We start from the raw sequence: 57671 nt of genomic DNA on the forward strand, positions 1-57671 counted from the left end.
CGAAAAACTCGCTATTCTGAAGATTGCCAATATCATTAGCCCAGCAGCTTACCTCACTGGCTCACCGTTGTACCCATTGCTGAATACTTTATCCGTTAAACTCTCGATTCAGTACGGTAACACATCGACTTCTACTTTCGGCTATGCCAACTATGGCAATATTCTCTGCAATTTCTTCCAAGTCGTAGATACGGGAACGCAGTTTGGTTCTCTGGCACTCCAGATTATCTCAAAACTCGATGCCAAAGCCACTAAAACAGAGGTTTTGATGCTCTTGGGGTTGTTTATCGTACACCGCAACTCTCACATCCAAGAAACACTACCCCTTTTGCAAGAAGGTTACACCACTGCCCTAGAATTTGGAAGCCTTGTATTTGCTGGGTACAATGGCCACAGTTTTTGTCTCAATTCTTTTTGGAGTAATCAATCCCTGGCTACCTTAGAGCAGGATATGAGCGCCTACTGCCATAGTTTGATGCAATTAAATCAATTGACAACGGCAAATTATTGTCGGATTTATTGGCAACCAGTTTTAAATCTGCTGGGTTTTGCAGAACACACCACCCTTTTGTCTGGAAAAGCCCTTGAAGAAACAGAATTTCTCCAGCAGCTACAATCCGCCAATGATGGATATGGATTGTATATTTTCTATTTATATAAATTAATGCTTTGTTTCTTGTTTGGAGAAATTGAGCCAGCGAAAAATCATGCTATTGAAGTCAGGCGCTATTTTATGGCTGGTGCGGGATTAGTCACCGAACCAGTATTTTATCTTTATGATTCTCTGCTAACTCTGGCACAATTGAATCCACAGTTAGATGAAACATCAGAAGCATTGCAGGGTGTAACAGAAAACCAAACCAAGTTACAGCAATGGGCATATCATGCACCTATGAATTATCAACATAAGGTTGATTTGGTAGAGGCGGAAAAATGTCGAGTATTAGGACAAAAAGCCGAAGCAATTGAGTTTTACGACAAGGCGATAACTCTAGCCAAAGCTAACAAATATATGCAAGAAGAAGCACTTGCTAACGAACTGGCAGCCAAATTCTACCTAGATTGGGGCAAACAGCGCATTGCTGGGGACTACATGATTGAAGCCTACTATGCCTATGCGCGTTGGGGTGCAAAAGCCAAAGTCGCTGACCTAGAAGCTCGCTATCCGCAACTACTTAGACCTATATTAGAGCAAACCCGTTCTCCTTTCTCCACTCACGAAACTCTGTTCACATTGGGTAGTGTCACCTCCACCAGTTCGGCCATATCCAGTAGTAATGTTTCTGTGGCTTTAGATTTAGCTACTATTCTCAAAGCTTCTCATACTATTTCCGGTGAAATCGAACTGGAAAATCTACTTTCATTGTTGCTTTCAATCGTCATCGAAAATGCCGGGGCTGATAAATGCGTGTTAATGCTCTTGCGAGACGATCGCCTGTTGATCAAAGGGTCAATTACCGAAGGGTCAGAGCCAGTTGTGTTGCAACGTATTCCCGTTGAGGATAGTCAAGATATTCCCCTGAAGCTGATTTACAAAGTGAAGCATGATAGACAGACTGCTGTGATACTTGATGCGATCGCCGATCCGACTTTAGCCAACGACCCTTATATCATGCACCAGCAGCCCAAAAGTATCTTGTGTAGCGCGATTTTGCATCAAGGTAAATTGATGGGCATTTTATATCTAGAAAATAATTTAGCAACGGAGGCATTTACTAGCGATCGCGTCGAACTGCTCAACTTACTGTGCGCTCAAGCAGCAATTTCTTTGGAAAATGCCCGACTTTATGAGCGATCGCTAGAGTATTCCCAACAGCTAGAGCGATCGCTTGAGGAGTTAAGCGCCGCCCAGTCAGTCTTTCAAGCATCCCAGCAACGACTCCAGCTATTGGTTCAGCAAACTCCATTAGCATTTATCGAGTGGGATATCAATTATCAAGTTACTGACTGGAACCCAGCCGCAGAAAGAATATTTGGCTACAGCAAAGAAGAGGCTTTGGGTTGTGGATTCAAATTCATTATTCCTGAAATAATTCAAGCAGAAATGGAGCGAGTCAGCGTCGAAATTATATCGCAGCAGGGCGGCAATTACAGTATCAATGAAAATGTGACAAAAGATGGTAAAATCATCATTTGTACTTGGTATAACAATCCACTTGTAAATGCAGATGGCGAGTCAATCGGAGTTGCTTCCCTAGTAGATGATATTACAGAACAGCAAACTGCGCTACGCGATCGCAAAGTTGCCGAAGTCCAACTTCAACAAAAAGCCCAAGAGCTAGAAACTGCTTTACAAAACCTGCAACAAGCACAATTACAAATGGTGCAAACTGAAAAAATGTCTGCACTCGGAAACTTAGTTGCGGGTGTAGCTCACGAAATGAATAATCCCCTTGGTTTTATTGCTGCTAGTCTCAAACAAGCGAAACCTACTATTGCTGATATTGTTGAACATCTCAGACTATATCAAGAAAGTTTACCCAACAAAAGCGATAAAATCGAAGACCACGCCGAAGAAATCGACTTGGATTATAGCTTAGAAGACTTACCCAAGATGATTGATTCTATGTCTATGGCGTGTGACAGGCTAAAGAACATTAGCACAAGTTTGAGAACTTTCTCTCGTGCAGACCAAGATTACAAAGTGCCATTTAACATTCATGAAGGTATTAATAGCACAATTTTAATTCTCAAACATCGTCTCAAAGCCAATGAACAACGTCCGGCGATTCAAGTTGTCACCAACTACAGTAATTTACCTCAAGTAGAATGTTTTCCCGGTCAATTAAATCAGGTATTTATGAATATTTTCGCTAATGCTATTGATGCATTAGATGAATCTAATTATGGACTCAGCTTTGAAGAAATTAAAGCCAATCCTAACTGCATTACAATTACAACCTCAGTCGAAAATAATCTAATTAAAGTTTCCATTACTGATAATGGCAAGGGAATAAGCGAATCAGTTAAACAAAAAATATTTGACCATTTATTTACGACGAAAGCTGTTGGTAAAGGTACAGGATTGGGACTAGCGATCGCTCGTCAAATCGTTGAAGAAACCCACGGTGGAAAATTAAGTTTTAATTCGGTTCTGGGTCAGGGTACAGAATTTACGATTGAAATTCCGGTATGAATCTCGGATACTCCTTGTTCGCGCCGCGTTTCGTAAAGAATGGATGAGATTAGCGCCGATTTTCTTTGAGTCTAAATCCTGAAAATTTCAAGTTGTGGAGCGACGGGTTCGCTTGATATCTGGGAACACTATATCTGGAGTCTTAAAGATTTAGCAGTATGGTTAGTACGAGAGTCAATATTCCCGGATATCAGGTTAGCGAAGAACTCTACAATGGTTCCAAAACCATCGTTTATCGGGGGTATCGAGAGACTGACTCATTACCCGTAGTGATTAAGTTGCTGAAAAATCCTTATCCGAGTTTTGGCGAACTTTTGTCGTTTCGTAATCAGTACACCATAGCGAAAAATCTCAACTCACCTCTGATCGTCCAAACCTATAGCCTAGAACCGTATCAAAATGGTTATGCGTTGGTAATGGAAGATTTTGGGGGAATTTCTCTCAAGGATTGGGGACTTGTACTGAGCGAAGCCGAAGTAGTGGGGAGAAGCTTAGAATTTTTGATGGAGTTTTTAGAAATAGCGATCGCACTGTGCAATGCCTTAGATATATTGTATCGCGGCCAGATTATTCATAAAGATATCAAACCCGCCAATATTTTAATTAATCCCGAAACCAAACAAGTTAAATTAATTGACTTTAGTATTACATCTCTGCTACCACGAGAAACCCAAACACTCATCAATCCAAATGTACTGGAAGGAACACTTGCTTATATTTCCCCAGAACAAACTGGACGGATGAATCGCGGGATTGACTACCGCACTGATTTTTATTCTTTGGGCGTAACTTTTTACGAATTACTGACGGGAGTTTTACCATTTCAGTCAGAGGATACGATGGAGTTGGTACACTGTCATCTGGCGAAATCAGCAACCTTAGTACATGAAATTAATTCAGCAATTCCATCTGTACTCTCTGCAATTGTTAGTAAGTTGATGGCGAAAAATGCTGAAGATAGATATCAGAGTGCATTAGGGCTGAAATATGACTTAGAAAACTGCTTGGTTCAATTGAAGCAAACAAGCAAAATAGAAGACTTCCCCATTGCTCAACGGGATATGTGCAATCGCTTTATCATCCCTGACAAACTTTATGGACGAAAAAATGAAGTTCAGTCTTTACTGAAAGCCTTCGATCGTGTTGCTAGTGGTAGTTCTGAATTGATACTGGTGGCTGGTTTTTCTGGTATTGGCAAAACAGCAGTCGTGAATGAAGTCCACAAACCCATCACCCGACAGCGCGGCTATTTCATCAAAGGCAAATATGACCAGTTCAATCGCAACATTCCGTTTTCCGCCTTTGTCCAAGCTTTCCGCAGCTTGATGGGACAACTCTTGAGCGCATCTGATGTAGAACTAGCTTGCTGGAAAAAGCAAATTCTGGCTGCTGTTGGTGAAAATGGACAAGTTCTGATTGAAGTCATTCCCGAACTAGAACACATTATTGGTTCCCAACCTCCGGTAGTTGAGCTAGTTGGTAGTGCTTCTCAGAATCGGTTTAATCTGCTGTTTGGCAAATTTATTCAGGTATTTACGAAGAAAGAACATCCTTTAGTGATTTTCCTCGATGATTTACAGTGGGCTGATTCTGCTTCTTTGAACTTGTTGAAATTGTTGATGAGCGAGTCGGAAGCAGGCTATTTACTAGTACTCGGAACTTATCGGGATAATGAAGTTTTTCCGGCTCATCCACTGATGTTAACCCTGAATGAGATCAGACAACGAGGTGTCAATCTTAATACTTTAATCTTGGCTCCTTTGGAGGAATCAGATATTACCTGTTTAGTTGCCGATACATTGCTGTGTTGCAATGATATCGCTGCATCACTTTCGCAGTTGGTCTACCAAAAAACTCAGGGAAACGCATTTTTTACAATCCAGTTTTTATCCGCACTGTATGAGGAAGAATGTATTATTTTCAATCGTTTATCCGGTTATTGGCAGTGCAACTTAAGCGAGGTGACGCAATTAGCATTGACAGATGATGTAGTTGCATTTACTACCCGACGATTGCGGAGGCTACCAGTAGCAACACAAGAAGTATTAAAGTTAGCGGCTTGCATTGGTAATCGATTTGATTTAGAAACATTAGCAATAGTCTGTGAAGCTAGTCAAGATAGTGTAGCAGTAAACTTGTGGCGATCGCTTCAAGAGGGGTTAGTCATCCCAGAAAACTCAACCTACAAGTTTTTCCAAGGGAATGAACATGATATTGAAGATATAGAAGCGATGAATAACCTCAGCGTGAGTTATCTCTTTATCCACGATCGCGTTCAGCAAGCAGCTTACTCTCTTATTCCTGACGGTTTAAAACAAGCAACTCACTTCAAAATTGGCAACCTTCTGCTGGCTAATGCTTCACCGGAAGAACAAGGTAGCAAAATTTTTGCGATCGTTAATCACTTAAATCAAGGTTTCAATCTGCATCTAAACCAGGAAGAACGTTCAGAACTTTTACGACTAAACTACATTGCCGGGAAAAGGGCTAAAGAAGCTACTGCCTATGGGGTTGCTGTAAACTACTTTACCGCAGCTGAACGCTGTTTGCCTCCAAATAGTTGGCAGCAAGACTATGAAAACTCCCTAGAGGTTTATTTCAATTTAGCAGAAGCTAAATATTTGTCTGGAGATTTTCAATCTTCTCTAGCCATTATTGAAACAATTTCTAGCTTTGCCAAACGACAACTTGAAAGAGCCGAAGCCTTTAACCTAGCGATTATGATGTTCACCTTGCAGGGTCAGTACCTTGCTCTAGGCTTAGACAATAGTTACATTCAAAAAGTTAAGTCAAACCAAGCTCAACTCAGTCTCTGGGCAATTAGTTGCCCGGAAAACTTTGCTCATAAATACGATCTAGTTAATGCTATTTTAAGTATTTTATCAGGACAGAAAGCAGAAGCAATTGAACTGTTCGATCGCGCCATAACTCTAGCCAAAGCCAATGAATATATCCAAGAAGAAGCCTTAGCAAACGAACTTGCCGCTAAATTTTACCTCGATTGGGGTAAAGAGAAAGTTGCCGCAAGCTATATGCAGGAAGCTTATTACTGCTATGCTCGTTGGGAAGCCAAAGCCAAAACTGATGACTTAGAAAACCGTTATCCAGACTTGCTCTTTCCGATTTTGCAACAGTCCGATCCCTCGATAACAGTGTTAAGCACATTAGCAACGATAGCCACTCCCAACCATTCGATTCATTCCAGCAGCCGCAAAACTTCTAGCAGTTCCAGCATCAATACAACCCTCGATTTTGCTGGCATTCTCAAAGCCTCCCAAGCACTTGCGAGGACGATTCAGTTAGACGATCTGCTCCACCAACTTACCCAAATTATTCTGCAAAATTCGGGTGGCGATCGCTGTGCGTTAATCTTACCTTCGGAGAATGAAGTTTGGGAAGTGCGGGCGATCGCCACACCCACCGAAACTGAACTGTACTCCGAACCCCTGGAAAACAACCCCAATCTCCCTGTCAAACTGATTCAATATGTCAAAAATACTCAACAAGTCGTGGTGATTGACGACCTAAAAACCGATTTACCTGTAATTGAGGATTATTTGACACTACAGCAGCCTAAAAGTGTACTGTGTTTACCGATTCTCAATCAAGGACATTTGGTTGGTATTTTGTATCTCAAAAATCGCTTAACCACTGGTGTGTTTACCGACGATCGCATCATTATTCTCGACTTTCTCTGCACCCAAGTCGCTATTTCTCTAGAAAATGCCCGACTTTACAATCAAGTCCAGCAGACTCTTGCCGACTTGCAAAATGCCCAATTACAAATAGTCCAAAGTGAAAAAATGTCGGCGCTGGGTAACTTAGTCGCCGGTGTCGCTCACGAAATCAACAATCCCGTCGGCTGTATTATTGGCAATGTTGATGCTGTCCAAAATTCCATCAATGACCTATTGAGGTTGATTGACCTCTACAACGATAAATTCCCTCAACCGGGGACTGAAATTGCAGAGGAATTAGAGACAATCGACTTGGAATATTTACGAGAAGATTTACCCAAGTTAATTAGAGCCATGAAGGATGGTGGCGATCGCATCAAATCTATCAGCAAGAGTCTTCGTACTTTCTCCCGTGCCGATAGCGACCAAAAACAAAAGTTCAACCTCCATGAAGGAATTGATAGCACTATCTTGATTTTACGCCATCGCCTCAAGGCTAATGATACTCGTCCGGCGATTGAAGTTGTCACTAACTACGGGAATATTCCGGCAATTAATTGCTTTCCTGGTCAATTAAATCAGGTATTTATGAATATTCTGGCTAATGCGATAGATGCCTTAGAAGAATCAAATATCGATCGAGTTTTTGCCGAAATCAAAGCGAATCCTAACTGCATTACCATTCAAACTTTCTTTGTAGATAACCAGGTGAAGATTAGTATTGTTGATAATGGTAAAGGAATGACTACAGAAGTCAAGCAAAAGATATTTGACCATTTGTTTACAACGAAATCTGTGGGAAAAGGAACGGGTTTAGGATTAGCGATCGCCCGTCAAATTGTTGTGGAAAAACACGGGGGTTCAATACACTGCAACTCCTCCCCAGGAAAAGGTACAGAGTTTGCGATCGCAATTCCAGTGCGGCAATAAACAGTGCTGAGTAGACCAACTTTAGCTAAGAAGATATCTGTCACCCCACTTGCACGCGATCGCGTAGCGTTCATGCAGAAAAGGCATCTTCTCAGACGCTTTACGTTAGCGGAAGCCTCTGGAAGAGAAGGCGGTTGGATAAATTAAGCTTTTAGCAATTTTTGCGTAAGTCCTGCCTCTAAATAAACTAAATTGGAGTTGAACATGTGTACTGAAAAAATCAATGAAGAGATATTGCTTTTACGTCAGCAAAATGCCCAATTGCTGCAACAGCTAGAAGCATTGCAAGACCTTTATTCAACTACGCTGTTAGCCGAACAACATCAAATTTGGGAATTAGTTACTGATCAAGTCCCACAGGATTTACAACTAATAGAATTACAGTCAAAATTGGCAGATAATTCTACCTTTGTGGAATCAGCAAATAAAATTCGCGGACGGCATTATCAAGCGGCGGCAACTGCTTTGGCTGAGAGTGAAGCTAAGTATCGCCAACTCGTGGAAAATATCAGCGACCTGATTTTTTCTATGTCAGTGGAAGGTCTTTTTACTTATGTCTCACCACAGTATAAAAATGTTTTAGGATGGGAACCTTCAGAACTAATTGGTCAACCCTTTGCCCCCCTGCTTCATCCTGATGATTTCCCTCTAGCCCAGAGAAAAATCCAAGAAATGGTGGAAACCAAAGGGCAACGAATCGCAATAGAATTTCGTCACCAAAAAAAGGATGGAAATTGGTGCTGGATGAGGTCAGTGGCTTCGCCAATTTTCGACTCAGAAGGTGAAATTATTGGTCTTCATGGCGCTATTAGCGATATCAGCAGTCGCATACAAGCTGAAGAATTAATCAAAGCCTCGCAAGCAGAATTACTCGCCTTGTTCAACGCTATGCAGGATGTGATTCTTGTCTTGGATGCCGAAGGAAGATACTTAAAAATCGCTCCTAGTGGTGCGCCCTTACTCTATCAACCTCCTGCGGAACTGCTAGGCAGAAAAATACATGAGGTTTTACCCTCTGCTTGTGCCAACTATTTTCTCAACTCTATTCAACAAGTACTCTTAACTAAAAAAACTCTGAAGGTAGAATATAGCTTGCCTATCGGTGAACAAGAGGTTTGGTTTGAGGCAAATATTGCCAAAATGACTGAAAATACCGTTGTTTGTGTCGCCAGGGATATCAATGAGCGCAAACAGATGGAAGACCAACTGCGACAACAAACGGAAAATTTAGCGCAAACTCTTAGAGAACTCAGACAAACTCAAGCACAAATGATTCAAGCAGAAAAAATGTCTAGTTTGGGTCAACTTGTGGCTGGAGTTGCCCACGAAATCAACAACCCCGTTAATTTTATTCACGGTAATCTTATCTATCTTGAAGAATATACTCAAGACCTGTTACGAATAATTCACCATCAGCAGCAATCTGGTAATAAGTTGGAATTTCAAGCTTTGTGCGAGGAAATTGACCTAGAGTACATCCAAAAAGATGTACCAAGATTATTGAGTTCGATGAAAGTTGGCACTCAGCGCATCCGTCAGATTGTGCTGTCGTTACGAACCTTCTCACGCATAGATGAAGCTGAGTTTAAAGCAGTGGATATTCATGAAAGCATCGATAGTACTCTAATGGTATTGCAACATCGCTTTCAAGAAACACCAAAACTTTCAGCGATTCAAATCATCAAAGACTATGACACATTACCTTTAGTGGAATGTTATGGTGGACAACTCAATCAGGTATTCATGAATATTTTGGCGAATGCCATTGATGCTTTAGAACAATTGAGAATGGACAATTTAATATCTGGGTTGTTAACTGCCGCGATCACTATTCGTACCTCAGTAATAGATTCAGCTTGGGTAAAAATTGCGATCGCTGACAACGGAATAGGTATGGCAGAACAGATTCAAAAACAAGTTTTTAATCCGTTTTTCACCACCAAGCCTGTGGGTAAGGGCACAGGTATGGGAATGTCTATCAGTTATCAAATCATTACAGAAACACATGGTGGCAAACTTGAGTGTCATTCCACACCAGCAGAAGGAACAGAGTTTGTCATTACAATTCCAATTCAGCATTAAATTGCCACTGTAACATTATGTTCCTTATGGGGCGGCTGTCTTCTTCACCTATAAGCTGATACTAGTTTGCCGTCACTTTATATCAATAATAGCTAAACAATCAGTTTCTGCCCACCAGGCATAAATAGGCGTATCGCGGTCTGGTAAAGTGCCAAAAGTATTAGGTTGCAACACATTGATCCTAATGCCATTTGTTAATTCCACAACATAATTAACGTGCGTACCCAAATACATCACGTTGATCAGCCGTCCTTCAAAGCAGTTAGCTGGCAAATTGGGTGGATAAAGCGAAAGCTGTATTTTTTCTGGACGCACACTCACTACTACAGCTTGTGATAATTCAGTTGGTGTATCTTCAGCGCGGCTAATGACAATTGAGAGTCCCGTCTTTGTCGAAATTTGCACATTAGATGAGTCTACTGCAACGATTTCACCACTAAATAAATTAGTATCGCCAATAAAATCAGCAACAAAAGATGTCTGGGGACGTTCATAAATTTGGCTGGGAGTGCCAACTTGCTCAATTTTGCCTTGATTCATCACGGCAATGCGATCGCTCAAAGACAATGCTTCTTCTTGGTCGTGTGTCACCATTACAAAGGTTAATCCCAAGTCTTTGTGTAAATTTGATAACTCAACCTGCATTTCTTTACGTAGTTTTAAATCTAACGCCCCTAAAGGTTCATCCAATAGTACAACGGTGGGACGGTTGACTAAAGCCCTTGCCAAGGCCACTCGCTGCTGTTGACCACCAGAAAGTTGATTGGGAAAGCGCGATCGCAAACTTTCCATTTTCACTAGTTTTAAAGCTTCTTTGACTCTAGCTTCAATTTTCGATTTGGGTATTTTTTTTAACCGCAGTCCAAAGGCGATGTTATTCCAGACATTCAGGTGGTTAAATAAAGCGTAACTTTGAAATACAGTATTGACGGGTCGGCGGTAAGGCGGCACATTAGTCATGGACTGACCCTGAATCAGCACCTTGCCAGCGTCAGCAATTTCAAACCCAGCGATTAAACGCAGTGTTGTTGTTTTACCACAACCGGAGGGGCCCAAAATACTAAAAAATTCTCCCTGTCTGACATCCAAATCGATTCCATTTACTGCCGGTTCTTGGTTAAAAAACTTGAAAACGTTACGCAGTTCAACATCAAGTGGCTGAAAAGTTGTTATCCCCCTTTGATTTTGCATGACAATTTGAGCCATAATCCTCAGTAGAATGCCGTGATATTACGTTATTTTGTCAATTGATGTAGTCTATATGGGCAGACTAGATTTGACACTTTGGTTCATTGTATCCGCCAAAAACAATTGTTCAAGAATATGCTTGCCCGATTCTTTCATACTCAGTACCAATTAAAGATTAGAGGTAAAATTAGATACTAAAATTATTAGTTAGATATTCTTTGATTGAGTTAATATGCATTAAAATCACATATTACCAATTGCTAAAAGGCTGGCTAGAATTGCGTTTAATCATTTTGAATTTTGAATTTTGAATTAATACTTATGTCTTTATTTCCATCAATTGGCAGCAAAAAAGATACACGCACAGTTGGACGTAGTTTCCAATCAATATTTTTAATCGTATTTACCCTATTAATGACTGCTGGTATTGGGGCGCGTTTGGCATATTTGCAAATTGTTGAAGGGCCAAAACTTCGGGAACGAGCCGAAGCAAACCGAATTCGGATGATTCTCAAACAACCAGAACGGGGCAATATTTTTGACCGCAACGGTAAACTTTTAGCCAGTACTCGCTATCCTAGCTCTGTATACTTGTGGCCGATGGCACATACTAAGCCTTCCTGGTCTGTAGTTGGCCCGCGTCTAGCACAAATTCTTAACATTCCTGAAGATGAAATGGAAAAGAAATTAGAACAAGCAGGTGCTAATTCTTCTTCACTCATCCGGATTGCTCGCGATCTAAATGAAGCAGAAATCACGGCGTTAAAGGAGTATAAAAATGAGCTTCCAGAAGTGGAAATTAATACAGATTCTGTGCGTTATTATCCCCACGGCAAGCAATTAGCCCATGTACTAGGTTATACGCGAGAGTTAACCGCCGACCAGTTAAAAGACAAGAAACAGGATGGCTACCGACTTGGAGATGTAATCGGTCAGATGGGGGTAGAAAAGGCTTATGAGAAAGTTCTGCGCGGTGAATGGGGCGGTCAGCAGGTGGAAGTAGATGGTGCAGGTAGACCAATCCGAGTTTTAGGGGAGAAACAGGCAAAAGCTGGTAACGATTTGCACCTGACTATAGATTTGGATGTGCAAAAGGCTGCCGAAAAAGCTTTGGGAAATCACCGAGGTGCGATCGCAGCACTTGATCCGAATAACGGTGCTATTTTAGCACTGGTATCTTACCCCACCTTTGACCCGAATATCTTCTCCAAACAAAAACTCTCCCAGAAAGATTGGGAAAGCGTGCAAGGTAAAGATCATCCCTTGGTGAATCGTGCCCTGAGTGCCTTTCCACCCGCCAGTACTTTCAAAATTGTCACCACAACAGCCGGGTTAGAATCAGGTGAATTTTCCCCTGATACAATATTACAGACCTTTGGTTCTCTTACCGTTGGTGGAGTGACTTTTGGTGAGTGGAACCACGCCGGATTTGGGCCATTAGGATTTCCACGAGCAATGGCTATGAGTAGTGATACTTTCTTCTATCAAGTTGGTAGAAAAGTTGGTGGCCCAACTTTAATCCAATGGAGTCGCAAATATGGGTTTGGTCAAAGAACTGGCATTGAATTTCGTGATGAAGAATCAATAGGCTTAGTTCCAGATGAAAAATGGAAGCAGAGAGTTTTGAAAACACCTTGGACTGTTGGCGACACCATTAATATGTCAATTGGTCAAGGCGCTTTGCAAGTGACACCCCTGCAATCGGCGATTATGTTTTCTGTCCCTGCTAATGGCGGGTATCGAGTTCAGCCGCATTTGCTCAAAGACAACGAAGAAGCAAAAAGTTGGCGAGAATCCTTAAATATGAAGCCGACAACTATCAAAGTTCTCCGCGATGGACTGCGGAGGGTAGTGAGTGAGGGTACTGGTAAGCGCTTAGACGTGCCAACAATTGCCCCAGCCTCCGGGAAGAGTGGCACTGCTGAAGCTGGTGTTGGTCGCCCAAATCATACTTGGTTTGGTGCTTATGCCCCCAGTAATAAGCCGGAAATTGTGGTTGTGGCCTTTGGTGAAAATACTGGCGAACATGGCGGTACTATTTGCGGCCCGATGGTTTTACAAGTGCTAGAAGCTTATTTTCAGCACAAGTATCCAGGTAAGTATCAAAAACCTCAGCCCGATCCATCAGAAGCTAAAACTCAGAGTTCAGGACATGGGACTGGAGACTAGTGGTCTGTCCCTAAAGGGTGAATAAGTTCGTAGTAAGGACTTTAGTCCTGGATTTTTAAGCACTGAAGTGCTTACTACATAACTGATCATATTTAATGAGACAGGTCAATTATGATTGACGACTATATTCAAGCCACAATGACTCAAAATCAGATTCCTGGACTTTCTGTTGCAGTGGTGCAGTCAGGTGAACCTGTTTTAGTTAAGGGTTATGGACTGGCGAATGTTGAACACTCTGTTTCAGCTACCGAAGATACAGTTTATGAAATTGCATCTGTAGGTAAAACTTTCACCGCTACAGCCATAATGATGCTGGTGGAAGAAGGGATAATTTCGCTAGAAGATGCGATGCCTGCGGCGGTAAACTACGCAGACCATCTCGATTATCTACCCCTAACCTGGCAAAATGTCACAATTGGACATATTCTGTCTCATCAGTCTGGAATTCCTAGCTATACTGATGCTCCAAACTACTGGGAAATTACCCATCTTAATTTATCGAAATCTGAAATTTTGGCTCTAGTTACTCACCTACCTCTCAAATTCCAACCGGGTGAGTTTAGCGCCTACGACAACACAGGCTACTATTTACTAGGTTTGATCCTAGAAAAGGTAACTGGACAATCTTATGGAGATTTGTTGCAAGAGCGGATTTTTGCTCCTTTGGGAATGAATGCAACCGTGATGAATAATCCCAGTGACATAGTGCCACACCGAGCTGCTGGCTATCGGTTGTTAAATAGCAAACTTGTTAACAAACCTTATTACAGTCCTTCTGTTACCTATTCTGCTGGAGGTCAACTATCCAGTGTGACAGATATGGTGAAGTGGGAACAGGCGCTTTGTGGTGCAACTTTACTAAAGCAATCAACCCTTGATTTAATGTGGACTCCTCATTTTCCCAATCAGGGCGATGATTGGGAAAAGCTAAGATATGTTGCAGGTTTAGGTTGGTGGGTATTCAATTATGGCGATCGCCGAGTAGTTGGTCATAATGGTTCGATTTTAGGATTTGCAAGTAACATTACCCGTTTTATTGATGACAAAATTACCGTAATTTTACTTTGCAATCTCGATAAAATTTCCCGACCAGATGCGATCGCTAAGAAAATTGCTGAATACTACTGTCCAGCCCTTACAGAAGTAGTGCTTCAGCCTCCACTAGGGGAGAGAGAGTAAAACTAATTACTCCTGACTCTGCTAACCCTCTGAACTAATGGGACAGACCACTAGTGTTTAAATTCAAAAAGCCTTTGGGCAAGGCAATGCAAGAGATGAGGTTATGGTATCAATTGAATACTTTAGTCTGTAGAACTTTTGTATTCAAAATACTAGGCTTTTTCTTCATGCAGCCCAGTAAACTAGACCAAATTTTAGGACTAGAACTACAGCGTCATCGCACAGAAAAAGGTTGGTCACAGGAGTATCTTGCAGAAGTGACAGGTCTGCACAGGACTTACATTAGCCAGCTTGAGCGAGGGCTAAAAAGTCCATCTGTTAGAGTTCTCAGCCATATTACCAATGCTTTAGGTATGACAATGAGCAAGTTTTTACAAGCTGTAGAGGAATCCCTCAGTGTTGACGGACAACGAGATTGAAAGATTAAGCCAAGCCATTATTGCTACCATTGCATCTCCAGTCATCGGCTCGATAGAAGATTATACGTGGGAAGCAATTTTTCATTATATTAAGGATATTCCTTTATCAGATCCCGCTTTGGGACGTAGCAAGCTTCTCTATGATGCTGTTGATTTGGTGACTAAAACTGGTTGGTCACTCAAATCACTCCAACTCAATAGCCTCAACTTTACCAATCCATTTTTGTTTGTCATTCAGAGAGCAGATGTCATCAAGAAGGCTGTCCAACTGGGTTTTCCTGGTCTGACTGAGCAATCCTTGCCTAATGAGCTTGGATCAGCCATTATCCAACATTGGAATGAGAAGATTATTTTGAGTCAGGCAGCACAAAGCGTTGTAAATAGTTATGAAGGCATATTACTGAAAACTATCAAAGGCTACGAGTATGTTTACTGCGAGTTTCCACTCAATCCTCTTGACCCACATACCTTTTCTTGGGCTTGGACGGTAGATAGAACTACTGGGGGATCAGGATCTGGACTACAGGGAAGCGTTGCAGGCAAAATAGAATTAGTTTGGTACAAAAATCAGAAACAACTTTTTCGAGCTAGAACTATTCCTACGCAAGCGGTTCGCATTACAGTTGAAAGAACTCGTCTTACGCTTGATCGATATGTGGAGACAGTTCTCTCTGCTTTGCAAGATCAAATCAATACCCAATTTTCTGAGGATAAGCTTGAAGAATAGATGAGGCGATCGCTTTACCTAGTAGCGGAGGTACAGATTCACCAATTTGAGAAGCCATATCAGTATATGTTCCCAAAAAGTGAAAATCATCTGGATAAGAGTGTAATCTTGCAGCTTCGCGTATTGTAATTGTTCGATTTTGAGTAGGATGAAAAAACCTACCCGATCCGGGATGGAAGACCCATCTGGTGATAGTTCTCGCTGGTTTATCCCAGTAAAGTCTGCCGTATGCACCACTGTAGTGTTTCTTGGGAGCTAATTCAGAAGGTAAGTCCCTAGCATCTTGGCCTTCAGAAAGAGCGCGAACTCTCGAAAACTGAATTGGACTCAAAGCACGAGCAACATGATTAACAATTTTTATGCTTTCATGACGCATCATCGCTTGATATGTACTTTGTGGAGGAGAAGGATAAACTTCAGCCTCATAGTCTTGTCCTGCATCTAGTGGTGGTAAGTCTCCAATCGCATCTCTGACTGTGACAAGTGGAGAAATATTTGCCTCTAATAAATTAAGCTGATTAGATGATTTTGTAGTTCTATAGTCACTCCTAATATCACCAATATGTGTTGGTTCAGGAAAATGAAGGGAGTGATCTAGACTAGCTACAAAAAAAGCTCTGGCTCTCGTTTGTGGTATTCCATAATGGGCAGCATTTAATGATGAAGAGACAACTTTATAGCCCAATGATTCAAGTTTTTCTGTTATTTCTTCTCTAATTACGCCATTGTAAGCTTTCAAGATTTCAGGCACGTTTTCCATTACAACATAAAGGGGTCTAAACTCCTCTACGAATTCCAAAAACGTTTGATATAGCAGGTTACGGGAATCATTGAGGTAGCGATAACCGGCAGGAATATTTCTAGACAATCCCTGACACGGAGGGCCGCCAATCAAGAGTATTGGTGCTTCTCGCCGTAAGCCCAACGCTAATCGTAATTCATCAGGACTAACCTTACGTATGTCCTGATTAATGATTTTAGTTTTTGGGTAATTGTGCTTGTAGGTCGCCAAGGCTTTTGCATTTACATCAATTGCACACAGAGATTCAAAGCCCGCCATGTGAAAGCCTTTTGTCAAACCACCAGCACCAGCAAATAAGTCAATAATCTTGTATGTCATTTTTGAATACTATAGTACTCAAAGGATATCGTCAACCAACTCCTTTATAAAAAGATAGTAATTTCTAGATCAACTTTTATTGAGATATCTTAGCGGGTTTCAAGTTTCTGGCTTTGTAGAACATTTCTAAACTATTGCGATCGCCTACAAAACGCCAGTGCCACGGCTCATAACTCACACCTTGAGCATTATCTTTAGGAAATGACATTTCAAAGCCAAAACGCGCTGCATTTGCTTGCAGCCATCGATAGGCCTTGGTATTGTCAAAGTTAGTTTGGAGATTAGTTGCTGGTACTGAGCCGTCTCCAACATCCACAGCATAACCGGTGTGATGTTCGCTATGGCCAGGAGGAGCGCTGAGGGCAGCTCGTTCTGCTGGCGTTTGATTTCGCTGGGCACTAACACCAAAAAACAATTGCTCCTGGTCTTTGACTGAACGAAAGCCAGAAATTGGTACTAAAATTACACCTGCACTCCGCGCTGCTGCTACCATCTCCTCAAACTTTTGGGCAGCAGCTTTTCGCATTCTAATGCCCCTATTTGCGGAGATGGTTACTAGTTCTGACTCAGGCGCTTCTGGGTATGGAAAATGCCCTAACACAGTATCGCTGGAATTATTAGAGGCTGTTGGAGTTGGAATTGTAGGAGCAGAATTTGCTGGTAAAGGTTGAGAATCGGCGGTTTTTTTGGGTGCAGTGACGAAAAACAAAAAACCACTAATTAAAGCCAGCAAGACAAATCCTGCAACTCCCCCAATCAGCAAAATTCGGGGTTGCAACCAAATTTTAGGTGTTGCATCAGGGGTATCGCGTACAGCCACTGGAATATCATCACCAAAGTCATTCGATGAGTTTTGCGGTTTTCCAGAAAACCCTGCCTTATTCAAGGGTAAACTCCTGTTTTTGTGGAATAGCCATAACAGATTTTGCACTAGACAAAAGTAAACGTAACAGGTAGCATTTTACATCTGTGGTTCTTGGGCGCAATTTTGACAAACCTTTTAGAACTATACGTCAAGCTGGGAGGATTAGTCCTGGTAGGATTTATTCTGGGACGCAAACTACCTGTGACAGTTCCTACACGTTTAGGACAGTTCCTCTTTTGGGTGGGAGTACCCATAAGCATAGTATCGTTTTTGCGTCAATCTAGCTTGTCAGAGCAGATTTGGATTGCACCTGCGATCGCTTACCTCGCCATTTTACTCGGAGCATTTTTAGCTTGGTTAGCCATTAAAGGACAAGCCTATTTTAAAAATACTGTCCCCCAACCACAAACTCAGGCTAGCTTGATATTAGCAGCAATGTTAGGTAACACAGGTTATCTTGGCTTTCCCATCACCTTAGCAATGGTAGGCAAGGAATACTTTGCTTGGGCGCTATTCTACGATTTGTTAGGTACATTCCCAGGAACTTACGGCTTGGGTGTGTTGCTAGCAGCGCGTTTTGGCGTTGGTGTCCAGAATCATTGGCAGACTGTTAAGGCCATCTTAATTAATCCTGCCTTATGGAGTTTCGGATTTGGCTTGCTGGTTCGAGAAGCGACAATTCCCACGGTAGTAGAATTCTGTTTGGAGAAATTAGCTTGGAGTAGTGTAGCTTTATCTCTGGTACTAATCGGAATGCGACTAGGGCTGCTTAAATCTTGGGGTAACTTACCACAAGCAGGGATGAGCTTGGGAATCAAAATGCTGCTGGTTCCCTTGATATTAGCTAGCATCTTACCACTGTTTGGATTGACTGGTTCCACAGCAAAAGTAATTGTCTTACAAATAGCCATGCCTCCAGCTTTCGGCACACTGGTAATTGCTGAGACATTCAATCTCGATCGCGATTTGGCAGTTACTGCCTTAGCTACTGGGGCTATAGTATTGCTGGCTACTCTCCCAATTTGGCTGTGGCTGTTTTAATTTTAGATTGATGCAACGCCTAATGCGATCGCTTAAAACCCCAGGAAAAATTGCTATCTGCAAAGGTACTTGTTGGCTTTCGTTCCTCAAACGCCACTTGCTTCTACCTTTGGGAAAAGGGGAGAGGCTGTGCGTAGCTTGATTCCCCGCAGGGGTACAAGTCGGGAAACCGCAAGGGCGCAGTGACTCCGCAACTTACACATTTTGATTTTTTGGGCTTAACTGCTCATCCGATTGGAAAATGGAACTTTTATTTTGACGCATATCAATCAGTTAAACTTCTACTGGATGCTGCCCATAATATGGCAAAGCCTCTGACCAATTAGGTAATTTGCCCTCTTGCAAATCGAGATTAGCTAGTTCCAAAATACTTGTTACCGTCGCTGCTAGCCCAGATTGAGCTTGAATCAACTGATAATTAGTGTTCCAATTTGCTAAAGTTTCTTGCCATGCTTCTGGTGTCAACACTCTATCTGAAAAACACACTTTTAGTTTAGAAATATCTGGCTCAAACTGATAAATAGCAGCAAAAATTTGACCTCGTTGGGCTGGCATTTCCACAGCAATAGTTTTTGGATTTTGACTTTTACCAGCTTCTGCCCAAGCTACGGCAGCCAAAGTTGAAATCGTAAATACAGGAATATCTAACTGTTGCCCTAAAGTCCGAGCGGTGACAACGCCAATCCGAGTTCCCGTAAAGCCACCGGGGCCTTTTGCAACTGCGATAAAGGATAAATCTGCCCAAGTTTGCGGTTTGATAAATTCAATTAAATATTGATGTACTAAGCTAGATAAATCACGCCCCAAATTCCAAACTTGAGAGCGAGTTTCGCCAGCAAAATTACTAATTGCTAAACCCAATTCGGGAGTGGTGGTGTGTAGTGCTAAAGCGTATTTATTTATTGCAAGGTCTACTAGTTCCGTTGTCAAAGTTACTTAAAATATCTATTTTTATAAAGTTAACGTGATTTATTCAAGCATATAACATAGCGGTTATTAATTAAATAGACTACTGAGTAAAATCAGTCAAAGGGTCTTGTTACAAGGTTTGTGAGGACTTACGCAAAATACCTCGTATCTTATTCCTTCGTGTGCGCCAACGGGAACGCTAAGAGTGAACAAGTCGAGGAACCGCAAGGACGCACTGGCTTCTCTGCGCCTCTGTGGTAGCTGCGGCAAGCCGCTTTTATTCCATAACTCGTGCGTAAGCCCTAATTATTCAAGCTGTTGCAGCGTATAGAGTTTTTCTAGACAAGGTTTTTAGATTTTAAAACTAAATCTACAGCAGCGTTAAAGTCTTTAACGATTAAGTCAGGGTGGTAAAGTTCCAATTGAGTGCGATCGCGAATCCCAGATTCCACAGCCATCACTTTAATACCATAATTTTTCGCCGCAGTGATATCGGCTTCTGTATCTCCCACCATCCAGGTATCAGTGACGGGGGGCAATTCTTTTAATGCCCTAGCCATCAACAAGGGCTTATCTTCAATATCACGAGTTTTAACGTAGTCGTTACTTAGGCAATAACAACGATTTTCCGGGAAAAATTTACCTAAATCGTATTTTTTGAACGCATAATCTAGTTCTCGAATTCGGCGCATGGTCATAACTGCCAAATCAATTCCAGCTTGTTGAATTTTTAACAGTGCATCCACGGCACCAGGTGCAAGAGTGTCATAGTTGAAATAAGCTTCTGTATGCACAGTCTGCCGCCGTAACTGGGCAAATTCTTGGGCTTGGGCTTCGTCTAACCCTGAATTTAAGGCGATTTGTTTTTCAGGAACACGCGATCGCTTTAACTGCCAAAATTCTGCTTTCGGAAGTTCTTGCACTACTTGGCCTGGGCGACGAGTTTTATCTAAGCAGAATTGATAAACACGGTAGTACCGTTCGGAAACATCAATAATTGGGCCGTCGAAGTCAGTAATCAGTCTTAGCATCGGCGGAAAATGTTAATTTTTATTAAAATTATCTCAGATGTCTGGCTATTTTTCGAGATTATCAAGCTCAACTAAGGGCTTTTTTGTAAACTCTTTTTTAGAAAGTATCGACGATGACCTGGGGGAAAATCCTCTAACTCTCCAAAAACTTCATACCTCAAGTGCTGATAAAATTCAGGGGCTTGGAAGCTATAAGTAAAAACATATACGTTCAGGCAGCCGCGATTAACGGCCTCTTGTTCTGCCGCTAAAAGTAGTGCTTTTCCATATCCATAACCTCTTACCTCCTCTGCAATCCAGAGAGTACCGATATGAAGCCATCCTAAGCCGATAAAACCTTCCAAGCCCCCCACTACATTTTCTGCTGAATCACGAAGCAATAGAAACAGTGGCGTATATTGGTAATTTCCAATTTTGTTTACATTGAATTGGTGAAGTTGCTTATCTACAAAATTAACTTGTTTCGAGTCTGGCTGACTTTCAATTGATATTTTGTACTCAGGCATCATTGCAAAGTACCGCGTTTAATTTGTTCGCTTTCAATGGCTTCAAATAAGGCGCGAAAGTTACCTTCGCCAAAACCTTGAGCTTGGAAACGGCGTTCAATAAATTCAAAGAAAAATGTCGGCTGTTCAAAAATCGGCTGAGTGAAAATTTGCAGTAGTAGAGGCGCGGTTTGTTGTGTCCCGATGGGAGTATATTCTTGCCAATCCACGAGAATTTCGTGTTGAGCGATCGCTTCTAATTCTAAGGGTGATAGTGTTAATCCTGGACGCTGTTTTAGTTGCGAGTAGTAGGTTTGGGGAACTGAGAGTAAGGATAAACCACTGGCACGAAATTTCGCGATCGCACTTACAAGATTAGTCGTCCGCAAGGCAATATGTTGAATTCCTGGCCCCCGATTAACATCAAGAAACTCCTGAATTTGAGAATTCCTAGAAGCTGGTTCATTAATTGGCAATTGGACGCTACCGTTACGCGAAACCATCACCTGGCTGTGTAAAGCAGAGCGATTGGTTTTAATTTTAAATACCTGCTGGGGTTGAAAATCTAGAATCTTTTCATACCAAGCGACAGCACGATCCAATTCCCCAACTGCCACGTTCAGCACTACGTGATCTATGGCGGTAAAAATATTGTCATTTGTGTTAGTTACAAATGACGACGGACAAATGACCAATGACCTTTCTATCAATGTATGAGTCAATCCACCCCAAGCGGCAATTTTGCCACATTTGAAGAATGCCGTACCTATTCGGCGTTCTTGGATGGGTTGTAGGATTGTAGCACCGTGTTTTTGAGCTAGTGCGATCGCCGCTTCCACATCTTCGACAGCAAAAGCGACATCTGCCACACCTGGTGGATATTGACGCAGAAACTCAGCTACTGGACTTGTTGGTAACAGTGGTGAAGATAGAAAAAAGCAGACATCACCACTTTTCACCACTTCTGTACATGTGTGAAACGAACTGATGCGATCGGCTACTGATTGAAAACCAAGATGTTGTATGAACCAATCCCGCCATACTTTGGCATCTTCTACATAGAAATGAACGTGATCAATTTTCATAGATACTGAAAATACAGCATAAAAGCTTATATATCTGTAAATTCTGCCATTTTTGCTAGATTTTCACGTCCTTCCTAAGCAAGAATTATCTGGGCGTAGTCCCACTCTAAAAAAACAGATGACTATCAGGTTGAATATTAATTTCCATTGGTACAGCTTGCGGTTCGGCAGAAAGGGCAAAGAAAATTGCATTGGCAGCAGTTTCAGGACTGAGCATTTTTTTCCGGTCTACTTTTAGATTGACGTTATCCCAAAAAGGAGAATCGACCCCACCAAAGTAGAATAGCGTGAACTTGATACCAAAACGCTTGAGTTCTTCTGCCATACACTTGCTGAAACCAACAACACCAAACTTAGAAGCCGAATAAGCTGCTGCCATCCCCATCGAATGCTTACCCAGAATTCCAACTACATTACAGATGTGACCAGACTTGCGCTTTTGCATCTCTTCAGCCGCCGCCTGAGTGGTGTAAAAGCTGCCTTTTAAGTTGACATCTAGCATCTTGTTTAAATCAGCTGGTTCCAGGCTGTTGTAGGGCTTGAGTATACCAGCACCAGCTGCATTCACTAAAATATCAATTTGACCAAACTCAGCGATGGTCTTTTCTATCAAAGTATCTACTTGTTGAGGATCAGTAATATCGGTAGTAACGGTCAAAACTTGCCCTGGTAAATCATCTGCCAGTGTTGTTAAACGAACTGCATCTCTAGCAGCCAGTACCAACCGGACTCCGGTAGGCGCAAGTTTATGTGTTAAAGCTGAACCAATACCACCAGTAGCACCAACAATAACAACGACTTTATCTTGCATCGTATTATTTACATTTCTTTACATCTTTTTACATAATACAGAATTACAGGCTCAGGTTGTACGTAAATATCCAGAAAGTATCTATTCGGAGAGTAGCGACATTACCTCATATTCTTTGCCATTCGCTTTTAATGTAAATGTGGGAGATGATTCTAAATATTTAGTAAAATTGGAACCTAACTTTAACTTTTTAATAATTGAATTCGGAGATTCTCCGGTAATTTTCCGTATCTCTGTCCCTAATGTGGACACAGACAATTTATTTTTAGGAGATTTATTTTGTATATCTTGAATAATTTTCAATAATAATTTATCTAATACTTCTCTATTAGAGATTTCTGTCAAGTTTTCTTGTTTTTCATGGTCTTTAATAGATTCAGTCAATGAGTTATCTAAAACAGATATTGACTTATCTTTTTCTGGTTGATTTAAATTATGTTTTATATCAATTTCGCATCTTTCTTGAAATAAAGCTGCAACATCCACTAAACTGTTTAATTTAGCATTGATTGATTCATCTTCAGTTTTAACTAAATCTTCAATTGGCTCAATTACTTTTTCAAAAGATGTTACTTTTGTTGCCATTGATAAAGAATAATGAGTTAATTTACCCGTATTCCGGTTTTCTATATGCAAAGTTTGCCCTTGTCTACGTACCCAATAGACAATTAATCCTTGATTTTGGAGTTCGTTACAAAGATGGTTTAAAATTCCATCGCTAGAACAGACTAATATTTCTTTCACTGTTGGATAAGAGCGTAATACACAAGCACCGAATGCAATCATTTTTGCATCAGCACTATTTTTACCTTCAGGCACATGGATAAGTTGATAACCACGGTTATATAGTTCAATATCTTGCTTCCCAATACTAGGATTTTTCCAGTTAGCAAATGCAATTTTAACTTGGAGTGGATATTCACAAAGACTGGCTAAAAATACTTCTGAATTAATATCTAACTTTAAGTTTTCTGCATCCAAAATGAGAAGAGATATTCCTGTTTCTAATTTATGCTTAATTTCATAATTTTGCTGAATTTTTAAGAGCAATTGGCTGAACACAGAAGATTCTAACCAATCAGGCGATAATATCATTTGCAGCAGTTCTTCAGCTAATTTAAAATTAAAAGAACCAAGACCTTTCTCTGTGATTTTTTCTTCTGGCAGGTTTTCTACTAAAGAAAGTTCCGCCGCATCAGTCATAGATAGTTTAGTATGTTCATTGCTATTAGCTAGCAAGTCCCCTTCCAGGGAATGAGATAATGCAGGCTCAAAGAATTGTTTCCCACAATTTTTGCAGAGATAATTCTGCTGGTCATTACTACGACCATTTTTATAATATGAAGTAGATTCGCACAGAGGACATTTCATCTTATGATTCAGGTGGTCTAGGCAGATGCTTTTATTTAAGTATATAGTATAAAAAAAGACTGTCAATGTCGGTCTGCATTGCCCAACACCAGAAAAACTCAAAGCAAGCGGAAATTCAATTTAACTCCTAATTTCCACTTACACTATGTAGTAACCCTCTCAATAGCTAGAACTTAAGAAACACTTCAACAGACGCGAGCGAAAACATAGTCGCGGGTGCGAGAATCCACGGGGTTAGTAAAGATTTTATTTGTAGTACCAAATTCAACCATTTGAGTTACCCGATTTTCATTACTACAAAAGAAAGCCGTAAAATCAGATAGGCGAGTAACTTGCTGCATATTATGAGTAACAATCACAATTGTCAACTCAGAACGCAAATTATGAATCAAACTCTCGATTTTCATACTACCCATAGGATCGAGACCGGAACAAGGCTCATCCATCAATAAAACGTTCGGTTTGACTGCTAAAGCACGGGCAATACATAATCTTTGTTGTTGACCGCCAGAAAGTTCTAAAGCAGATTTGTGCAGCTTATTTTTCACTTCATCCCAAAGTTCGGCAGCTTTGATGGCAGATTCAACAATTCCATCTAATTCTACTTTCGGATGCCAACCAATTAATTTCACCCCATAAGCAACATTATCGTAAACGCTCATGGGAAAAAGATTTGGTTTGGGAAAAACCATACTAACTTGGCGACGTAAGCGATTGATATTAACACGACGCTCATAAATACTCTGCCCAAAAAATTCTACTCTTCCTTCAACCTTTATTTCTGCTTCTAATTCACTCATGCGATTTAACGATTTAAGAAAAGTAGACTTCCCACAACCACTAGAACCAATAATTGCCGTGACTTTGTTTTGGTAGATATCCATTGACACGCCTTCAACTATCTTTTGAGTGTCGTAAGAGAAGCTGAAGTTTTTGACTCTGATGGCTGGAATTAATTTACTCATATTCCTAAAACGTGTGAAACAAAACCTGACTAGGTAAAGTAGTACAAATTAGCGCCGTTGTTTCACTATGTTACCCCCAAAAGGAGATATTCATGGAAATTACGTAGCCATGCAGTAGCTATACAGCAAATTAACTGTTAGTCGATACTTGTATTAAAGTTATGCTCCAAAATTTATTTTTTACAGGCTTTTTATACCCACCCTTCACACCTTAACTATATACCATCCTTTCTAATGAGAAAGGATTAGGTATGGTTCGATTTAAAATTAGCTATGTATAAATCAAAATCTGAATATTATATACTTTTCATAGGTAGTAAGGAGTTAATTTATTTATAAAGATAAATGAGTAACTTTTTTAAACTACACTTTATGAGTATTCTCTAGTGCAAGATAGGTCGACAAAAATCAATAAGTCACGCTAGAACGTACCTTAACCGAAACGCCCGGAAATGTAGTCGCGGGTGCGAGGATCGAGTGGATTGTTAAAGATTTGCTCTGTACCGCCAAATTCAACCATTTGACCAATCCGACTTTCATCGGTGCTAAAGAAAGCCGTAAAATCAGAAACGCGAGCGGCTTGCTGCATATTATGAGTAACGATCGCAATTGTCAACTCAGACTTTAAGCTGTGGAGTAGTTCTTCAACTTTCATAGTGGCAATGGGGTCAAGAGCCGAGCAAGGCTCATCCATTAGCAGAACTTTTGGCTTGACTGCTAAAGCACGGGCAATACATAATCTTTGTTGCTGACCACCAGAAAGCCCTAAAGCTGATTTATCGAGCTTATCTTTGACTTCATCCCAAAGAGCAGCGCTGTAAAGTGCAGATTCGACAATTTCATCTAATTCTAATTTTGAATGCCTACCTGCTATTCTCATACCGTAGGCAACATTTTCGTAAATGCTTATAGGAAAAGGATTCGGTTTTTGAAACACCATACCAATTTGGCGGCGTAACCGATTGATATTCACACGACGATCATAAATATTCTGACCAAAAAATTCTACATCTCCTTCAACTTTGACAGGCCCTTCTAATTCGCTAATACGATTAAGAATTTTGATGAAGGTAGATTTACCACAACCACTAGGGCCAATAATTGCAGTTATTTGGTTCTGATAAATATCTATTGATACCTTTTCAATTGCTTTGATTGTGCCATAGTAAAAGCTAATATTTTTAACTTTGATAGCTGGAATTAAGTTACTCATGCTTTCCCAAGATGCGAAATAAAAATCTATAAAAACAGAATTCAGGATTCAGTATGAATTATTATTCAATTTATTTTTCTTTGCCTAATAACTAAGCGAGAAAGAATACTGACAGATAAAATTAAGCCGAGTAAAACTATAGAGGTAGTCCATACCAACTGACTTTTTTGTGGATCGGGGTCGTTGTAGAGGTTAAAAATCAATACTGGTAAAGAAGCTGTAGGACTTAACAATCCTTCTGACCAATCTAAACTAAATAAAGCGGTAAAGATTAAGGGTGCTGTTTCACCAGCCGCACGAGCTACAGCTAATAAAATGCCTGTAGTAATTCCGGGGATTGCAGTAGTTACAACAATGCGAAAAGTAGTTTGGAAGTGAGTTCCACCTAAAGCAGCAGAGGCGAGACGTTGAGATGTAGGAATCAGTTTTAAGGATTCTTCTGTTGTCAGTATAATTACAGGTAGCATAATTACAGCTAAAGCAAAACCACCTGCGATCGCACTAAATCCTTTAGTGACTAAAACTATTACACCATAAGCAAACACGCCGACAACAATTGAAGGCACGCCTGTAAGAATGCTGGTGACAAAGCGAACAATACTAGCAATTGGGTTAGTTTGACTAAATTCTGCTAAGAAAATTCCTGTCATGATTCCTGTGGGAATGCTTAAAATAGCACCAATTACCACCATAATTATGGTTCCCAAGATAGCATTACCAAAGCCATTATCAATAACTGCTTTGACAAACATTTCTGATTTGAGTCCAGATATTCCCCGAATAAAAATTTCCCACAAAATTGATAATAAAGGAATAAGTACTAGACCTGTAAGACCGAAGGCGATCGCATTCATTGCATAAGTAAATATTACTCGCTTTCTTGGCAGAGGACTGCATAATTCTGCCGCCAAAGATTCATCTTTTTCTGACTGAATGTAACCACTCATGAGTTTGATTGATAAATGTCTTGTTTACTCAGGTATTTATAGGAATTTAAAAATAAGATAGTGTTATTTATTTTTTCTGCCAACCCACTTCACTAAGATGACAGCGCCAATATTTACAGCTAAAGTCAATCCAAATAAAATCAATGCCAAATAGCTTAAAGCACCTATATGCAAACCCGGTTCAGCTTCAGCAAATTCATTAGCTAATACAGAGGGAATTGTATAAGCTGGATCGAGCAAAGATGCACTGATTTGAGCAGAGTTACCAATCACCATAGTAACGGCCATTGTTTCACCCAAAGCTCGTCCTAAAGCAAGCATTGCTGCACTTACTATTCCAGAAAATCCAGATGGTAGCAAGACTCGAAAAATTGTTTCCCAACGAGTGCCACCCAAAGCCATAGATGCAGAACGTAATTCTTTAGGGATAGCCATTAAGACATCACGACTAATTGCTGCCATTGTCGGCAAAATCATGATGGCAAGAATAATTCCAGCAGTCAACATATTAGTCCCAGAAGGATCTTCTGTATTAAACAGTGGTATCCATTTAAAAGTACTGGCTAGCCACTTTTGGAGAGGTTCTAGAATTGGAATAAAGACAAAAATCGCCCATAAACCAATAATGACGCTAGGAATTGCAGCGATTAATTCAACAACAAATGCTAGGGTGATTCGCAGCGATGAAGGTAAGAAATTTTCACTTGTGACTAAGGCTACTGCTATTCCCACTGGAACAGCGAATAAAATAGCGATCGCACTACTTACCAAAGTTCCATAAATGTAAGGTAATGCACCAAAAATCTGATTACCTGTATCCCAATCTTGTCCCCACAAAAACCCCATGCCAAACTGCTTAATGGCTGGTAAAGCTTCGTGTAAAATTACCCAACTCATTAACAATAGTACTGCAACGGTAATCACAGCAAAAAAGTATACTAGCTGTGTAAAACCTTGGTCAAACCAGAAATTTCTGCCGCTAGTAGTAGTTAGATTGAAATTTTCATCGCCTAGATTGGAATCATCTGATAAATTTGCCATCACAAATCAATAAAATAGTTTTTTATTACTAGTAGAGCGAGTTATTAACTCAGTCTGTCATTTGTCATTTGTCATTTGTCATTTGTCCTTTGTTATTTGCAATTACAAAGGACAAATGAGCAAGGACGACCATAACAAAAGTTTTCACAATCTCATTTAGGATTGCTATATTCAAAGCATCCTTCCCTTAAAAAGGGAATTGGGAAATCTCTTGTATGTAATTTCTAAAAATTACCAATTAAGGCTTGACAGAGCTATTCACTGTCTGAAGCACTCGATTTGCTACATCAGATGGAATTTTGGTGTAGTTAAGGTCATCGTTATACTGTTGACCGTCTTTTAATACCCAATTAATCCATTTTTTGATTGCATCAGCTTTAGCAGCATTAGCATACTGTTTGTAAACCATCATCCAAGTAAGACCGACAATGGGATAACCTTGTCCTGGATCTCCTACAAAAACGCGGTAGTTATCTGGGAAAGTGACAGTTGATAAAGCTGCATTTGCAGATTCTAAAGAAGGAGCAATAAATTCTCCGTTCTTATTTTGTACCAATGCTGATTTCAGATTGTTTTTGACAGCGTAGCTATATTCAACATAACCAATAGAACCAGGTGTCCGAGCTACTATAGCAGCTACGCCCGGATTCCCTTTGCCTTTGAGGACATTTGGCAGATTCCATTTTGGAGCAGTGTTAGTTCCAACTCTGCCTTTAAAATAACTGCTGATGGCACTCAAGTGATTTGTAAAAATGAAAGTTGTACCGCTACCATCGGCACGAACAGCAAATTTAATTGTTTGATTTGGTAGATTAGCGCCTGGATTATCAGCTTTAATTTTCGCGTCATTCCATTTGGTAATTTGACCTGAATAAATTGCTGGTAGTGTAGCGCGGGATAATTTGAGATCGTTAACACCTGGAAGATTGTAAACAACAGAAACAGCACCGCCTGCTGTAGGTACTAAGATTGCACCATTCTTGACTTTAGCAATTTCATCATCTTTCATTGCAGCATCACTACCACCAAAGTCAACGGTTCCAGCGATGACTTGACGAATACCACCACCACTACCAATTGCTTGGTAGTTAATTTTTAAGTCTGGATATTTCTTCTTCACTTCACGAGCATAGCGTTCGTAAAGCGGAGCCGGAAAAGTTGCTCCTGCACCATTTAGAGTTTCAGCTTGTGCGATCGCACCAAAAAATGGACTAAGTGCAACAGAAGTTGTCACCATTGAAGTAGCAACGACACGATTCAATATGGCGGTCGAAAAAATCATATTACCTCTGATTCAAGGAATATTTTACTGCTGTAATTCCAGTCTTAAACAGGCTACATTTTGTATGGTTAAAGCTTATTTAACAATTGATGATCGATAAATTAAAATATGTTTAAATATTAAATATTTTTTCTTGTTGATTTTGATTCACTAAATTATTTGTTTAAGAAACTCTTTTAGAGCTAATCTTTTATTTGATGTTTTTACCATGATTATCCTAGCTTCAATTTATGATGATTTATTTACATAATTAGTATTTGTCTTATTCTAAAATATATTTTCAATTTGATAATCAGCCGTCATCTAAATTATTTTATGGTTGTTTGCGGCTACAATACATTACCAAAAGTATAAATAATCCTATTCCTGCCAAATATTTAATTGCATCAGGTACATTAGGATTAGGGGAAAAAAAGCCTTCGATCGCACCAGCAATAATCAACATTGGTACAATCCCAAATACTAGCTGCACTGCCTGATAACCATAGAATTTCAGCGCATCTCCACGGCGATATTTACCAGGAAATAAAATTGCTCTTGCTAATAAAAATCCCGCACCTCCAGCAAAAAAGATTGCGGGTAATTCTAAGGAACCATGCGGCAATACAAAAGCCCAAAAAGGATAAGCCAGATTATTTTGACTAACTAAAGTACCAACAGCACCAATTAATAAACCATTAAATATCATCAAATAGGCTGTGTATGCTCCAGCAATCATGCCTCCGGCGACAGCCCCAAAAGACACGGACAAATTATTGATCATAATACCGCTAGATGCCAGAGGTTCAACACCAACAATTGAACCCATCCATAATTTATGCTCATCTCGTACCTTGCTAATCAAGCTTTCAGGTACAATCAAAGGCATAAAGCTGGGGTTCTGCCAGGAATACCACCAAGCCACTAGTGCGCCTAGTAGAAATAGCGTTGTTGCAGTAGCAATGTATACAAATGCTTTTTGGACTACAGATGGTAATCCCCAACGGTAAAATTCTAAGATTGCCTGCCATTCTTGTCGCCGCGAACCTTGGTAAATCTGCGTGTAGGCACGGGTTGTTAAAGATTGTAAACTTTGTATCAAAGTATTACCGATTTGCTGAGTGCGGGCACGGGCCAAATCTGCCGCTACGGAACGATATAAACTCGCTAACTCTCTAATTTCTGCTGCTTGTAAGGACTTTAGACCTTTTTTTTCTATCTGCTTTAATAAGGCATCCAAACGCTGCCAATTCGGTTCTCGTCGCGCAATCCAACGTTGAATATTCATGAATTTTGGGAACACTGAGTTTAACTTAGCTTAAGATAGCCTCAAATTCATCTCCGTAGTTTCAAGGAAAATTTACTATTATGTCTGAAAACTTTGGATCTCCCGGTCAGATACAACCACTGAGTATCGGTAACGTTGTCAGTGCTGCGGTGCAGTTGTATCGTTCTCATCTGAAGACTTATCTCAATCTGGCTGCGATCGCTCATTTGTGGATTCTAGTTCCTGTCTATGGCTGGGCAAAATATGCAGCCATTTCTGGACTAATTTCACGCTTGGCTTTTGGAGAATTGATTTACCAACCTGAAGGTGTCCAAACTGCCAGCAGCCATATTAATCCACGTCTTTGGTCATTTTTGAGAGTTGGTTTTCAAGTCGGTATATCTTTGGCTCTAATTTATTTAGGACTAGCGATCGTGGGCGGTGTACTAGCTGGCTTGATCGCATTAGTATTAGGAGGGATATTAGGTACTTCAGGCATTATAGTCGTAACTACATTGGCAATAATTGTAACGTCAGGGATTATATTATTGGGGCTAACCTGGTTCTACTCCCGTTGGATAGTAGCTGAGGTGCCCTTAGCAGTTGAAGAAAATATCAATGGTGGCGAAAGTGTTGCCAGAAGTTGGGAGTTAACAAAAACCTCAGTATTTCGCATTCAGGGCGTTGTTTTAGTTGCTTTTATCGTTACATTGCCGTTGGTGTTTGTATTAAACTATATACCTAGCTTATTCCTAATAAAGCTTGAGCCTGGTTCTGTTATCTACTCAATTGTCTATTTTATTTCTTGGGTTGGAAGCTTAATAGGTGGAATTTTAATCATGCCATTCTGGCAAGCACTAAAAGCTGTTTTATATTTGGACTTGCGTAGTCGGCGTGAAGGTCTAGGTTTGCAATTAAGAGAACCTCCCTCGCAAGATTTTCGTTAACTCAACACCTTAATCCAACTCTATTAATTTTGAATTAATTAAAATATGCACTTTTTTAATCGCATCACATTCCAGACTCCAGAAAGTGTAGAGTTGGAATTTACCTTAGCAGGAATAGGTAATCGAGCTCTGGCAGTGCTGATTGACTATGCAATTTTGACTGTAACCTTGTTTGTATTTTTACTAACCTGGACTGTCTTTTCGACACAACTCTTCAATTTTTTTGAGGGCTTGATTACGAATGCTCAGAATTTAGGAATTTGGTTAATAGCAATTTTCTGCTTGATCGCCTTTGCAATTTACATCGGCTACTTTGTATTTTTTGAAACCTTATGGTTTGGGCAAACCCCTGGTAAACGGGTTGCTAAAATTCGCGTAGTTCGAGATGATGGTAGACTCATCGGGCTACAACAAGCAACGCTACGTGCCTTACTGCGACCCTTTGATGAAACTTTGTTTATTGGCGCTTTTTTAATTATGTTGGGTCGCCGCGAAAAGCGCTTAGGTGATTTGGCTGCTGGCACAATTGTAATTCAAGCCCAAATACCTACTACATCTGCAACATTGAAAATTTCAGAACAGGCAAAGACGCTCCATGAACAGTTAGTACAAATTGCTGATTTATCACCATTGATGGCAGATGATTTTGCTGTAATTCGGGAGTATTTGCAGCGTCGTAGTGCAATGTCATTAAAGGCAAGATCCTCATTATCTTTAAAGTTAGCCGAGCAAGTTGTAGCTATTATTAATTTAGAAAAATTGCCAGAAGCTGTTACGCCTGATGTTTTTTTAGAAGCAATTTACCTCGGTTATCAAAAACCGGAATTTTAAATGCGAAAAAATACAACAATTTTCGTTTCTATGCAATAAAAAGTTTACCTCTCTCCAAAAAAGAGAGAGGATTTGAAATTACTTCCCTTCCCTATAAAGGAAAGGGCTGAGGGTTAGGTCTATATTGGACTAAACTAAGAACCGCTATATTAGTAAACCCAAATTTAATGTTGTTCAGATAATACCCAGGTCAGGTCAAAAATTTAAAATCGGCCAATTTGGTTCACGATAATAGCGTGTCATGTTGTCAAACTTTCGCAATTCGACGCGATTGATCAAAAATTCTGGCAAATCAAACAGCCATTTTTCATTCAATTGAGAAAGCATCGTGCTGAAGTTTATGCGATCTAAGTCAGATGGAACCTCCCCGAAATACGCTAATGTAACATGGGCTGTGAAGTGATAATGCTGCTCAATACCCAAAGCAATTAACTTAGGATTTTGATAAATTGTTCGGCGAAATTTAATAATTTCCTCGTAGCAGCGTTCATCTTGAGGTACTAAACAAACTGCTACAGCTCTTGGCATCAGTATCAGTCCCAGCATTTGCCATTTAATCGGATGACTCCTGTTTGTCATCAATTGTTGATATGTTTGAAATATTTCGGCTACACAAGAGTGCAACTCCTCGTCAAATTTAGGATTTTTTTCGTAGGCATCAAGGTAAGCGTTGTCCCAAATTAAATCCGCTAAAGTCAGATGGAAGCTAGCAGGAGGTACAGGTACAATCAAATTATGGTTTACAGGCAACTCTAAAAGTTCCTGTTGGTAAGTCTGTAATTTGGCATAGAAAGCAGAGTTTTCTGATTCTTCTCCTGCCGGTGGGGTAATTAAGGTATAGCCAGGAAAGGACACTGCTTGTCTCAACCCAGAATGTGGCTGAAATTTAGAAGATTCCTGGATATGCTGGGCTTGCGATCTGTAGGCTTCTGGCAGCGTCAGTCGTGCTAACCGATTTAAGTAAGTTTGATAGTTGTCGTCCAATCTTCATAGCCTCACGCTCTCACTTGATAGATTTTAGGGAAAATTACCCCGATTAACAGAATGATTTCAAAAGTATTTAATTTTTGGGAGTGGGAGTGGGGGAGCAGGGGAGCAGGGGAGCAGGGGAGCAGGGAGATGAGGGGACAAGGGGACAAGGAGACAAACAAAACTCTTAACTCAGAACTCAGCACTCAGAACTCAGCACTCAGCACTCAGCACTCAGCACTCCTAACGCCCAATGCCCCATTGCCCGATATACTACGAGGTTAGTCTATGCCAATCTATGTTTACTGGGGTGAGGATGATTTTGCTATGGAAAAAGCGATCGCCATGCTGCGCGATCGCGTCCTCGATCCCCAATGGACAAGTTTTAACTACACTGCATTCTCTCCAGATCAAGCTGATGCCGCTATCGAGGGGTTAAATCAGGTCATGACACCCACTTTTGGCGCTGGTGGGCGCTTGGTATGGCTGATAAATACAACCCTGTGTCAGCACTGCCCAGAGAATGTTTTAGCCGAATTAGGGCGATCGCTAAGAGTCATTCCCGAAAACTCATTTTTATTGCTCACTAGCCGTAATAAGCCAGATGAACGCCTCAAATCCACGAAATTGTTAAAACAGTTTGCCACGGAATTTCGAGAATTTCCCCTCATTCCCCCTTGGAAAACAGAATTACTGGTGCAATCTGTTACTCAAGCAGCCCAGACTGTGGGCGTGAAACTGACTGCCAATACTGCCCAGTTGTTGGCAGAGTCCGTGGGAAATGATACACGGCTTCTCTACAATGAGTTAGAGAAATTGCGGCTATATGCCCAAGGTAGTAATAAGCCTTTAGACATAGATACCGTTACCAAGTTAGTAAGAAATACTACTCAAAATAGCTTACAATTAGCAGCAGCGATCAGAACAGGAGATACAGCTAAAGCTTTGACAACACTGGCAGACTTGAGCAATGCTTCCGAGCCAGGATTACGGATAGTTGCTACACTGATTGGACAATTTCGTACCTGGCTATGGGTAAAGATTATGATAGAAAGTGGTGAGCGCAATCAACAAGCGATCGCTACTGCTGCTGATATCGGTAATCCCAAACGACTTTACTTCTTACAGCAAGAAATCCGACTGCTTTCTGTGCAACAGTTAATCTCTTGCTTACCCTTACTATTGGAATTAGAAGTGAGCCTCAAGCAAGGAGCATCAGAAATGTCAGCACTCCAGACTAAAATAATCGAACTTTGTCAAGTATGCCAAGGAAATTGACAATCAAATATAAAAGCTTGATGTATTGACTAGTTCCTGGAACTTCCAACTCCGAAAATAATTCAAAGTTCTTATAATATCCCTGATGTAGTTTTGTGTCACACACTATATGAAGAAAATTTCCGATTTATTTTCCCGTTCTAGCCGAAAACGAATCCTTTCCCAATCATTCTTTTTCGGCGCGATTGCTACTGTGAGTGTGATTTATAACGCTTTTTCATTGAGTTCAAAAGCCTATGGCCAAACTCCACCACCAATAGTTAACAATACTGAAATCGATAGCTATGCTCAAGCCGTGCTAGCAATGGAACCAGCTCGTCAAAATGCCTTTGAAGAAATTAAAAAACTCATTGGCAATGGAGAAATTCCCAAGATTGTTTGCAACGATCCTAACAGCATAACTGGTCTTCCAAAGAAGGCTCAAGATATCGCCGTGAATTACTGTACCCACGCTCAAAAAATTGTCGAAGATAATGGTTTGAGATTTGAACAATTCAATAAAATTACTATAGAATTACAAAACAATAATTTGTTAAAAAGGCAGGTTTACAATACCTTATTGCGCCTGCAACAACCTTCTGAGCCTCGGTGAGTAAAAAGGCTTAATTAAAAAAGCACGTAGTAAGTAGCTCTACTCTTTAAGAAGCTTATATAGAGTGATTTATCGCTCACTACGAACAAAGTTTTATCTGCTCAATACTATTATTCAGCGACAAGATATGCTTGTCGCTTGGTGTGAATATTTTTCATGTGCTTTTTCACTGTATTTATGGTGATGTAAAGTTTAGTGGCAATTTCTTTATAGCTGTAGTTGCTTCTATAGAGAAACCAAATTTCAGCTTCTCGTGGCGTCAGGTCAAATTTTTTAACTTCAGTAATTGCTAAACTTTTCAAAGATTCACACTGATTTTCGATGGTTACTAATAAGCAAGGTACTTCAAATCCATCTAAATCTAGCAGTCTCACCCTAATACGAAAAACATTTGACTTATCAACTACAATCTCATCCGACAAAATGATCAGTTGATCGGAAAATAAATACTGACTGCTAAGTAATGATTCACAAAGATTCCAGATGACTGGTGATATAAAATTTTTGTTGAAATTATCTTGATTGAATTTACGATAAAGGCGATGAGCAGATGCATTCGCATGAATAACTTCACCAGTTTGGCTTAAAATTAATATTCCGTCTTCTAAGCCTTCAATTACTTCTTGTAAAAAATCAGCTCGCTTCGAGGTATGTAAGTTAATACTATCTAGCTGTTCTGGTTTAGCTAATGTTTTGACTAATTTCTTTGTTAGGGCGATCATATAAAGTATCTTAATGTATAAAATGATGGGGAAAAAACATACAGTAAGTGTCTTAGTGACTGTTCATAGCGTTATACAAAGAGTGATACCAATTCAAAATTCAAAATTCAAAATTCAAAATTAAGAAAGTCAGAATTAGTAAGGCTTTCGGGGTTTGCATCTGTCTCATTATTTTAGTGAATTGGTATGAATACTACAGACTGATCATACTAATTTAAGTAATTCAAGGTCTCATTTTTAACATAAAAATCTTAAAATACTCAAATTAGAGTTTATGTAGCCTCTTTGGATTAGCTGAGGTTACATAATTTAAATACAACTCTTAAACCGTCTATTTCGGAAGCCGCTTTTAATATCTTTCACATAACATCCCCCCGCCAATGGCAATCCTTTTTTAAGAGGGTAAAGTAGGGAAAGAGCGAGATTTTTAAGAGAGGTTAGGGAAATGTTCGCGTAATCAAGAAGCGATCTGAATTGTATTGAAGCCTGTTATACTAAGTATTCATCGTCTTAATAGACAGTAATTATTCGTATTGAAATAAAAATATATATAAATATTCTGATAATGCAGGTATTCACCAACTAGCCTAAATTGTAAAGAAAAAAGCTATTGTTTGATGATTGAGAAAAACTTATAATTTTGTATAAATTTGGATATTAAAAACGCAACTCGGAACGAAGTTTAGGTAAATGTGGCTGATAACCCAATACGCTTGGGTTAAGAAATTTATCCGTTGAGGCAGGGAGTGAGAAAAAAGCGGCTGGAATTTCCTCTAGTTGTGGTGGCTGCGATCGCACTTTATGGATCAAAGAGTAACCATTGTCTTGGGGAAACTCTTCAGAAGTGGTAGTTTGACTGTAAACGTCGCTCCTTGTTCTTTACCTGGACTATCTGCGTGGACAGTACCACCATGTAATTCTACTAAATGACGAACAATCGCTAATCCTAGCCCTAATCCACCATAGGTTCTAGTGCTAGAACTATCAGCTTGACGAAAGCGATCGAAGACGTAAGGAAGAAAATCAGGACTGATGCCAATACCTGTGTCAATCACCTGAATTTGGGCATATTTATCTGTAGTCTGTTTTTTTTCTTGTCCACTGACTATTGACAATTGCACCTCTACCCGTCCGCCGACGGGTGTGAATTTGATGGCATTAGATAGCAGATTCCAGATGATTTGTTGCAAGCGCTCGAAATCCCCAGAAACTAAGAATTGAGAATTATCTCCAAGCTTGCTGTCCTCTGAATGTTGATTGGTTTGGAATTGTGCTTCTGGAAATTCTAGATTTTCGTGATTAGTTTCTTTTGAAGGAACGAGGGAAAATCTTAAATCGATTTCCTTGGACTGGGTGGCTAAACTAACAGTCTCGATAGCTGACTCAATTATGGGAACCAAATTACAAGTACGGACAGTGAGGCGTAAGTTGCCTCTAATCATCCGCGATATATCCAGCAAATCTTCAATTAGCTGGGTTTGCGCTTTAGCATTGCGTTCAATTGTCTCCGTAGCCTTAGCCATTTGGCTATCACTGAGCTTGCTTCGTTGCAGTAATTGCGCCCAGCCAAGGATAGCATTGAGGGGCGATCGCAATTCGTGAGACAATATCCCCAGAAACTCATCCTTCATGCGATTGGCCTCTTGCAACTGCTGTGTTTGTTGTTGCAAAGAAGCAATTAAACTAGCCCGTTCCATTGCGATCGCTATTTGGTCGCATACTGCTTGCATCATCCCCTTTTGATTATCGGTGAAGCTTAACCGAGTGCGGCTACCAAAAGATAGAGTACCTAACAGCCGTCCTTGGGCGATCAATGGGTATGCATAATAAGCAGTTATGCCTAAAGAGCGAATCAATTCTCTTTGCGGATCAGTAGATTGCTGCACATTCTCTACAGCTATAGGATGGCGTGAGAGCGCAACATTACCACAAACTCTTTCACCAAATGGCAAGTACTCAATTTCCTTTGCCATCTCCTGGGAAATGCCACTGTAAGAACCTAAGCGCATTACCTGAGAGTTATCTTCAACCAGATAGTTAAAGTAAATATCTAGACCAATTTGCTGTGAGAGTTTTCGGTAGACGCTATCGATTAGTAGTACTGGTTCCTGGCTTGATAATAAATCGTTGGCTGTGTCAAATAGTAGCTTTAGCCTTTTGTAACCTAACGAGAGTGCTTTTTCTGCCTGCTTAAGGTTGCTGATTTCTTGGAAAACCAAGATACAGGTAGCCGGATGACCGTGCATTGCTGGCAAGGTATCAGCAAATATCAGTAGAGATCGCACACCACCGGGAGTGTGCCAGTCCACCTCCAACCCATTCAGGCATTCGCCAAGGGCAACCCGCACTCCTGGCATTTGTTCATTGGGGATGCGATCGCCAGCCGCATCCGTATAATGGTAAACTGTGTCATACTCTGCGGCTGGTACACCTTTGGGAAATTCGCCTCCAGCTAATTCGTTAGCAGAGCGATTGGCAAAAGTTACCCGCGCCGTTCCTGGTTCGATAAACAGCAATGGTCTTGGCATCAGATTTAAGACATCCTCCAGCCATTTTTGCTGATTTAGCAGTGCTTCTTGTACCTGTTTGCGCTCCGTAATATTTAAAAATGCACCAACGCTTCCTCTAGTTTTACCCTCTTCGTCAAACAGGGGTGCAACGGACTCCAACAGGTTGACGATTTTGCCATTGTCATGGACTATATCAACTTCAAAATCTAGAACTTCAACACCATGAGCAGCAGAGTACTGCATTGGGAGTTCTTCTGTTGACAGTTCCCTTCCTTCTCGGTAGATTTTAAAACTTTTCAGTTTTTCATCTAAGGGAGCATTTGTATCTAAGGATATTCCCAACTGCTTGGCAAAAGAAGGGTTGACCTTGATATTTCGGCATTCTGGATCTTCGGCAATGCCAATTCCAATTGGAATTACATCCAACAAAGTTTGTAATTCAGTAATGCGGCGCTGGAGATCCCTGTTTAGTTGTAATATTTGTTCCTTGGCCTGTTTTTGCTCGCTGATGTTGCGAGTCACAGTTGCTAAGGCAATTGGCTCACCTGTGTTCTTGTCTGTAACAGTGAAGATGTTGTAATCAACTGGTATCGGTTGGCCTGTTTCAAGATGCCGAAAGCAGAATTCTCCCTGCCAGCGCCCTTCTAATAGCACAGTCGGCAGTATATATTTTTGAAAATAGGCTTTGTCTTTGGGCATGAAGTAATCTAATACTGTTTTTTGCCTTACTTCATTAACGCTGGCAAACCCTAGCAACTTTTGACCTGCATCATTTATGTAGAGTAATTGACCCTCAAGGGTGGCAATACTGATAAAATCAGAGCTATTTTCTACCAGTGAGACTAATTTTTGTTGCTCTGCTTCTGCTTGCTTGCGTTCGCTCAAGTCGAGGATAAATGCTACTGACTCTTCCTGATTTTCTCCTATCAGCACGTAACCAATTAAAACCGGGATACGACTCCCATCCTTGCGGATATATTCTTTCTCGTAAGGCGTACAAGCACTGTTGGCACTTTCCTTTGCTTCAGCAACACCACGCTCATCTAAATATAGATACTCTGGTGGTGTGATATCGCTCCAATTTAATTTACCTGCTAACAAATCCTCCCGCGTGTAACCAATCATCCTCAATAATTCGTCGTTTGCCTGCTGGATATCGCCATACACGTCGCCAAACAGAATGCCGATGACGTTAGAATCAACAAAACTCCCCAGTTTAGCTTCGTAAGTTCTCAGTGCTTTTTGGGCGCAGTCGCGTTGATAGCTGAGGCGTTCAATAACTCTGGCACTTTGCCAAATCAAAACAGTAAAAATTACAATTAGGGCGTTCGCAAATACCGATACTGCAAACGCTGGATCGTATTTTCCTGCTCGTTGACCTTCAACAATGATCCATCCCAATATAAAAGGTATTGCGATCGCCGCAACTAATAAACGACGCGCCAGTAAACCGCCGTAAGTATCACTTGTAACCACCCTCATTAAACCCTGTTCTGCCTGCGCCCACAGAATGCCCATATTTAGTAAAAAAAACAACATCGCTGTATGCAGAGCCATTGATGTTGTATAAGGGGCAAGTCCGTAAAGAACTTTCACTTTGTAGGCATAGCCCATCAGCGCTTGAAAGGAAATTAAAGTAGCAATCAGAGCGATAATCTGGGCATACCAATAACTGCGGTGGGTATTTGGATGAATCAAAATCTGTAAGGCGATGCTGACCAGTATAAAGTTGAGTGCTGTGTTCACCCCCATTCGTCCCGGATGCGATGTCGTCATACTAGTTGGCGAATCACGAAACAGCAGTTCATCAATGCCGAGATTCCAGCCGAACAGATATTGACAGAGGGTGAGTGCTGCAATTGTACTGACAGCTATTGCACAAACCTTAGAGATTCGAAGAGTAAGTGTAAGCAAGGGGACTGTAGAAGTTTGCAGGTCATTTTTAATTGTTCTTTTCCCCCTGCTCTCCTCCTCTGCTTTTAAAAATAGCCACAGCGACACACCAGATAGCACAAAACATAGCGCTGTGTTGGCTTTCATTGTGGCAGGACTACCAAGGAAGCCGCGCTTAAGAACTTCAATACCAAGACACCAGCCAACTAGTACCGAACTGCCTACAAAAACAGCGATCGCACTTGCAGCTTTTGCCACTAGTGAATTTGTCAGGATTTTAAATCTATCTTGCAGCCGCAAGCGGTTAACATTTAACATTGAGTGTTCTCTAACCGCATCTATCTAGCGTAATAAACTTACGTATTTCTTCCGATTTAACCATTTATGTCCCTTGTATTTTATGCTACCCATTGACTTACTTTTCATCTATCTCTATGCATATTTTTTCTGAGATAATTTAGAGTAGGAAATAATGGTAGTTAAACTGCTGATTGGGGACACTTCGACTGCGCGGTAGTTGAATCTCGACTCACAACTACCGTGCAGTCGTTGTGTCGAAACTCAGTGCATCGCTGGAGACTGGGAACCGGGGACTAGGAAAAGTTTTTCAATGTCCAATCCCTAGTACCCAATCCCCAATCCCCAATCCGTACTTCAGAATTGCAGGCTATGTCGCTTCCCATCATCTTGAAAACGTTGCTCTCCAAGACCAACAAGTTCTACAATCACTTCACGCGCTGGAGGTGTCCATTCTCCGATTCTTGCTCCAATTTCAACTACTGTTTGATTAGAGTCAGTAAATACGCTGATATTTGCTAGCGAAAACTTTTTATCTTGATACTTGTTTGTTTGTCCATCATCTTCAAATAGCTGATATTCATTATTACCAGGCCAAATCCGTAATCGGATCTCGTCGAGTGGGGATTGATCAACATATTGTCTGACAGGTTGCATAGGAACGATCGCACCACTACGGACATACAGTGGCATTTTTTCCAGTGGTGCATGGGCAAGAATGTGAATCGGGCCTTCGTAGCGATCGCCGCTCCACCAATCATACCAAGTGCCAGCAGGTAAGTAGACAGCTCGATGTTCAACTCCAGGGCGGTAAATTGGTGCAGCCATCAGCGATGCACCTAGCAATACTTGATCGTAGAGGCTATAAGTTTTCGGATCGTTAGGGAAGTGGTACAATAATGGTCTTAAAATCGGTGCGCCCGTCGTTGCCGCTTCCCAGAAAAGACTATAAATATAGGGAAGTAATTGGTAACGTAGATTAATGTATTCTCGACAGATATTTTCAACGCGATCGCCAAATACCCAAGGTTCATGACGAGCAGTAGACATTGCTGAGTGACCGCGCATCAATGGGTAAAGCATTCCTACCTGCATCCACCGAGCAAATAATTCAGCTGTAGCGTTACCAGCAAAGCCGCCAATATCGCAACCCACAAACCCCACACCCGAAAGTCCCATATTGCAAAGCATCGGCAGAGACATTTCTAAATGCTCCCACAACGATTGGTTATCTCCCATCCACACAGAAGACCAGCGTTGCACACCAGCATAACCTGATCGCGTTAACACAAACGATCGCTCTGAACTTCGATGCCGTTGCAACCCTTCATAGCAAGCTTTAGCCATCATCAACCCATACAAGTTATGTACTTCTGTATGAGTCACATCAATTTTAGATTTTGGACTTCGACTTCGCTCAGTCGAGCGATTTTGGATTTTGGATTGAAAGTTCTCCTCTTCTCCCCCTGCTTCCCCTGCTTCCCCTGCTCCCCCTGCTTCCCCTGCCTCCCCTGCTCCCTCCCCCCCCTGCGGTGCATCTAGGGGAAACCAAATCTTTTCACCATCATCGCCGAAAGGGCGATCGTTTATGGCAGGTTCATTCATATCATTCCAAATTCCTGCCACGCCAACATCAGTTAGGCTTTTGTGTAAATCAGCCCACCAGTTACTCACATCAGGACGTAAAAAGTCAGGAAAAACAGCTTTCTCTGGCCAAACGTAACCGTGGAACAACGTACCGTCAGCTTTACGCACAAAATAGTCGTTTTCTATTCCTTGGTCAAAAACATGATAATTACCTTCTGGTTCATACTTCACACCAGGATCGATAATTGTGACTGTTTTGAAACCATCCTCTGCTAAATCACCGATAAGTTTTGCTGCGTTGGAGAAACGTTGAGGACTCCAAGTAAACACTCGATAGCCCCGCATATAGTCAATATCCAAGTGAATAACATCGCAGGGAATGCGACGCTGACGAAATTCTTGCGCCAATTCCCGTACAACGGTTTCTGATTCGTAACTCCATCGACATTGATGATAACCTAGCGCCCATTTCGGCGGTAATGGCATTCTCCCAGTTAGCTGAGTGTATGTATTCAGGATTTGGGCAGGTTCGGGGCCGTAGATAATGTAATAATCCAATTCACCGCCACGAGTTTCCATCTTCCAAATACCTGGTTGTTCAGCACCAATATCGAACTGACTCCAAAAAGAGGTGTTGAAAAATATGCCATAGCCTACCTGCGGGCGCAAAGCCATAAAAAACGGAATTGCTTGGTACATTTCATCAGTGAGTGAATCATAATCTAGAGCATCCGTTGTCCAGTTGGTTTTCACTTCGCTGAGTTTATCCAGAAAGCCTGTGCGTTCACCAAAACCATAGAAATGTTCATCGGCTGCAATTTCCTTCCACCCTGCAACTGCACCCATCCGCCAACCTATACTCATCTCTGCATCTTGAGCAAAAGGGCGATTAGCTTTGTCGAAACAGGCGATGCGGCACTTTTCTCGCTGGACACACAGACGAATCTGTGCTGTTTCAATTTCTATTGTTGCTTCAGTTTCCCGCACTGCAAAAGGTGTTATTGCCCATTCTCCATCATCTGGCGTCACTGCCCAAGAACGACGGGGCATAAATTCTCCAGTCGGTGCAAAACGCACGCGGATTAAATTCGGAGTAAGTACGCTGATAGTAAGACGTGAGTCACCACAGTTAAAATCAATAATATTATTGTCCCAGGTTACAGCTTTTACGTTGCTAACAGTCGTCCAAGGTTGGTTTGTTGTGGGTAGCTTTCCGAAATATTGGGGCATATCAGTTATTAAACACGTTAATACTTGTCCGCATTCATGATTACAGAGATATTCTGCCTCAAACTCTTTCTTTCGCTAGAGGTTGTGTGAAAGATAAGCAGATATTTTTTACCAAGAGTGTTTTTGTAATCACCCTAAATACAGCATTTAATGAATTTGTAGCGAATTAAATTTGGCAATAACCCTGCAATGCCAATGCATCGCCTTGCATTGTTAATGCGTCGGCTTGCAATGCCAATGCATCGCCTTGCATTGTTAATGCGTCGGCTTGTTATGCCAATGCATCGCCTTGCATTGTTAATGCGTCGGCTTGCTATGTCAATGCATCGCCTTGTATTGTTAATGCGTCGGCTTGCTATGCTAATGCATCCCTCTGCAAAAGAAATAGTATTACAGCGTTTTACAATTCGGTGATATCATACTTCTGCTTACTTCCAGCCAAGTTATACCAATTTAATGTGAAGGAAGCTGCACTAAATGAGTAATATCATATCCGCCAAATTAATACCAAGTTGCGTTCAAAAATATTAGTTTTGACAGGCAGGGGGAGCAGGGGAAGCAGGGGAGGCAGGGGAAGAAATACTACATATCATTGCAAAATGGTATGACAATGCCAATGCATTGCGTGACAATGCCAATGCATTGCGTGACAATGCCAATGCATTGCGTGACAATGCCAATGCATCGCGTGACAATGCCAATGCATCGCGTGACGATGCCAATGGTCTCCTTGCATTAAAAACGTTACGCTTTTACCTAAAACTCTTTAAGACTTAGCTGCTAATGGCAGTGTTACCGCACAAATCGTACCAATTCCTACTTCTGTGGTGATGTTAATATGACCTTGGTGTAAGTCAACACACTTTTTCACTACTACCAAACCTAATCCTGTACCAGGAATGCTTCTGACATTCTTGCCACGATGAAACGGCTGAAACAGCTGCTTTTGATCTGCTAGCAAAATCCCAATACCTTGATCTTGGACTTGGAGAATCACCCTATCTGATTTAAACTCCAGACTAAGATTAACATTACCTCCTTCAGGAGAATATTTAATCGCATTTAGTAGCAAATTAGACAGAATGGAACGCAATAACCTTTCATCCACCCAAGCATTAACAGCTTCTCCTTGGCAAACAAAACTCAGCGTGTGCTTCTCATCTGTAGTTAGGCGCATTTCTTCGACAAAGTAAGCGCAAAATCCTTCTAAATCTATGAGTTTGGGATTAAATTCTAGTTTTCCGGTTTCGGCTCGATTGATGGTCAAAATATCGTCTAACATTTGAACCATATTTTTGACAGAAAGTTGAATCCGTTGCAAGTTCCTTAGCCGCTTAGAAGAGTTATCCCATTCATCTTGACAATTTTCTAGCAATTGAGCGGCTGCTAAAACAGTACTTAAAGGAGTGCGAAATTCGTGAGATGCCATTGAGAAAAAGCGTGTTTTCAAAACGCTTAGTTCTCTCTCTCGCTCTAGTGCCATCCGAATTTCATCTAACCTCTTGCGTCCGGTAATGTCACGTTGTACTGATATCCAGTGGGTATAACAGCCTGTTTGATCGGTTACGGGGACGATGCTGAATTCATTCCAGAATTCCGAGCCGTCTTTGCGATAATTAATTACTTGAACTGTGACTGGTTCCCGACGAGATAGTGCAGTCCAGACTTTATCCAGTTCAGTCCGACTTGTTTTCTTTCCTTGAAGGATACGAGGCGTTTTACCTAAAACTTCTTCCAGGCTGTAACCTGTGATTCGGGTGAATGCTTCATTAACATAAATAATCTGCGGCCCAGGTTTGCCAATCGGTTGTGCTTCAGTGATAACTACGCCATCGTTAGTATTTACAACTACAGATTGCAGTAGGCGTACCTGTTCTTCCTGCTTCTTTTGATGTGTAATATCAGCAATTACTGCTACCATGCCATTGATACTATCGTCGCTATCATGCAATGGAGCGGCAGAAAAAACTATATCGATCGCAGTGCCATCTTTTTTAAAACAGCGCAATTCTATTCTGGTATAAGTTGTTCCTTGTAATATACTTAGTTGGAGAGTGTTGTATTCTTCTAATTGGTCATCTAAAAAAATTGGGTTAGGATGGTCAATTACCTCTGCCTCTGTCCAGCCAAACATCCGTTCAGCAGCAGGATTCCAAATTTTGACGTTGCCTTCTAAATCAAGTGTGAAGATGGCGCGAGGTGAGGCAGTAATCAAAGCTTGTAGCGCGGCTTGTGTGCGCTGACGTTCAGCAATTTCTGCTCGCAGAGAGACATTAGCTTCAGCTAACTCTTGAGTCCGCAGTTGAACGCGGTCTTCTAGTTCAGCGTTGAGTGTTTGTAGCTGTTTGTAAAGTTCTGATTGTTGGATGGCGATCGCTACTTGGGTAGCCAGTTGCTTCATTAACTCAATTTCCCAAGATTCCCATACACGGGTGCGATCGCACTGATGAGCAATCAATAAACCCCAAAGATAAGGAGTAGAAGCAGGTGTTTTGCTGTCTCGTTGTTTATCCGCTTGCCGATTCTCTTGTAAAATTGGCACTACCAACTTGGCTTTGACACCAAACTGTTTCACGAAGTCTGCTAAACATGGTTCGACATCTGCTTGTTCAATATTAGCGATCGCGCGGGTTTTTCCTAATGAATACGCTTGATGATACTCTTGAGGAAACACTTCTGGTGGAAAGGTTTGTCCTAAAATTTTTGTATATTCAGGTAAAACTGTTTCAGTCATTGCGCTACCAGTACCATTTTCCCAAAGGCGATAAATTAACACGCGATCGGCTTGGAGAAACTCGCGTACTTCTGCAACAGTAGTAGTAAGAACTTCCTCCAAATCCAAGGACTTACGGATATGATGAGCAATCTGATTTACTAATCGCTCCCGCTCAGTTTGTTGCCGCAGTACTACTTCTACCCGTTGCCGTCTGGTTACTTCTAAGTTGAGAAAATAGTAAATTACTCCCAAGGTAATAATGCTAAAGCTAACACCGAGAGGAGTGAAACTAATAATACTAAAATCGGGCATAATCATAGGAATGACAGATTAAACGAATTGGGTATTGAAAATAAATCAATTTTCGGATTTAAACTAGTTTGCTCTTAAAATTTTTTAATTTGGGATTTTGATTAGTGCTATAGCAATCCTAAATTAATTGTGAACATTATTGTTTAAACTAACCGCAGAGACACAGAGAACACCAATACTTTTCGGTTAAGGGGGAAAGGGGAAAGGGAAAGGTTTTAATTCACCTTTCCCCCTTACCCTTTAACCTTTTCCCAGACCAAAAGAGAGATTGTTAAGCTTATCCGAAAAGTATTGCAGAGAACACAGAGAGAAGAATAATGAGGGCTATTCACTATAGAATATAGAGTTAATCTTTGGTTTTTGAAAAAACTCAGTATACCTGGGAAGCCTTCTATCCTATTGCCTATTCCCTATTGCCTATTGCCTTCTTTCCTATTCCCTTATCCAGCTAATACCGAACGCTGATAAACTGAATGTAATACTTTTGGAGTAGCAGAAGTTATGAGTGTTGCCAAATCTGCATCTCTAACCCTAGAGGAGTTTCTCAAGTTACCGGAAACAAAGCCTGCAAGTATTTATATTGATGGTGAAATTATTCAGAAACCAATGCCGAAAACCCTCCACTCCCGACTTCAGGCTAAGTTGATTAATGGAATTAATGAAGTTACAGAAACAAAGCAAATCGCTTATGCTTTTCCAGAGTTGCGTTGTACCTTTGGTGGTCGATCAATTGTTCCAGATGTAGCAGTTATTCGTTGGCAACAAATCGAGTTTGACGAAAACGGAGAGCCTGTAGATGATGTGCTAATTGCTCCCAACTGGACAATCGAAATACTTTCTCCCGATCAGAGTTCTAATCGAGTTACAAGCAATATCTTACACTGCCTAAAATATGGTTGTCAGCTAGGATGGTTGATTGATCCTGATGACCGCTCAGTTCTAGTATTTCAACCACATCAACAACCAGAATTTTGTCATAGAGAAGATAGATTGATTGTTTTAGATGGGGTTGATTTAGAGTTGACAGTAGAACAGTTGTTTAGCTGGTTAAAGATGAAAGCAGAGTGAGCAATACATGTTAAACATCAAAAAAATTAACAACTTTTATCAAATCTAGTGTAAAAACTACCATACTTAAACCAATATTGCCTTAACTGATGACAAGGTGTAAACAAACTAGCCTTGACACGATAAAGAAAAACCTGCCGATGGTCGCCCATCCAAATTTTGTCAACCGGCTCAACGGAAATTAATGTTCCTCCTAGAGCAGCTATACACTCGTTAAATCTTTCAACGCAAGAATAATCTATAGTTTCAAATATAAAAAAATGACCCGAACAGATTAAATGACGGCTTCTTATCCAACATTGGAGCTTTTTATGCGCTTGTGGCGGCAACATTGTTTTGCTTCAAATAATTTGAGATGAATGCAGTGTTTATATCGATTTTTAAATGAGTAAATTTCTTGACTCATGAGGCAGGAATAACCCACATTTAAAACGTGGAAAATATGCTACAGATGCTTTGTATCTTGCTGCACTCTACTCAATACAATTCTTATTTTTAAACTGAGTAATGATTCACACCAAAACTAAAGTTTTCATTGATAATTCTTTACTCCTGCCTCCTGCTTTCTCTTCTAAATAAAATAATTTTCTGTGTTATGCAGAGGCACTCCAGGTGCAAAGAAAAATGCTTAATTGCTTATTTTGCCTTTTTCAAAAGTTAAGTTAGTGTCTTCAAAGAACCTGACACCTAAACCTGAATTTAGTCCAAAAGCCATTTCCTAAAAATCTCCTGGCTAAAGATAGAGTTTTTTTGGAATATGTTAAGGAGGTTATTAAAAACCCACACAGACTATAAAGTTACATCTCAAAAGTAAGGAAATAGCTCAGGAAATAGTAAAGAAAACGGAAAGAAGTCAATAGATCGATAAATTGTTACTTTTTGCAATATTATCTCAGTGAGAATGTGCGGATTGTTTTAAACATAACTAAGTATTGGTAAAAAAATTATGCGAATTCTTTTAGTTGAAGATGATGTACGCCTTGCCGAAACTTTAGCAGAAGCCCTTACAGACCAGCGTTATACGGTTGATGTGGTGACAGATGGTGAGGCAGGATGGAATCAAGCCAAAATGCTGGATTACGATTTGCTGCTGCTGGATGTGATGTTGCCAGAACTGGATGGAATTAGTTTATGTCATCGGTTGCGATCGCACAGTTATACTATGCCTGTTCTCATGCTCACTGCTCGTGACACCGTTAGCGATAAAATCACTGGACTTGATGCAGGAGCCGATGATTATGTCGTCAAACCAGTGGATTTACAAGAACTATTTGCCCGAATTCGCGCCTTACTCCGTCGGGGTAATGTTTCATCACCACCAATTTTGGAATGGGGTAATCTCCACCTTAACCCCAGCACTTATGAAGTGAACTATGGGAAAAATATGCTACATTTAACCCCAAAAGAGTACGGAATCTTAGAATTATTACTGCGAAATGGTCGTCGTGTCCTGAGTCGTAGCGTGATTATCGAGCATATTTGGTCGCTAGAGTCGCCTCCAGAAGAACATGCTGTGAAAGTTCATCTTAGAAGCCTGCGTCAAAAGCTCAAAGCAGCCGGAGCTTTTGAAGATTTTATTGAAACAGTTCACGGTATAGGCTATCGCCTTAAACAAATCAACTAGTTATAGCTCTTCTCGTACTGGGAAGTAGTTATATGTCTATGGATCAAGTACAAACAAGGGGTACATACCTATGCACCCCTACTTCACGTTTAAGGGTCGGGTTTGAGATATTCTTGTAATTGTTGAGTACGCTCTTTTGTGGTATTTTCCAGGCAAGAAAAATAAATAGTTGAAGCTAGACTTCCGCCCTCGTATGCGCTTTTCTCAAACTCACAATTGCTATCTCGAAACTTAATCCATGCTTGCTGTGCAGCAATCAACTTTTGTTTTCTAGTTCTGTTTAAGTTAGGTAGAAGTTGTTGATAAACTTGGTTGAGTTTTTTATCAGCATTTTGATAGGACAACTTAGTGCATTCATTAATTGCTGCTTGAGTCTGAGCATTATTGCAGTTTAGCTTTTGAGCTAAATGCATTTTTGGTAAATTCGATGTTGTGCTTGCTGTTGTCACGCTAGGAGTGTACAAACTGCTAAAAGCTAGTATATTTACTAGCAAAAATGATAAATAAGGCACAGACAATTTTATGCGTAATGTTGATTTTGATACCACGTAAGTCTTTCCATTGACTTTATTTCACCAAGATACACGAATTAATTCATAAGTCAAGAATCTTAATTTGCTAGCATCCAAATTTTGCAAATATAAATATCGAATGGCTAGAAGTCGCAGCTAGAGCTAGAAAGATCCCCAAGAGTACAAAGCCTGCGTAGTGTTAGGGAATCGAAAACGGGAAAGCGATCGCTTGTCCATATACTTTTTGTCTCACTGAGCAATAAGACAAAGTTTTCCTTTGCCCTTTCCCTACAAATGTGCAAAAATTACTTTTGCAAGAGATATCGATCAGGCGTTGCTGATTGCGGTATGAAAAATAATTTTGCGTTATTTCAAAATCCTTATAGAGACGTTGCAATTGCTAGTCTCTACATCCAAATTCATACCTCGATTCAGCAACACCCGATCAACTATAGTTAACCACTCATCATGAAAATATCTCATTCTCCATTCTCTAATTTCAGCACAGTTCTCATTTCTTTGTTCAAATTAAAGTCTAAGAGATTCAAAAGCTTAACTTCTTTTAAGAAGAATACGATCAAATGAGATGGAATTTTAACTGCTGTTGAGATAAAATCTAAAAATTAGAATATTATCAGAAAAAATTTAAAAATAATAAACAAACAGCATATACTCTTTTCTTAAAAGTATAATATTTTTTGCGTCTAAAATATTTCTCTTGCACATGAAATTATGGCAAAAGTCTTGCGTTAATGAATCAAAAAACTGTATTGTTTATATTATTCAAAATTGTTTTTACAAAGCAATCAGAAAATATAAGCTCAATACATAGGAAAAAGCATTACCTTGGTGAATCGAGAAAATCGATACAAAACCAAAATATGTATCCTGTTGTTGGCATAGTTTAGTAGCAGGGGTAGCTAGAGAAAAGAAAAATAAAATATGTTATTGATGATGTAATCAAGAATTGCAAATTGTTTGCAGATTACACATCTAACAATATATACCTAATTTTAATAGAGAAGAGTATCGGCTAGATTTTCAGGGTTTCATCTCTCTAATCGGGGCAAGAAATCTATTCTGTGCTGGCTGAATTCGGGATTTCAAGCTCACTTTATCAAGGAACCGCGACTAGTAAAAAATTATGACCTCTTTAGCTCCTAATTTTTTTGACGACATCACAGCCAAAAGCCTGATCGTTACCGACCCAGCCGTTGATGACTATAAAAAGCTAAATGGCAACAAATTAGAAGTCATTTTGGAAGATGTAGCAAATACAGAAGTAGAAGCGATCGCGCCAAATACACACAAACTGTTAAAACCGCCCAAGGAATTTTTCGCGCCTCCTGGCGATTTCAATCCGACGCTACTACTGTTTTTTGCATGTGTGACAGTGCTGGTATTATCTAATTGTGGTTACTGGCTTTGGCAATGGCCAGACTGGGTATGCTTTAGTTTTAACACTATTGCTTTGCATTGTTCTGGGACAGTAATTCATGATGCTTGTCATAAATCTGCCCACCGCAATCGAGTAATTAATGCCATGCTAGGGCATGGTAGCGCCCTAATGCTTGGGTTTGTTTTCCCAGTATTTACGCGAGTACATTTGCAGCATCATGCTCATGTCAACCATCCCAAAGATGACCCAGATCATTTTGTTTCTACAGGTGGCCCACTATGGATGATTGCATTTCGATTTTTGTCCCACGAGGTGTTTTTCTTTCGACGGCGGCTGTGGCGCAAATATGAGCTATTGGAATGGTTCATTAGCCGCTTAATTGTTGTTGCAATTATTTATATCTCAGTTCAATATCATTTTTTAATGTACGTTCTCAATTTTTGGGTTGTACCTGCTGGTATTGTGGGATTAATACTAGGCTTATTTTTTGATTATTTGCCACATCGTCCCTTTGTTGAACGCGATCGCTGGAAAAATGCCCGCGTCTACCCTAGCGCAATTCTTAATATCCTGATTCTTGGGCAAAATTACCATTTAATCCATCATTTATGGACTTCTATTCCCTGGTACAAATATCAGTCTACATATTATCTGATGAAACCTTTGCTAGATGAAAAAGGCTGTTATCAAACTTCAGGTTTACTACAAAAGAAAGACTTTTTAGAGTTTATTTACGATATTTTTGTAGGAATTCGATTTACTCATCAAAAAACTAAAAATCAAGATGAATCACAAGGTGATGAATAAGCTATTATAGCGTTTTCTAATCATACAATTTACATCAATATTCCCCTCATCGCTTGCGGGGAGGAGGTTGGGGGTAGGGTTAGTGTAACTCAGTCGCCAGAGAAACGCTATAAATTAACGTGAGTTCGACAAGTCCTTTTTTGACCTCTCCCCCAACCCCTCTTGGACACCTAGAGGGGAGCCAAAACTCTAATTTCTCGTTGTTCCCTTTCCCCGTGGGAGAGGTTCATCGAACTCACGTTAAATTAAGTTTCACATTAACTACTGAGTTTGTCATTTGTAAATAACTAATGACTACTAACACTCCCTTGTGTGGGTTTCATTTTCATAATTGGGGTCTTCAGTACCAAGCAATTTGTCCCAGAACGTAAAATACAAACCGTAGTGTACTTTATATTTGCGATGATGTATTGAATGATGCATAGAACCAATAAGCCACTTTCCAATCCAGTAATTCTTAGATGAGGAGGGAAATACCTCAAATCCAAGATGGGTAAAGACTGCCCATGCTGTCATAGTCATAAGTGCAGCAACTAAGGTGATGAAATGCAGAGGAACTATGAAGCTTACAACGACAAAGAAAATTCCTTGTACGATCGCCTCTGGCAAGTCGAATGCAGAAGAACTCCAAGGTGTTGGCTCTCCTGAACGGTGGTGTCCATAATGCATCCATTTAAAGAGCAGAGGCTGATGAAACATCCGATGGATAAAATAAAAATAAGTATCCTGAAGAACAAGCACCGCAATAAAGCTAAGTATTAAATACCACAAACCGTACTTATATAGGTCAGTGTATAACAGCGTTGCTCCCAAATTATATTCGGAGATGATAAACGCTCCACAAATCGCAAAAATTACTGCGGAGAGTATCGATAATTCGATATCCTTTTTAATGGAACAACTCATCAACGGTTTCAAATGCAAACTCCTCTTGGCTAGGGACTTTCCTAAAACTGAATAAAAGAGCAAGTATGCTCCCCCAGCGATCGCAAAGTATCGGGCAAGAGTGATACCGAATAATAAAAAGCAATAATACCAAAATGAGTGATTTGTCAATTAGACCCATCCGTAATATTAATTTAGTGAAATGAAAATGCTGATCGTGTCCAATTGTTTTGGTCGTCGTTACCAAAACAATGGCCTAATTTTTAATTTGTTAATCGACAAAATACACTGCTTATTTTACAACATCAAGTCTGGATGAACGCTTAATAATTAAAACGGACACTAAGACACTGTGATTAATATGTAGCAAACGACACAAAGTATGCGACTACATTGCAGAAACGCCAAAAGTCGATATTGATAATCAATGATTAAAGTTTCTTGCTTTTTCTTGGTAGATGATGCGATATAGCAATCCGCTTTGATTTCTGTATCCCTCACGGGAGCGTAGCCATAATTATTTACGTAGTAGGTAAGAGGCAATAGGCAACAGGTAAGAGGCAAGAGGCAATAGGCAATAGGCAATAGGTAAGAGGCAATAGGCAATAAACCTCTTTGGTTGTACTGAATTTTTTCAAAAATCAAATATGAGTCCGATAGATTCAAAAAACTCATCCCCAAAAGGGAAGTTGAAAATTTACAGGAATGCTAAGAATAATTTGGTATCTTCATTAATGATCCAAGCTTAGTTGTAATGCCTTATGAATCGTTCCGCCTGTCTCATCTTTAATCCTGTTGCGGGTCAGGGCGACCCAGATATAGAACTGGCAGAAATTCGGGCAATATTAGAGCCAGATATTGACTTAGATATTTATTTGACAACTGAAGAAATCGATGCCGATCAACTGGCATATCAAGCGGTAGAACGAGGGGTAGATGCAATCATCGCTTCGGGGGGAGATGGCACTCTCTCGGCGGCGGCGGCGGCTGTAGTAGGTACTGACATTCCATTTGGCATCATTTCTCGCGGCACAGCAAACGCTTTTGCCACAGCTTTAGGAATTTCTGACACGATCGCAGGTGCGTGTGAGACAATTTTGCAGGGAGGAACCCGCCATGTAGACGTAGCTTATTGCAACGATCAGCCAATGGTACTTTTGGCAGGTATTGGTTTTGAAGCTGAAACTGTGGAATTGGCAGACCGGGAAGCGAAAAATCGCTTTGGGATGATGGCCTACGTTTTTGCAGGAATTCAGCAACTGAGAAGTTTAAAAAATTTTGATGTCGAAATTGAAACTGAAGACAAAATAATTAAAACTAGTGCCAGTGCAGTAACAGTAGCAAATGCCGCACCTCCTACTTCCGTCTTGGCTCAAGGGCCAGCAGGTCTGATTTATGATGATGGGTTATTAGATTTAACGATTGTAGCTCCAACTAATAGGGCAGGAGCGATCGCAGCGACATTTCATTTATTTCAAACGGCTTCTACAGGTAACGCCGCAGAACGGAATGATATTGGCTTTCTGCGAGCTAAACAATTTAAAATTACGACCAACCCACCACAAAAGGTTGTTTTAGATGGTGAAATAGTGGGCACAACACCAGTAGAAATTAAGTGTGTACCAGCAGGATTGCGAGTTTTTGTGCCATTAGTAGAAGAAGTTGAACCTACGGAAAAACTAGAGGGACTTCCTAATTTGACTATTGAGATGAAAGACACAGTAGAGGAGTAAGGGAATTGGGCATGGGGTATGGGAAAGAGGCAGAGGGGCACACTTCGGCTGCGCTCAGTGACCGGGGTGCGGGGGGCAGAGAGGAAAAATCTGCTCCCTTCCTCCGAGCTAAGAGCTCCCTTGCTTCTTTCCCTTGTTTCCCCTGCTCCCCTGCTCCCTTAAATTAAAAATTCAGGAGTAGGTTGCATTGAAACTTGTATCAGATCCAGCGATCGCTAACAAAATTCGTAAAATGAATCAGCGAGTACGGTGGCAAGATCCGCTAATTGTGGAACGGAACATCGATCAAACTCGGCTGGTGTTGGAAGATCGTCAAACAGACAATTCTGAGTTCTCATTTTTAGTTGTAGGTGATAGTGGTTCCGGTAAGCACCGGGGACATAATCCTCAGCGACAGGTGGCTGAACTTATGCTCCCCCATCACAACGAATGCCGTTTTATGCTGCATACCGGGGATGTGATCTATTTAGTGGGGTCGAGTGAATACTACCAGCAAAACTTTATCCAGCCTTATCGAGAGTTTCTTTTGGGTGGAGAGCATCATAGAACGATTGGCTATGACCAGATGGTTTTTAAGCTGCCCATTTTACCTGTACCGGGAAATCACGATTACTATAACTTGCCGATTCTCTTGAGTTTGGCATCGCTAACAACATTACCCATTCGTCATTTATTGGGATCGCGCCTAGACCTAGATGTAGGCTTGCATGGCTCAGGAACCGGTGAAGCTTACGCACGAGCATTTCTGGATTATCTCAAGGCGTATCAGCTTCCGGGAGAGTTAGCCAGTCACTTAGATCAGTACTACACAGCTAAGACAGACACAGGTCATTGTCTTTCATATCAACCTGGGTGCTTTACCCGTCTTCCCAATCGCTACTACACTTTTCGCTATGGCGGTATTGATTTCTTTGCCTTGGATTCTAATACATTTAACGATCCACCACCCCTGCCTAAAACAAAAGAAGGTGATGCCGATCGCAGACTCTTAGAAAAACGCCGTGAGGATTTTGAGCAAGAAAAGCTAGAAATCATTGAAAATTCATCAAAGCTTCGTCCCGAAAATCCCAGCGAAGCCGATCAATTAGACGACTTTCATGCCAAGCTGTCACAAATTGAAGAACTTATTGTTGATATCGATAAGCAACTAGCCACTAATAAAACAACACTGACGGATATCGAACAATTGGAGTGGCTCAAACAAAGATTAATTGAATCTTGGAATAATAGTGAAGTTCGGGGAAGGATAATTTATTTCCATCATCCACCTTATGTAACTGAGGCAACAAAGTGGCAACAAGCACAAACTTTGATCATTCGCGATCGCCTGCGTGGTGTGCTGGATGCGGTAGCTAAAGAAATAGGTTCCCTAAGTCAGGGTCGTCCTTTGGTCGATTTAGTATTAAACGGTCACGCGCACTGCTTGGAACACCTTGAGACAATGGATACAGGACACGCTGATTCTCATATCCACTGGATTGTTTGTGGTGGTAGCGGGTTTAGTTTGCGACGCCAGAGGATTGAGGGGGCAGATTTGATGGAGGAAAATAGATTAGTGGCGCGATCGCATTTCTTCATTGGTCGTAGCGGTCAAGGTTTTCAGAAGCGACGACCTTATTCAGGTTTACGTATTGACGTTAAAGGCGAAGGACAACCTAAGTTTATTGTCCGTCCTTTGGTCGCCGAATGGTATCAGCGACAATGGCATAATCGGGAACTTGAGCCGTTGATCATTTAACGATTCACCTATCCAAGCTGCTAATCTTAGGGGAGCTATTGTGGATGACTCTATCAAGGATGCTGTGTTGGAAGATACTATTATGGCGGACGGCGAAATTGTAACTTATTCCCCTTGGGAAATGCCAACCATGTAAATAGAGACGCAATCATTGCGTCTCTACAAAGTACCTATTTTGCCTTATTACTTGCCTTCTTACGTGTAATTGCACCCAGCAAAAGAGTTGTTAATTAAATAATTCCTGGGCCTCTACCACGGCTGTCACCTTTATCTGTCAACTTGCCTTCCTCGTCCTGATTAACTTCTCCAAGTTCTTCGATACGTTGTTGTTTCTCTTCTGCTGCTTGCTGGCGTGCATCACCCGGTGTTTCGTAATACATTTCCGGTTCAATTGCATAGTTATTAGACAAACCTTCATTGTCTACGGTATAGCCGTCAGTGGTACGTATACTTTCTGAATCGGTTTGATCGTCAGTAGGTGCATCTGCTTCCCCTTCTTCCGTGGGACGCTTTTTAAATTTATCTCCTTCTCTTTCCATCCGAGCGGCGGTTTCAGCAGGGATAATGCCGCGATCGTAATTATTGACTTCCGCTCTATCGGATGAATCTGTATCTCTCTTAACTGCTTCATTAGCCATAATTTATGTCCTCGTTAAAGAATCTATTAAATAACTTCAGAAACTAGATTAGGCTGTTTCTGATCTCCAAGCTACTATCTTGAGAAGTGACTTAAAATTAAAAATGATGTTATATTCTCTATCTTTTGATGTATTCAAAAGACTAAGATTGAGTCCGGTTAAATACTGTGAATTTACATTTATTGGGAGAACAAGGGTTTTGGTTGAAGTCAACTTAAACATTAAAAGGGCAATTAGAAACTGCAACTATTAAGAGACCCTACCCGATTACGCAGAGGCGGACGAGAGTTTACGTAGCTGCGAATTCTATTTGCCCGTGTAAAACCTAGTTTAATAGTCAGTAAATTTACTCGCCCACGAATTGGTTTTTCAGGGATTGAATTTCATCGGCTAACTCTTGGCGAGTTGAAGCCTTCAGTAAATAACGGAAAACAAACCAACTGGTGTAACTAATTCCAACTAAC

43 protein-coding genes (2 of these 43 cut by a window edge) are annotated in these 57671 nt (G+C 40.7%); 19 read left to right on the top strand and 24 right to left on the bottom strand.

Annotated elements, in window-relative coordinates; all coding sequences use genetic code 11:
• The 4 genes from RMX98_RS02115 to RMX98_RS02130 form a co-directional block, all read left to right on the top strand.
• Window positions 1–3136, top strand: the 3' portion of a protein-coding gene (locus RMX98_RS02115; protein WP_322678947.1) for an AAA family ATPase. Its footprint begins 2780 nt before the window's first position; 3136 of the gene's 5916 nt are visible here — the last part of the coding sequence; its start codon lies beyond the left edge, outside the window; its stop codon occupies window positions 3134–3136.
• A 158-nt stretch (window positions 3137–3294) separates the two neighbouring features.
• Window positions 3295–7743: an AAA family ATPase gene (locus RMX98_RS02120; RefSeq protein WP_322678948.1), complete on the top strand. Its 4449-nt coding sequence runs from the start codon at window positions 3295–3297 to the stop codon at window positions 7741–7743.
• A gap of 3 nt (window positions 7744–7746) precedes the next feature.
• Entirely contained in the window at window positions 7747–7890 is a 144-nt protein-coding gene (locus RMX98_RS02125) for a hypothetical protein (RefSeq protein ID WP_322678949.1), read from the top strand.
• Window positions 7891–7947: 57 nt separating this feature from the next.
• Window positions 7948–9825, top strand: coding sequence for a PAS domain S-box protein (locus RMX98_RS02130; protein WP_322678950.1), 1878 nt, complete (start codon window positions 7948–7950; stop codon window positions 9823–9825).
• Window positions 9826–9897: 72 nt separating this feature from the next.
• Here the strand turns inward: RMX98_RS02130 and RMX98_RS02135 are convergent, their stop codons facing one another.
• Complete coding sequence (locus tag RMX98_RS02135; RefSeq protein WP_322678951.1) at window positions 9898–11031, bottom strand: ABC transporter ATP-binding protein; 1134 nt, start codon at window positions 11029–11031, stop codon at window positions 9898–9900.
• A gap of 303 nt (window positions 11032–11334) precedes the next feature.
• On the opposite strand from RMX98_RS02135, the gene mrdA reads away from it, so the two are divergent.
• From mrdA to RMX98_RS02155, 4 genes are all read left to right on the top strand, one after another.
• Complete coding sequence (gene mrdA, locus RMX98_RS02140; protein ID WP_322678952.1) at window positions 11335–13182, top strand: penicillin-binding protein 2; 1848 nt, start codon at window positions 11335–11337, stop codon at window positions 13180–13182.
• 111 nt (window positions 13183–13293) lie between these two features.
• Window positions 13294–14361 carry a serine hydrolase domain-containing protein gene (locus tag RMX98_RS02145; protein ID WP_322678953.1) on the top strand — a complete coding sequence of 356 codons (1068 nt, stop codon included), beginning with the start codon at window positions 13294–13296 and terminating at the stop codon, window positions 14359–14361.
• Between the two features lie 167 nt (window positions 14362–14528).
• Window positions 14529–14780: a helix-turn-helix transcriptional regulator gene (locus RMX98_RS02150; protein ID WP_322678954.1), complete on the top strand. Its 252-nt coding sequence runs from the start codon at window positions 14529–14531 to the stop codon at window positions 14778–14780.
• On the top strand, window positions 14758–15507 hold the full coding sequence (locus RMX98_RS02155) for a hypothetical protein (protein ID WP_322678955.1): 750 nt from the start codon (window positions 14758–14760) through the stop codon (window positions 15505–15507). The genes RMX98_RS02150 and RMX98_RS02155 overlap by 23 nt, the downstream gene beginning before the upstream one ends.
• Here RMX98_RS02155 and RMX98_RS02160 read toward each other — a convergent pair.
• Together RMX98_RS02160 and RMX98_RS02165 are read right to left on the bottom strand one after the other, a co-directional pair.
• Entirely contained in the window at window positions 15470–16627 is a 1158-nt protein-coding gene (locus RMX98_RS02160) for a DNA cytosine methyltransferase (protein ID WP_322678956.1), read from the bottom strand. The two genes, RMX98_RS02155 and RMX98_RS02160, sit on opposite strands and share 38 nt — an antisense overlap.
• Window positions 16628–16703: 76 nt before the next feature.
• Window positions 16704–17513, bottom strand: coding sequence for a M15 family metallopeptidase (locus RMX98_RS02165; protein ID WP_322678957.1), 810 nt, complete (start codon window positions 17511–17513; stop codon window positions 16704–16706).
• 102 nt (window positions 17514–17615) lie between these two features.
• Here RMX98_RS02165 and RMX98_RS02170 point away from each other — a divergent pair, with 102 nt between their 5' ends.
• Complete coding sequence (locus tag RMX98_RS02170) at window positions 17616–18533, top strand: AEC family transporter (protein ID WP_322678958.1); 918 nt, start codon at window positions 17616–17618, stop codon at window positions 18531–18533.
• 273 nt (window positions 18534–18806) lie between these two features.
• Here RMX98_RS02170 and tsaB read toward each other — a convergent pair whose 3' ends face one another.
• From tsaB to RMX98_RS02230, 12 genes are all read right to left on the bottom strand, one after another.
• Window positions 18807–19463 (bottom strand): tRNA (adenosine(37)-N6)-threonylcarbamoyltransferase complex dimerization subunit type 1 TsaB, encoded by a 657-nt coding sequence (gene tsaB, locus RMX98_RS02175; protein WP_322678959.1) that lies wholly within the window; start codon window positions 19461–19463, stop codon window positions 18807–18809.
• A 317-nt stretch (window positions 19464–19780) separates the two neighbouring features.
• Window positions 19781–20473: an HAD family hydrolase gene (locus tag RMX98_RS02180; RefSeq protein ID WP_322678960.1), complete on the bottom strand. Its 693-nt coding sequence runs from the start codon at window positions 20471–20473 to the stop codon at window positions 19781–19783.
• 71 nt (window positions 20474–20544) lie between these two features.
• Window positions 20545–20982 (bottom strand): GNAT family N-acetyltransferase, encoded by a 438-nt coding sequence (locus tag RMX98_RS02185; RefSeq protein ID WP_322678961.1) that lies wholly within the window; start codon window positions 20980–20982, stop codon window positions 20545–20547.
• The gene (hppD, locus tag RMX98_RS02190; RefSeq protein ID WP_322678962.1) at window positions 20979–22043 is read right to left on the bottom strand and encodes a 4-hydroxyphenylpyruvate dioxygenase; all 1065 of its coding nucleotides are present in this window, start codon (window positions 22041–22043) and stop codon (window positions 20979–20981) included. The genes RMX98_RS02185 and hppD overlap by 4 nt, the downstream gene beginning before the upstream one ends.
• A gap of 106 nt (window positions 22044–22149) precedes the next feature.
• Window positions 22150–22854, bottom strand: coding sequence for an SDR family oxidoreductase (locus tag RMX98_RS02195; protein WP_322678963.1), 705 nt, complete (start codon window positions 22852–22854; stop codon window positions 22150–22152).
• A gap of 81 nt (window positions 22855–22935) precedes the next feature.
• Entirely contained in the window at window positions 22936–24225 is a 1290-nt protein-coding gene (locus RMX98_RS02200; RefSeq protein ID WP_322678964.1) for an NYN domain-containing protein, read from the bottom strand.
• A 185-nt stretch (window positions 24226–24410) separates the two neighbouring features.
• Window positions 24411–25190, bottom strand: coding sequence for a phosphate ABC transporter ATP-binding protein (locus tag RMX98_RS02205; protein WP_322678965.1), 780 nt, complete (start codon window positions 25188–25190; stop codon window positions 24411–24413).
• A gap of 433 nt (window positions 25191–25623) precedes the next feature.
• Window positions 25624–26403: a phosphate ABC transporter ATP-binding protein PstB gene (pstB, locus tag RMX98_RS02210; RefSeq protein WP_322678966.1), complete on the bottom strand. Its 780-nt coding sequence runs from the start codon at window positions 26401–26403 to the stop codon at window positions 25624–25626.
• A gap of 65 nt (window positions 26404–26468) precedes the next feature.
• The gene (gene pstA, locus RMX98_RS02215; protein ID WP_322678967.1) at window positions 26469–27350 is read right to left on the bottom strand and encodes a phosphate ABC transporter permease PstA; all 882 of its coding nucleotides are present in this window, start codon (window positions 27348–27350) and stop codon (window positions 26469–26471) included.
• 63 nt (window positions 27351–27413) lie between these two features.
• Complete coding sequence (pstC, locus tag RMX98_RS02220; protein WP_322678968.1) at window positions 27414–28391, bottom strand: phosphate ABC transporter permease subunit PstC; 978 nt, start codon at window positions 28389–28391, stop codon at window positions 27414–27416.
• A gap of 238 nt (window positions 28392–28629) precedes the next feature.
• Complete coding sequence (gene pstS, locus RMX98_RS02225; RefSeq protein WP_322678969.1) at window positions 28630–29673, bottom strand: phosphate ABC transporter substrate-binding protein PstS; 1044 nt, start codon at window positions 29671–29673, stop codon at window positions 28630–28632.
• A 313-nt stretch (window positions 29674–29986) separates the two neighbouring features.
• Window positions 29987–30940, bottom strand: a complete 954-nt coding sequence (locus RMX98_RS02230) for a stage II sporulation protein M (protein ID WP_322678970.1) — start codon at window positions 30938–30940, stop codon at window positions 29987–29989.
• An 80-nt stretch (window positions 30941–31020) separates the two neighbouring features.
• Between RMX98_RS02230 and RMX98_RS02235 the strand changes: the two genes are divergently transcribed.
• Window positions 31021–31866 carry a hypothetical protein gene (locus RMX98_RS02235; protein ID WP_322678971.1) on the top strand — a complete coding sequence of 282 codons (846 nt, stop codon included), beginning with the start codon at window positions 31021–31023 and terminating at the stop codon, window positions 31864–31866.
• 45 nt (window positions 31867–31911) lie between these two features.
• Window positions 31912–32697 carry an RDD family protein gene (locus RMX98_RS02240; RefSeq protein ID WP_322678972.1) on the top strand — a complete coding sequence of 262 codons (786 nt, stop codon included), beginning with the start codon at window positions 31912–31914 and terminating at the stop codon, window positions 32695–32697.
• Window positions 32698–32892: 195 nt separating this feature from the next.
• Here the strand turns inward: RMX98_RS02240 and RMX98_RS02245 are convergent, their stop codons facing one another.
• Window positions 32893–33681, bottom strand: coding sequence for a DUF1868 domain-containing protein (locus tag RMX98_RS02245; RefSeq protein ID WP_322678973.1), 789 nt, complete (start codon window positions 33679–33681; stop codon window positions 32893–32895).
• A gap of 273 nt (window positions 33682–33954) precedes the next feature.
• Between RMX98_RS02245 and holA the strand changes: the two genes are divergently transcribed.
• Window positions 33955–34944, top strand: a complete 990-nt coding sequence (gene holA / locus RMX98_RS02250) for a DNA polymerase III subunit delta (protein ID WP_322678974.1) — start codon at window positions 33955–33957, stop codon at window positions 34942–34944.
• Between the two features lie 109 nt (window positions 34945–35053).
• On the top strand, window positions 35054–35536 hold the full coding sequence (locus RMX98_RS02255) for a DUF4168 domain-containing protein (RefSeq protein WP_322678975.1): 483 nt from the start codon (window positions 35054–35056) through the stop codon (window positions 35534–35536).
• A 110-nt stretch (window positions 35537–35646) separates the two neighbouring features.
• Here RMX98_RS02255 and RMX98_RS02260 read toward each other — a convergent pair whose 3' ends face one another.
• The 3 genes from RMX98_RS02260 to RMX98_RS02270 all read right to left on the bottom strand — a co-directional run bounded on the left by RMX98_RS02260 (window position 35647) and on the right by RMX98_RS02270 (window position 43775).
• Entirely contained in the window at window positions 35647–36258 is a 612-nt protein-coding gene (locus RMX98_RS02260) for a helix-turn-helix transcriptional regulator (RefSeq protein WP_322678976.1), read from the bottom strand.
• An 806-nt stretch (window positions 36259–37064) separates the two neighbouring features.
• Entirely contained in the window at window positions 37065–40979 is a 3915-nt protein-coding gene (locus RMX98_RS02265) for a PAS domain S-box protein (RefSeq protein WP_322678977.1), read from the bottom strand.
• A gap of 336 nt (window positions 40980–41315) precedes the next feature.
• Window positions 41316–43775: a glycoside hydrolase family 31 protein gene (locus RMX98_RS02270; protein WP_409881003.1), complete on the bottom strand. Its 2460-nt coding sequence runs from the start codon at window positions 43773–43775 to the stop codon at window positions 41316–41318.
• Window positions 43776–43964: 189 nt separating this feature from the next.
• Between RMX98_RS02270 and RMX98_RS02275 the strand changes: the two genes are divergently transcribed.
• Window positions 43965–44189, top strand: coding sequence for a hypothetical protein (locus RMX98_RS02275; protein WP_322678979.1), 225 nt, complete (start codon window positions 43965–43967; stop codon window positions 44187–44189).
• A 352-nt stretch (window positions 44190–44541) separates the two neighbouring features.
• On the opposite strand, the gene RMX98_RS02280 is transcribed toward RMX98_RS02275, so the two are convergent.
• Window positions 44542–46809, bottom strand: coding sequence for a PAS domain S-box protein (locus RMX98_RS02280; RefSeq protein ID WP_409881004.1), 2268 nt, complete (start codon window positions 46807–46809; stop codon window positions 44542–44544).
• 495 nt (window positions 46810–47304) lie between these two features.
• Here RMX98_RS02280 and RMX98_RS02285 point away from each other — a divergent pair, with 495 nt between their 5' ends.
• Both RMX98_RS02285 and RMX98_RS02290 read left to right on the top strand, forming a co-directional pair.
• Window positions 47305–47871, top strand: coding sequence for a Uma2 family endonuclease (locus RMX98_RS02285; protein WP_322679302.1), 567 nt, complete (start codon window positions 47305–47307; stop codon window positions 47869–47871).
• A gap of 946 nt (window positions 47872–48817) precedes the next feature.
• Window positions 48818–49495 carry a response regulator transcription factor gene (locus RMX98_RS02290; RefSeq protein ID WP_322679301.1) on the top strand — a complete coding sequence of 226 codons (678 nt, stop codon included), beginning with the start codon at window positions 48818–48820 and terminating at the stop codon, window positions 49493–49495.
• 89 nt (window positions 49496–49584) lie between these two features.
• On the opposite strand, the gene RMX98_RS02295 is transcribed toward RMX98_RS02290, so the two are convergent.
• Window positions 49585–50043 carry a lysozyme inhibitor LprI family protein gene (locus RMX98_RS02295; protein ID WP_322679300.1) on the bottom strand — a complete coding sequence of 153 codons (459 nt, stop codon included), beginning with the start codon at window positions 50041–50043 and terminating at the stop codon, window positions 49585–49587.
• 1108 nt (window positions 50044–51151) lie between these two features.
• On the opposite strand from RMX98_RS02295, the gene crtR reads away from it, so the two are divergent.
• On the top strand, window positions 51152–52213 hold the full coding sequence (gene crtR / locus RMX98_RS02300) for a beta-carotene hydroxylase (RefSeq protein ID WP_322679299.1): 1062 nt from the start codon (window positions 51152–51154) through the stop codon (window positions 52211–52213).
• A 297-nt stretch (window positions 52214–52510) separates the two neighbouring features.
• On the opposite strand, the gene RMX98_RS02305 is transcribed toward crtR, so the two are convergent.
• Window positions 52511–53269, bottom strand: coding sequence for a sterol desaturase family protein (locus RMX98_RS02305; protein WP_322679298.1), 759 nt, complete (start codon window positions 53267–53269; stop codon window positions 52511–52513).
• 590 nt (window positions 53270–53859) lie between these two features.
• Here RMX98_RS02305 and RMX98_RS02310 point away from each other — a divergent pair.
• The gene (locus tag RMX98_RS02310; RefSeq protein ID WP_322679297.1) at window positions 53860–54831 is read left to right on the top strand and encodes a YegS/Rv2252/BmrU family lipid kinase; all 972 of its coding nucleotides are present in this window, start codon (window positions 53860–53862) and stop codon (window positions 54829–54831) included.
• Window positions 54832–55018: 187 nt separating this feature from the next.
• Entirely contained in the window at window positions 55019–56569 is a 1551-nt protein-coding gene (locus RMX98_RS02315; protein ID WP_322679296.1) for a metallophosphoesterase, read from the top strand.
• A 230-nt stretch (window positions 56570–56799) separates the two neighbouring features.
• Here RMX98_RS02315 and RMX98_RS02320 read toward each other — a convergent pair whose 3' ends face one another.
• Together RMX98_RS02320 and RMX98_RS02325 are read right to left on the bottom strand one after the other, a co-directional pair.
• A complete protein-coding gene (locus RMX98_RS02320; protein WP_322679295.1) occupies window positions 56800–57207 on the bottom strand; it encodes a hypothetical protein in 408 nt (135 codons plus the stop codon).
• 346 nt (window positions 57208–57553) lie between these two features.
• A protein-coding gene (locus RMX98_RS02325; RefSeq protein WP_322679294.1) for a CAAD domain-containing protein crosses the window boundary here: on the bottom strand, window positions 57554–57671 show its end. The gene runs 317 nt beyond the window's last position; the window shows 118 of its 435 coding nt (coding positions 318–435); the start codon falls outside the window, past its right edge — the gene reads right to left on this strand; its stop codon occupies window positions 57554–57556.

The sequence above is a fragment of the Nostoc sp. DedQUE02 genome, from assembly GCF_034531035.1.
Lineage (GTDB): Bacteria > Cyanobacteriota > Cyanobacteriia > Cyanobacteriales > Nostocaceae > Nostoc.

Excerpts from the sequence above, each read along its gene's own strand:
- RMX98_RS02120 (WP_322678948.1), top strand. The coding sequence starts at position 3,295 with ATGGTTAGTACGAGAGTCAATATTCCCGGATATCAGGTTAGCGAAGAA.
- RMX98_RS02130 (WP_322678950.1), top strand. The coding sequence starts at position 7,948 with ATGTGTACTGAAAAAATCAATGAAGAGATATTGCTTTTACGTCAGCAA.
- RMX98_RS02135 (WP_322678951.1), bottom strand. The coding sequence starts at position 11,031 with ATGGCTCAAATTGTCATGCAAAATCAAAGGGGGATAACAACTTTTCAG.
- mrdA (WP_322678952.1), top strand. The coding sequence starts at position 11,335 with ATGTCTTTATTTCCATCAATTGGCAGCAAAAAAGATACACGCACAGTT.
- RMX98_RS02145 (WP_322678953.1), top strand. The coding sequence starts at position 13,294 with ATGATTGACGACTATATTCAAGCCACAATGACTCAAAATCAGATTCCT.
- RMX98_RS02150 (WP_322678954.1), top strand. The coding sequence starts at position 14,529 with ATGCAGCCCAGTAAACTAGACCAAATTTTAGGACTAGAACTACAGCGT.
- RMX98_RS02160 (WP_322678956.1), bottom strand. The coding sequence starts at position 16,627 with ATGACATACAAGATTATTGACTTATTTGCTGGTGCTGGTGGTTTGACA.
- RMX98_RS02180 (WP_322678960.1), bottom strand. The coding sequence starts at position 20,473 with ATGCTAAGACTGATTACTGACTTCGACGGCCCAATTATTGATGTTTCC.
- RMX98_RS02185 (WP_322678961.1), bottom strand. The coding sequence starts at position 20,982 with ATGATGCCTGAGTACAAAATATCAATTGAAAGTCAGCCAGACTCGAAA.
- hppD (WP_322678962.1), bottom strand. The coding sequence starts at position 22,043 with ATGAAAATTGATCACGTTCATTTCTATGTAGAAGATGCCAAAGTATGG.
- RMX98_RS02195 (WP_322678963.1), bottom strand. The coding sequence starts at position 22,854 with ATGCAAGATAAAGTCGTTGTTATTGTTGGTGCTACTGGTGGTATTGGT.
- RMX98_RS02200 (WP_322678964.1), bottom strand. The coding sequence starts at position 24,225 with ATGAAATGTCCTCTGTGCGAATCTACTTCATATTATAAAAATGGTCGT.
- RMX98_RS02205 (WP_322678965.1), bottom strand. The coding sequence starts at position 25,190 with ATGAGTAAATTAATTCCAGCCATCAGAGTCAAAAACTTCAGCTTCTCT.
- pstB (WP_322678966.1), bottom strand. The coding sequence starts at position 26,403 with ATGAGTAACTTAATTCCAGCTATCAAAGTTAAAAATATTAGCTTTTAC.
- pstA (WP_322678967.1), bottom strand. The coding sequence starts at position 27,350 with ATGAGTGGTTACATTCAGTCAGAAAAAGATGAATCTTTGGCGGCAGAA.
- pstC (WP_322678968.1), bottom strand. The coding sequence starts at position 28,391 with ATGGCAAATTTATCAGATGATTCCAATCTAGGCGATGAAAATTTCAAT.
- pstS (WP_322678969.1), bottom strand. The coding sequence starts at position 29,673 with ATGATTTTTTCGACCGCCATATTGAATCGTGTCGTTGCTACTTCAATG.
- RMX98_RS02230 (WP_322678970.1), bottom strand. The coding sequence starts at position 30,940 with ATGAATATTCAACGTTGGATTGCGCGACGAGAACCGAATTGGCAGCGT.
- RMX98_RS02235 (WP_322678971.1), top strand. The coding sequence starts at position 31,021 with ATGTCTGAAAACTTTGGATCTCCCGGTCAGATACAACCACTGAGTATC.
- RMX98_RS02240 (WP_322678972.1), top strand. The coding sequence starts at position 31,912 with ATGCACTTTTTTAATCGCATCACATTCCAGACTCCAGAAAGTGTAGAG.
- holA (WP_322678974.1), top strand. The coding sequence starts at position 33,955 with ATGCCAATCTATGTTTACTGGGGTGAGGATGATTTTGCTATGGAAAAA.
- RMX98_RS02255 (WP_322678975.1), top strand. The coding sequence starts at position 35,054 with ATGAAGAAAATTTCCGATTTATTTTCCCGTTCTAGCCGAAAACGAATC.
- RMX98_RS02260 (WP_322678976.1), bottom strand. The coding sequence starts at position 36,258 with ATGATCGCCCTAACAAAGAAATTAGTCAAAACATTAGCTAAACCAGAA.
- RMX98_RS02265 (WP_322678977.1), bottom strand. The coding sequence starts at position 40,979 with ATGTTAAATGTTAACCGCTTGCGGCTGCAAGATAGATTTAAAATCCTG.
- RMX98_RS02270 (WP_409881003.1), bottom strand. The coding sequence starts at position 43,775 with ATGCCCCAATATTTCGGAAAGCTACCCACAACAAACCAACCTTGGACG.
- RMX98_RS02275 (WP_322678979.1), top strand. The coding sequence starts at position 43,965 with ATGCCAATGCATCGCCTTGCATTGTTAATGCGTCGGCTTGCAATGCCA.
- RMX98_RS02280 (WP_409881004.1), bottom strand. The coding sequence starts at position 46,809 with ATGATTATGCCCGATTTTAGTATTATTAGTTTCACTCCTCTCGGTGTT.
- RMX98_RS02285 (WP_322679302.1), top strand. The coding sequence starts at position 47,305 with ATGAGTGTTGCCAAATCTGCATCTCTAACCCTAGAGGAGTTTCTCAAG.
- RMX98_RS02290 (WP_322679301.1), top strand. The coding sequence starts at position 48,818 with ATGCGAATTCTTTTAGTTGAAGATGATGTACGCCTTGCCGAAACTTTA.
- crtR (WP_322679299.1), top strand. The coding sequence starts at position 51,152 with ATGACCTCTTTAGCTCCTAATTTTTTTGACGACATCACAGCCAAAAGC.
- RMX98_RS02310 (WP_322679297.1), top strand. The coding sequence starts at position 53,860 with ATGAATCGTTCCGCCTGTCTCATCTTTAATCCTGTTGCGGGTCAGGGC.
- RMX98_RS02320 (WP_322679295.1), bottom strand. The coding sequence starts at position 57,207 with ATGGCTAATGAAGCAGTTAAGAGAGATACAGATTCATCCGATAGAGCG.